Source organism: Saccharothrix sp. ALI-22-I (assembly GCF_001984175.1).
GTDB lineage: Bacteria > Actinomycetota > Actinomycetes > Mycobacteriales > Pseudonocardiaceae > Actinosynnema.
In genome coordinates this window covers 1-56,349 of sequence record NZ_MTQP01000043.1, presented here as the reverse complement: position 1 = coordinate 56,349, position 56,349 = coordinate 1, and the positions used below count along the sequence as shown (strand labels likewise).

55 protein-coding genes and 9 pseudogenes (1 of these 64 only partly in view) are annotated in these 56,349 nt (G+C 69.0%); 33 read left to right on the top strand and 31 right to left on the bottom strand.

Features of this window, described 5'->3' with window-relative positions; translation table 11 throughout:
* The 7 genes in view from ALI22I_RS06705 to ALI22I_RS06675 are tightly spaced (at most 48 nt apart) and all read left to right on the top strand, a layout consistent with a single transcriptional unit that may run on beyond the window.
* Positions 1-854, top strand: partial view of a condensation domain-containing protein gene (locus tag ALI22I_RS06705; RefSeq protein WP_077004626.1) — the 3' portion only. 4,000 nt of this gene lie to the left of the window's left edge; the window shows 854 of its 4,854 coding nt (coding positions 4,001-4,854); its start codon lies beyond the left edge, outside the window; its stop codon occupies positions 852-854.
* Positions 851-2,215, top strand: coding sequence for an MFS transporter (locus tag ALI22I_RS06700; protein WP_077004625.1), 1,365 nt, complete (start codon positions 851-853; stop codon positions 2,213-2,215). Before ALI22I_RS06705 ends, ALI22I_RS06700 begins: the two co-directional genes overlap by 4 nt.
* Positions 2,216-2,238: 23 nt before the next feature.
* Entirely contained in the window at positions 2,239-2,676 is a 438-nt protein-coding gene (locus ALI22I_RS55445; RefSeq protein ID WP_083751488.1) for an MbtH family NRPS accessory protein, read from the top strand.
* A gap of 48 nt (positions 2,677-2,724) precedes the next feature.
* Positions 2,725-3,672 carry a thiamine pyrophosphate-dependent dehydrogenase E1 component subunit alpha gene (locus ALI22I_RS06690; protein ID WP_202970804.1) on the top strand — a complete coding sequence of 316 codons (948 nt, stop codon included), beginning with the start codon at positions 2,725-2,727 and terminating at the stop codon, positions 3,670-3,672.
* The gene (locus ALI22I_RS06685) at positions 3,669-4,706 is read left to right on the top strand and encodes an alpha-ketoacid dehydrogenase subunit beta (RefSeq protein WP_202970802.1); all 1,038 of its coding nucleotides are present in this window, start codon (positions 3,669-3,671) and stop codon (positions 4,704-4,706) included. Before ALI22I_RS06690 ends, ALI22I_RS06685 begins: the two co-directional genes overlap by 4 nt.
* Complete coding sequence (locus tag ALI22I_RS06680; RefSeq protein WP_077004624.1) at positions 4,703-5,953, top strand: 2-oxo acid dehydrogenase subunit E2; 1,251 nt, start codon at positions 4,703-4,705, stop codon at positions 5,951-5,953. Before ALI22I_RS06685 ends, ALI22I_RS06680 begins: the two co-directional genes overlap by 4 nt.
* Positions 5,937-7,514, top strand: a complete 1,578-nt coding sequence (locus ALI22I_RS06675) for a hypothetical protein (RefSeq protein ID WP_077004623.1) — start codon at positions 5,937-5,939, stop codon at positions 7,512-7,514. The genes ALI22I_RS06680 and ALI22I_RS06675 overlap by 17 nt, the downstream gene beginning before the upstream one ends.
* A 155-nt stretch (positions 7,515-7,669) precedes the next feature.
* Here the strand turns inward: ALI22I_RS06675 and ALI22I_RS06670 are convergent, their stop codons facing one another.
* The 4 genes and pseudogenes from ALI22I_RS06670 to ALI22I_RS06660 form a co-directional block, all read right to left on the bottom strand.
* The gene (locus tag ALI22I_RS06670; protein ID WP_083751487.1) at positions 7,670-8,503 is read right to left on the bottom strand and encodes a class I SAM-dependent methyltransferase; all 834 of its coding nucleotides are present in this window, start codon (positions 8,501-8,503) and stop codon (positions 7,670-7,672) included.
* A 318-nt stretch (positions 8,504-8,821) separates the two neighbouring features.
* A complete protein-coding gene (locus ALI22I_RS53215) occupies positions 8,822-9,295 on the bottom strand; it encodes a GNAT family N-acetyltransferase (RefSeq protein WP_238598160.1) in 474 nt (157 codons plus the stop codon).
* A 124-nt stretch (positions 9,296-9,419) separates the two neighbouring features.
* Positions 9,420-9,545: pseudogene (locus ALI22I_RS55440) on the bottom strand (GNAT family N-acetyltransferase); the annotation flags it as partial.
* Between the two features lie 339 nt (positions 9,546-9,884).
* Complete coding sequence (locus ALI22I_RS06660) at positions 9,885-11,822, bottom strand: glycoside hydrolase family 31 protein (protein ID WP_077004622.1); 1,938 nt, start codon at positions 11,820-11,822, stop codon at positions 9,885-9,887.
* A 1,410-nt stretch (positions 11,823-13,232) separates the two neighbouring features.
* Between ALI22I_RS06660 and ALI22I_RS06655 the strand changes: the two genes are divergently transcribed.
* The 3 genes and pseudogenes from ALI22I_RS06655 (at position 13,233) to ALI22I_RS55435 (ending at position 15,196) form a co-directional block, all read left to right on the top strand.
* Positions 13,233-14,513 carry a family 43 glycosylhydrolase gene (locus ALI22I_RS06655; RefSeq protein WP_077004621.1) on the top strand — a complete coding sequence of 427 codons (1,281 nt, stop codon included), beginning with the start codon at positions 13,233-13,235 and terminating at the stop codon, positions 14,511-14,513.
* Between the two features lie 130 nt (positions 14,514-14,643).
* Positions 14,644-14,822: pseudogene (locus ALI22I_RS06650) on the top strand (aminotransferase class III-fold pyridoxal phosphate-dependent enzyme); the annotation flags it as partial.
* A gap of 92 nt (positions 14,823-14,914) precedes the next feature.
* Positions 14,915-15,196, top strand: a complete 282-nt coding sequence (locus ALI22I_RS55435; protein ID WP_143532013.1) for a transposase — start codon at positions 14,915-14,917, stop codon at positions 15,194-15,196.
* A gap of 62 nt (positions 15,197-15,258) precedes the next feature.
* Here the strand turns inward: ALI22I_RS55435 and ALI22I_RS06635 are convergent, their stop codons facing one another.
* Both ALI22I_RS06635 and ALI22I_RS06630 read right to left on the bottom strand, forming a co-directional pair.
* Positions 15,259-16,251 carry a phosphotransferase gene (locus ALI22I_RS06635; RefSeq protein WP_077004620.1) on the bottom strand — a complete coding sequence of 331 codons (993 nt, stop codon included), beginning with the start codon at positions 16,249-16,251 and terminating at the stop codon, positions 15,259-15,261.
* 110 nt (positions 16,252-16,361) lie between these two features.
* Positions 16,362-16,816, bottom strand: a pseudogene (locus tag ALI22I_RS06630) (transposase); the annotation flags it as partial.
* 274 nt (positions 16,817-17,090) lie between these two features.
* Here ALI22I_RS06630 and ALI22I_RS50490 point away from each other — a divergent pair.
* The 7 genes and pseudogenes from ALI22I_RS50490 (at position 17,091) to ALI22I_RS48780 (ending at position 22,467) form a co-directional block, all read left to right on the top strand.
* On the top strand, positions 17,091-17,243 hold the full coding sequence (locus tag ALI22I_RS50490; RefSeq protein WP_179118127.1) for a hypothetical protein: 153 nt from the start codon (positions 17,091-17,093) through the stop codon (positions 17,241-17,243).
* A gap of 392 nt (positions 17,244-17,635) precedes the next feature.
* A complete protein-coding gene (locus ALI22I_RS06625) occupies positions 17,636-18,175 on the top strand; it encodes a M15 family metallopeptidase (protein ID WP_202970796.1) in 540 nt (179 codons plus the stop codon).
* Positions 18,172-19,389 carry an alanine racemase gene (gene alr, locus ALI22I_RS06620; protein ID WP_077004619.1) on the top strand — a complete coding sequence of 406 codons (1,218 nt, stop codon included), beginning with the start codon at positions 18,172-18,174 and terminating at the stop codon, positions 19,387-19,389. Before ALI22I_RS06625 ends, alr begins: the two co-directional genes overlap by 4 nt.
* Positions 19,386-19,976, top strand: a pseudogene (locus ALI22I_RS55430) (acyltransferase family protein); the annotation flags it as partial. The gene alr and the pseudogene ALI22I_RS55430, both read left to right, overlap by 4 nt.
* Before the next feature lie 16 nt (positions 19,977-19,992).
* Positions 19,993-20,436 (top strand): annotated as a pseudogene (locus tag ALI22I_RS55425) (hypothetical protein); the annotation flags it as partial.
* Between the two features lie 142 nt (positions 20,437-20,578).
* Positions 20,579-21,403 (top strand): SDR family NAD(P)-dependent oxidoreductase, encoded by an 825-nt coding sequence (locus tag ALI22I_RS06610; RefSeq protein WP_202970784.1) that lies wholly within the window; start codon positions 20,579-20,581, stop codon positions 21,401-21,403.
* A complete protein-coding gene (locus ALI22I_RS48780; RefSeq protein WP_077004618.1) occupies positions 21,400-22,467 on the top strand; it encodes an aldehyde dehydrogenase family protein in 1,068 nt (355 codons plus the stop codon). The genes ALI22I_RS06610 and ALI22I_RS48780 overlap by 4 nt, the downstream gene beginning before the upstream one ends.
* Positions 22,468-22,591: 124 nt before the next feature.
* On the opposite strand, the gene ALI22I_RS06600 is transcribed toward ALI22I_RS48780, so the two are convergent.
* The 4 genes from ALI22I_RS06600 to ALI22I_RS48770 form a co-directional block, all read right to left on the bottom strand.
* Positions 22,592-23,242, bottom strand: coding sequence for an RICIN domain-containing protein (locus ALI22I_RS06600; protein WP_077004617.1), 651 nt, complete (start codon positions 23,240-23,242; stop codon positions 22,592-22,594).
* 101 nt (positions 23,243-23,343) lie between these two features.
* Positions 23,344-24,666 carry an extracellular catalytic domain type 1 short-chain-length polyhydroxyalkanoate depolymerase gene (locus ALI22I_RS06595; RefSeq protein WP_077004616.1) on the bottom strand — a complete coding sequence of 441 codons (1,323 nt, stop codon included), beginning with the start codon at positions 24,664-24,666 and terminating at the stop codon, positions 23,344-23,346.
* A gap of 100 nt (positions 24,667-24,766) precedes the next feature.
* The gene (locus ALI22I_RS50485; RefSeq protein WP_179118126.1) at positions 24,767-24,913 is read right to left on the bottom strand and encodes an RICIN domain-containing protein; all 147 of its coding nucleotides are present in this window, start codon (positions 24,911-24,913) and stop codon (positions 24,767-24,769) included.
* Between the two features lie 68 nt (positions 24,914-24,981).
* The gene (locus ALI22I_RS48770) at positions 24,982-25,401 is read right to left on the bottom strand and encodes a hypothetical protein (RefSeq protein WP_143532008.1); all 420 of its coding nucleotides are present in this window, start codon (positions 25,399-25,401) and stop codon (positions 24,982-24,984) included.
* A 301-nt stretch (positions 25,402-25,702) separates the two neighbouring features.
* Here ALI22I_RS48770 and ALI22I_RS55420 point away from each other — a divergent pair.
* Positions 25,703-25,879 (top strand): annotated as a pseudogene (locus tag ALI22I_RS55420) (IS701 family transposase); the annotation flags it as partial.
* On the opposite strand, the gene ALI22I_RS55035 reads toward ALI22I_RS55420, so the two are convergent.
* The 3 genes from ALI22I_RS55035 to ALI22I_RS47435 all read right to left on the bottom strand — a co-directional run bounded on the left by ALI22I_RS55035 (position 25,813) and on the right by ALI22I_RS47435 (position 26,574).
* On the bottom strand, positions 25,813-26,022 hold the full coding sequence (locus ALI22I_RS55035; RefSeq protein WP_338013469.1) for a hypothetical protein: 210 nt from the start codon (positions 26,020-26,022) through the stop codon (positions 25,813-25,815). The pseudogene ALI22I_RS55420 and the gene ALI22I_RS55035 sit on opposite strands and share 67 nt — an antisense overlap.
* 77 nt (positions 26,023-26,099) lie before the next feature.
* Positions 26,100-26,360, bottom strand: a complete 261-nt coding sequence (locus ALI22I_RS06585) for a hypothetical protein (protein WP_143532007.1) — start codon at positions 26,358-26,360, stop codon at positions 26,100-26,102.
* 1 nt (position 26,361) lies between these two features.
* Positions 26,362-26,574, bottom strand: coding sequence for a hypothetical protein (locus tag ALI22I_RS47435; protein WP_083751483.1), 213 nt, complete (start codon positions 26,572-26,574; stop codon positions 26,362-26,364).
* Between the two features lie 8 nt (positions 26,575-26,582).
* Between ALI22I_RS47435 and ALI22I_RS55415 the strand changes: the two are divergent.
* From ALI22I_RS55415 to ALI22I_RS06545, 8 genes and pseudogenes are all read left to right on the top strand, one after another.
* Positions 26,583-27,311 (top strand): annotated as a pseudogene (locus tag ALI22I_RS55415) (IS5 family transposase); the annotation flags it as partial.
* Between the two features lie 24 nt (positions 27,312-27,335).
* Positions 27,336-27,461 (top strand): hypothetical protein, encoded by a 126-nt coding sequence (locus tag ALI22I_RS54505; RefSeq protein ID WP_274522758.1) that lies wholly within the window; start codon positions 27,336-27,338, stop codon positions 27,459-27,461.
* A gap of 207 nt (positions 27,462-27,668) precedes the next feature.
* The gene (locus tag ALI22I_RS06570; protein ID WP_077004614.1) at positions 27,669-28,970 is read left to right on the top strand and encodes a glycoside hydrolase family 43 protein; all 1,302 of its coding nucleotides are present in this window, start codon (positions 27,669-27,671) and stop codon (positions 28,968-28,970) included.
* Between the two features lie 122 nt (positions 28,971-29,092).
* Positions 29,093-29,353, top strand: coding sequence for a hypothetical protein (locus tag ALI22I_RS06565; RefSeq protein ID WP_077004613.1), 261 nt, complete (start codon positions 29,093-29,095; stop codon positions 29,351-29,353).
* A gap of 99 nt (positions 29,354-29,452) precedes the next feature.
* Complete coding sequence (locus tag ALI22I_RS53210; protein ID WP_238598159.1) at positions 29,453-30,367, top strand: transposase; 915 nt, start codon at positions 29,453-29,455, stop codon at positions 30,365-30,367.
* A gap of 173 nt (positions 30,368-30,540) precedes the next feature.
* Positions 30,541-31,284 carry an integrase core domain-containing protein gene (locus ALI22I_RS06555; protein ID WP_083751481.1) on the top strand — a complete coding sequence of 248 codons (744 nt, stop codon included), beginning with the start codon at positions 30,541-30,543 and terminating at the stop codon, positions 31,282-31,284.
* Positions 31,285-31,668: 384 nt separating this feature from the next.
* A complete protein-coding gene (locus ALI22I_RS06550) occupies positions 31,669-33,066 on the top strand; it encodes a glycoside hydrolase family 43 protein (protein WP_083751480.1) in 1,398 nt (465 codons plus the stop codon).
* 30 nt (positions 33,067-33,096) lie between these two features.
* Positions 33,097-34,569, top strand: a complete 1,473-nt coding sequence (locus ALI22I_RS06545; protein ID WP_077004612.1) for a family 43 glycosylhydrolase — start codon at positions 33,097-33,099, stop codon at positions 34,567-34,569.
* 108 nt (positions 34,570-34,677) lie between these two features.
* Here the strand turns inward: ALI22I_RS06545 and ALI22I_RS06540 are convergent, their stop codons facing one another.
* From ALI22I_RS06540 to ALI22I_RS06520, 6 genes are all read right to left on the bottom strand, one after another.
* Positions 34,678-34,869 (bottom strand): transposase, encoded by a 192-nt coding sequence (locus tag ALI22I_RS06540; RefSeq protein WP_238598162.1) that lies wholly within the window; start codon positions 34,867-34,869, stop codon positions 34,678-34,680.
* Between the two features lie 96 nt (positions 34,870-34,965).
* A complete protein-coding gene (locus ALI22I_RS52160) occupies positions 34,966-35,814 on the bottom strand; it encodes an integrase core domain-containing protein (RefSeq protein WP_238598158.1) in 849 nt (282 codons plus the stop codon).
* Between the two features lie 65 nt (positions 35,815-35,879).
* Positions 35,880-36,038, bottom strand: a complete 159-nt coding sequence (locus ALI22I_RS53205) for a hypothetical protein (protein ID WP_238598157.1) — start codon at positions 36,036-36,038, stop codon at positions 35,880-35,882.
* 3 nt (positions 36,039-36,041) lie between these two features.
* Positions 36,042-37,187, bottom strand: coding sequence for a TniQ family protein (locus tag ALI22I_RS06530; protein WP_077004610.1), 1,146 nt, complete (start codon positions 37,185-37,187; stop codon positions 36,042-36,044).
* Positions 37,188-37,194: 7 nt separating this feature from the next.
* Positions 37,195-38,460, bottom strand: coding sequence for an AAA family ATPase (locus ALI22I_RS06525; RefSeq protein ID WP_077004609.1), 1,266 nt, complete (start codon positions 38,458-38,460; stop codon positions 37,195-37,197).
* Positions 38,457-39,167, bottom strand: coding sequence for a hypothetical protein (locus tag ALI22I_RS06520; RefSeq protein WP_143532006.1), 711 nt, complete (start codon positions 39,165-39,167; stop codon positions 38,457-38,459). The genes ALI22I_RS06525 and ALI22I_RS06520 overlap by 4 nt, the downstream gene beginning before the upstream one ends.
* A gap of 228 nt (positions 39,168-39,395) precedes the next feature.
* Here ALI22I_RS06520 and ALI22I_RS06515 point away from each other — a divergent pair.
* The 3 genes and pseudogenes from ALI22I_RS06515 to ALI22I_RS06505 all read left to right on the top strand — a co-directional run.
* Positions 39,396-39,566: pseudogene (locus ALI22I_RS06515) on the top strand (UDP-N-acetylglucosamine 1-carboxyvinyltransferase); the annotation flags it as partial.
* 112 nt (positions 39,567-39,678) lie between these two features.
* Positions 39,679-40,149 carry a peptidoglycan-binding domain-containing protein gene (locus ALI22I_RS06510; protein WP_077004607.1) on the top strand — a complete coding sequence of 157 codons (471 nt, stop codon included), beginning with the start codon at positions 39,679-39,681 and terminating at the stop codon, positions 40,147-40,149.
* A gap of 23 nt (positions 40,150-40,172) precedes the next feature.
* Complete coding sequence (locus ALI22I_RS06505) at positions 40,173-40,643, top strand: peptidoglycan-binding domain-containing protein (RefSeq protein ID WP_077004606.1); 471 nt, start codon at positions 40,173-40,175, stop codon at positions 40,641-40,643.
* A gap of 579 nt (positions 40,644-41,222) precedes the next feature.
* On the opposite strand, the gene ALI22I_RS52150 is transcribed toward ALI22I_RS06505, so the two are convergent.
* The 4 genes from ALI22I_RS52150 to ALI22I_RS06495 form a co-directional block, all read right to left on the bottom strand.
* Entirely contained in the window at positions 41,223-41,495 is a 273-nt protein-coding gene (locus tag ALI22I_RS52150; protein ID WP_202970782.1) for a transposase, read from the bottom strand.
* A gap of 117 nt (positions 41,496-41,612) precedes the next feature.
* Complete coding sequence (locus ALI22I_RS52145; RefSeq protein WP_202970775.1) at positions 41,613-42,197, bottom strand: transposase; 585 nt, start codon at positions 42,195-42,197, stop codon at positions 41,613-41,615.
* A complete protein-coding gene (locus tag ALI22I_RS55410) occupies positions 42,157-42,540 on the bottom strand; it encodes a transposase family protein (protein ID WP_202970767.1) in 384 nt (127 codons plus the stop codon). The genes ALI22I_RS52145 and ALI22I_RS55410 overlap by 41 nt, the downstream gene beginning before the upstream one ends.
* Positions 42,541-42,861: 321 nt before the next feature.
* Positions 42,862-44,262, bottom strand: a complete 1,401-nt coding sequence (locus tag ALI22I_RS06495; RefSeq protein WP_077004605.1) for an alpha/beta hydrolase — start codon at positions 44,260-44,262, stop codon at positions 42,862-42,864.
* 422 nt (positions 44,263-44,684) lie between these two features.
* Here ALI22I_RS06495 and ALI22I_RS06490 point away from each other — a divergent pair, with 422 nt between their 5' ends.
* Complete coding sequence (locus ALI22I_RS06490; RefSeq protein WP_238598156.1) at positions 44,685-45,353, top strand: hypothetical protein; 669 nt, start codon at positions 44,685-44,687, stop codon at positions 45,351-45,353.
* A gap of 170 nt (positions 45,354-45,523) precedes the next feature.
* On the opposite strand, the gene ALI22I_RS54500 is transcribed toward ALI22I_RS06490, so the two are convergent.
* From ALI22I_RS54500 to ALI22I_RS06470, 5 genes and pseudogenes are all read right to left on the bottom strand, one after another.
* Positions 45,524-46,195 carry an NAD(P)/FAD-dependent oxidoreductase gene (locus ALI22I_RS54500; RefSeq protein ID WP_202970765.1) on the bottom strand — a complete coding sequence of 224 codons (672 nt, stop codon included), beginning with the start codon at positions 46,193-46,195 and terminating at the stop codon, positions 45,524-45,526.
* A gap of 25 nt (positions 46,196-46,220) precedes the next feature.
* Positions 46,221-46,766: pseudogene (locus ALI22I_RS55405) on the bottom strand (NAD(P)/FAD-dependent oxidoreductase); the annotation flags it as partial.
* 345 nt (positions 46,767-47,111) lie between these two features.
* Positions 47,112-47,564 (bottom strand): SRPBCC family protein, encoded by a 453-nt coding sequence (locus tag ALI22I_RS06480; protein ID WP_083751478.1) that lies wholly within the window; start codon positions 47,562-47,564, stop codon positions 47,112-47,114.
* A 70-nt stretch (positions 47,565-47,634) separates the two neighbouring features.
* Positions 47,635-48,594, bottom strand: coding sequence for a quinone oxidoreductase family protein (locus ALI22I_RS06475; protein WP_077004604.1), 960 nt, complete (start codon positions 48,592-48,594; stop codon positions 47,635-47,637).
* A gap of 20 nt (positions 48,595-48,614) precedes the next feature.
* Positions 48,615-49,442 carry an SDR family NAD(P)-dependent oxidoreductase gene (locus tag ALI22I_RS06470; protein ID WP_077004603.1) on the bottom strand — a complete coding sequence of 276 codons (828 nt, stop codon included), beginning with the start codon at positions 49,440-49,442 and terminating at the stop codon, positions 48,615-48,617.
* A 110-nt stretch (positions 49,443-49,552) separates the two neighbouring features.
* On the opposite strand from ALI22I_RS06470, the gene ALI22I_RS06465 reads away from it, so the two are divergent.
* Positions 49,553-50,140, top strand: coding sequence for a TetR/AcrR family transcriptional regulator (locus ALI22I_RS06465; RefSeq protein ID WP_077004602.1), 588 nt, complete (start codon positions 49,553-49,555; stop codon positions 50,138-50,140).
* Between the two features lie 150 nt (positions 50,141-50,290).
* Here ALI22I_RS06465 and ALI22I_RS06460 read toward each other — a convergent pair whose 3' ends face one another.
* A complete protein-coding gene (locus tag ALI22I_RS06460; RefSeq protein ID WP_179118125.1) occupies positions 50,291-50,797 on the bottom strand; it encodes a TetR/AcrR family transcriptional regulator in 507 nt (168 codons plus the stop codon).
* Between the two features lie 41 nt (positions 50,798-50,838).
* On the opposite strand from ALI22I_RS06460, the gene ALI22I_RS06455 reads away from it, so the two are divergent.
* Positions 50,839-51,990 (top strand): NAD(P)-dependent alcohol dehydrogenase, encoded by a 1,152-nt coding sequence (locus ALI22I_RS06455; RefSeq protein WP_202970763.1) that lies wholly within the window; start codon positions 50,839-50,841, stop codon positions 51,988-51,990.
* Between the two features lie 268 nt (positions 51,991-52,258).
* On the opposite strand, the gene ALI22I_RS54495 is transcribed toward ALI22I_RS06455, so the two are convergent.
* The gene (locus ALI22I_RS54495; RefSeq protein WP_077004600.1) at positions 52,259-52,555 is read right to left on the bottom strand and encodes a transposase family protein; all 297 of its coding nucleotides are present in this window, start codon (positions 52,553-52,555) and stop codon (positions 52,259-52,261) included.
* Positions 52,556-52,837: 282 nt separating this feature from the next.
* Here ALI22I_RS54495 and ALI22I_RS06445 point away from each other — a divergent pair, with 282 nt between their 5' ends.
* Positions 52,838-55,111, top strand: coding sequence for an alpha-L-arabinofuranosidase C-terminal domain-containing protein (locus tag ALI22I_RS06445; protein ID WP_077004599.1), 2,274 nt, complete (start codon positions 52,838-52,840; stop codon positions 55,109-55,111).
* Positions 55,112-55,356: 245 nt separating this feature from the next.
* Here the strand turns inward: ALI22I_RS06445 and ALI22I_RS53185 are convergent.
* The coding region (locus tag ALI22I_RS53185) for an integrase core domain-containing protein (protein ID WP_238598154.1) at positions 55,357-56,349 on the bottom strand (993 nt) is incomplete at its 5' end.

Here is a 56,349-nt window from a genome sequence, read left to right as displayed (position 1 = left end):
CGGCGGTCAGGGCGTACCGGTCCGGGGCGAGCCGTCCGCTGGTGGTGCTGACTCGGGCCTCGGAGGGCCTGCTGGAGCCCCGACTGGAGGCCCGGCTGGACGCCCGGCTGCACGTGGAGCTCGCCGCGCTCTCCGGCACGGATGTGCTTACCGGCCCGTTACCGGCATCGATCGGCGAGACAGCCGTGCGGCGGCTGCACCAGGCTTTCCGCGTCTCCCCGGTGAAGTGGGTGGTCACCACGGCGACGGGCTGGTCGAGGGTCGATCTGGTACGGCTGGCCGCGCTGCAGCATGGTTACGACCGCTGTCTGGTCGTGTGCGTTCCGCCCGGCGCCGAGGCGCCGGGCCGGCTCGGCGATGACGAACGTATCCGGCTGATCGACGGCGATGTGGACGCGGCGCTCGCTACGCTCGCCGCGGTGGACGGTGCTGACGCGGCCGAGTGCGCGGTGCTGCTTCCCGACGAGGACGATCCTTGGGCTGCCGTGGGCAGGTCGTGGGAGCTGGACGCGCCGATGGCGACATCCGGCTGGTCGCCGGCGGTGCCGCTGACCCTGGCGGAACAGACCGGCGAAGGGCCCCGCGACGACCGGGAACGGACGCTGGCGCGTATCTGGGCAGACCTGCTGCACCTGGATGTCGACCGGATTGGCATCCACAACGACTTCTTCGCCCTCGGCGGCGACTCGATGCTCGCCATCCAGGCCGCCCACCACGCGAACCAGGCCGGTGTCCCCATCACCGCCAGGCAGTTCTCCGCCCACTCGACGATCGCCGAGCAGGCCGCCCTCTTGTCCGGTGCGGCACCTGACCGGAGAACAACCCCGCGAGGGAAGGAAATGAGTCACCTATGAGACGCGCTTCGGGTTTCGCCGGGTTCACTGTGATGTGGTCCGGCCAGATGTTGTCGACCGTTGGCACCCGGATGACGAACTTCGCCATCGGCATCAGTGTCTTCCAAGAGACACACTCGGCCCTCAGCGTGACTCTGCTGACGTTCGTCGCCTTCGGTGCGACCGTCGCCTTCTCGCCCATCGCGGGGGTGCTGATCGACCGGTGGAGCCGCCGCACCACCATCATCGCCGCGGATGTCGGCTCGGCCGCCGTGACCCTGGCGCTGCTCGGCGTCTACGTGTTCGGGGATCCGCAGCTCTGGCAGCTGTACGTGGTGAACTTCCTGACCGGCGCGTTCCTCGCCTTCCAGGTACCCGCGTACAGCGCCGCCATCACGCTGATGATCGAGAAGGGCGGTTACACCCGGGCCAACGCGATGATGGGCCTGCTGCGGGCGGCGCCGTACGTGGCCGCCCCCGCCCTCGCCGCGCCGCTGATGTCGGCGTTCGGGCTCGCCCCGATCCTCGCCATCGACGTGGTCTCGGCCCTGCTGGCGGTCGCCGCTGTCTACGCCGTCACGCTGCCGCCCGACCCCGTCCGCGACCACACCGCGGGGGAGACGGGGTCCGCCGGGTCCAGGTTCCGGCGGGACTTCGCCGTGGGCTTCACGTACATCGCGCGCAGGCGGCCACTGGTCGGGCTGCTGTCCATCATGATCGCGATCAGCTTCCTGTCCGCGCTCGGCTGGGTGCTGTTCCCGCCGCTGGTCCTCGCCCGCACCGGCGACTCGGCCAACGCGGTGGGCATCGTCCAGGTCATCGGGGCGATCGGCGGCACGGGGGCGGGCGTCGTGCTGGCCATGCTCAAGCCCACCCAGGACAAGGTTCTCCGGATGCTCGTCGCGATCCTCGTCCTCGGCGTTCTCGGGCGGATCCTCTTCGGCTTCGACGGCATCTGGATCTGGTCGATCGCGCTGTTCTTCGGCTGGGGTGCCCTGCCCTTCATCGACGGCTACAACCAGACCATCTGGCAGGAGAAGACCCCACCGCGACTCCAGGGGCGCATCTTCGCCGTGGTCCAGATGGTCGAGAACATCGCGAGCCCTCTCGCCTACCTCTCCGCCGGTGTGCTCGCCGACAACCTCCTGGAGCCCGCCATGCGGTCGGACGGGTGGCTCGCTTCGGTCTTCGGTCCCATCACCGGCACCGGACCGGGCTCCGGGATCGCCGTTCTGTTCATCGTGTCCGGCCTTGGCGCGGCTGTCGTCGCCCTCGTCGGCTTTCTCACTCCCTCCATCCGGCACGCGGAGGACCTCCTGCCGGACGGGGGCGGCGAGACCGAGCCCTCCGCGGTGACTCCCGGCACCGCACCCGCCAAATGAGCGCCCACTTGAAGGAGCCATCCATGACCGACACCGCCGCCACGGCCGACCCCTCCTACCGGGTGGTCGTGAACGACGAGGAGCAGTACTCCGTCTGGCCGGACCACAAGGAGAACCCGCCGGGCTGGCACGACGCCGGGAAGACGGCCAGCAAGGAGGAGTGCCTGGCCTACATCGAGGAGGTGTGGACGGACATGCGTCCACGGTCCGTCCGCGAGACCACGTCCGACGCCACGCCGCTGGTCCGGCTGATCGCCGAGGTCCTGGAGACCGACCCGGCGGAGATCGGCGACGACGTCGGGCCGGGCAGGTCCGCCGCGTGGACGAGCCTCAAGCACATCCAGCTCGTCACGACGCTGGAGCACACGTTCGGCATCGCACTGTCCGTGGCTGAGATCCGTGGCCTGACCTCGGTCGCGGCCATCCGGGAGACGCTGCGGGCCAAGAACGTGCTCGCCTGACCGAAGCGTCCGGCTCGCCCGCTGCGGAAACCGGGAGAGGACCAGCAAGTGACCAACAACATGGCGACGACGACCATCGAGATGGCGCCGGACGGCGCCGACCACATCTCGCCACCGGCGGACGCCGACCTGGCGACGATGTTGCTGATCCGCCACTTCGAGCTCGCCCTGCTCGACCTGTTCGCGCGGGGCGAGCTGCACGGCACGACGCACACCTGCCTCGGGCAGGAATACGTGCCGGTCGCGCTGGTACCGCTGCTGGCCGAACGTGACTACGTCTTCAGCAACCACCGCGGCCACGGCCACTACATCGCCAGGTTCGGCGACCCCGCCGGCCTGCTCGCGGAGATCATGGGCCGGGAGGGTGCCGTCTGCAACGGCGTCGGCGGCAGCCAGCACATCTTCCGCGACCGCTACCTGTCCACCGGCGTGCAGGGGGAGAGCCTGCCGGTCGCCGCCGGGGTTGCCCTCCATCTCAAGCGGCACGAGCCGGGAGCGCTCGCGCTCACCTACATCGGCGACGGCACCTGGGGTGAGGGCGCGGTCTACGAGGCGCTCAACATGGCAGCGTTGTGGCGGCTGCCACTCCTCGTCGTCGTCGAGCACAACGGTATCGCCCAGTCGACGGCCACCGGTGCGCAGATGGCGGGCACCATCCGGGCCCGCGCCGCCGCGTTCGGCATTGCCCACCTGCGCGTCGAGAACAGCAGCCTGACCGAGATCCGGGCCACGGCCGGGCCGCTCGTCGAGCGAGTACGGGACGGCGCTCCGCTGGTCCTGGAGTTCGTCACGCACCGGCTCGGGCCGCACAGCAAGGGCGACGACACCCGGACGGATGCGGAACTGCGACAGGTGCGCGCGGCCGACTGGCACGCGCTGTACTCCGAGGCCCTCGGGGAGCGGTTCGCGGAGGCCGACGCGATCGCGGCGGCACGGGTCACCCGGCTGGTGGACGAGGTGGCCGCGAGGCCGCCGGCGGTCTGGAGCAAGGCGTGAACGGGCGGCCGGTACGGGTGGTGGAGAACCTCAACAGCGCGCTGCACGAGTGCATGCGGGCTGACTCCCGGCTGTACGTGCTCGGTGAGGACATCGCCGATCCGTACGGAGGGGCGTTCAAGGTGACCCGCGGGCTGTCGCAGGCCCATCCTGGCCGGGTGATCACCACGCCGATCAGCGAGAACGGCATCGTCGGCGTCGCCGCTGGGCTCGCCATGGCCGGGGACGCGGCGATCGTCGAGATCATGTTCGGTGACTTCGCCGGTCTCGCGTTCGACCAGGTGCTCAATTTCGCCAGCAAGTCCGTGTCCATGTACGGGCGGCCGCACCCCATGCGCCTGGTGGTGCGCTGCCCGTCCGGCGGCAACCGCGGCTACGGCCCGACGCACAGCCAGACCCTGCTGAAGCACTTCATCGGGATTCCCGGACTGTCGCTGTTCGAGCTGTCGCCGTTCCACGACAACCGGACGGTGCTGGCCCACATGCTCGCACTCGGCGAACCGTGCGTGTTCATCGAGGACAAGGTGCTCTACACGCGCCGGACAGCTGGTGACGGCCGAGTGGACGACTTGTTCGACTATGGCTTCCTCGGCGCGGACGACATCGCCCCGGCGCAGGTGTACGTCGACGCTGACGGCGATGTGGACTGCCTCATCGTCGCGCCCGGTGGCATGGCGGAACGCGCCATGGCCGCCATGCGCGACCTGCTGCTGCACCACGAGATCAGCTGCCGGCTCGTGATCCCCTCCCGGCTGTACCCGGTGGAGGCCGAGGCGTTGCTCGGTGCGGCGCGGCGTGCGGCGTACGTCTGCGTCGTCGAGGAGAGCACGGCGGGCGGGACCTGGGGTGCGGAGGTCGCGCACGTCCTGCACGAGCGGCTTTGGGGGCGGCTCCGTCGGCCCGTCCGGCTCATCCACTCGGCCGACAGCGTCATCCCGACGGCCGTCCATTTGGAACGCGAGGTCCTGGTCCAGGCCGACACGATCCGTGAGGCCGTACTCGCGGACCTGCGTGGCGAAAGGAGCCCGGTGTGATCGACATCGAGGTGCCGAAGCTCAACAACAACGACACCGCCTACGTACTCGTCGAATGGCTCGCCGAGGACGGGCAGCAGCTGAAGGAGGGCGATCCGGTCGTCGTCGTCGAGACCTCGAAGGCGACCGAGGAGCTGTACTGCGAGCACGACGGCATCCTGCAGAGGCTGGTGGCGGCACCTGCCGACTGCGCCCAGGGCGACGTCATCGCCCACCTCTTCGCCTCCGAGGCGGACCGGCAGGAGTTCCTGGCCAGCCGGCTCGCGGACCCCACGCCCGGATCCGTGGACGAGGTCGTCGAGGGGCGCGCCACGCTCACCGAACCCGCGCGTCTCCTGGCCGAACAGCACGGGATAGAGCCGGCCACCCTGTCCCGGCTGGGTCTGCGGGTCGTTCGCGAGGCCGACGTACGTCGGCTACTGAGCGAGGCGCCTCAAAGCGGCGGGACACAGGGCGGCGAGACACAGGGCGGCGAGACGAAAACGCACACCCCGAACCGTGCGCAGCGTGCGGTGGCCGCGGCGGTTTCCAAGTCCCACCAGGAGATCCCGGCCGCCTTCACGGCCGTCGTCGTCACCGTCGACTCCGCCATGGCCACCGCCAGGGAGCTGTCTGAGCGGACGGGAGCACTCGTCGGGCTCTCCGAGCTGCTCGTGGCCGTCCTCGGCCGGCTGCCCGCGCGGTTCCCCCTCTGCTACGGCACTCCCACCGCCGAGGGCACGCTGCTGCTGCCCGAGGCGGCACACGTCGGCGTCACCGTCGACGTCGGACGGGGGCTCTTCGCGCCGGTGGTGAAGGACGCGGGCGAACGGACGCTCGACGAGATCGCCGGCCTGCTGATGGACTACCGCATCAAGGCCATGCGCGAGGCCTTTGAGACGGCCGACCTCAACGGTGCCAACATCCTCCTTTCCCTGAACAACAACGACGACGTCCTGCTCGCCCAGCCCATCGTCTTCCCCGGCCAGACGTGCGCGGTATCGCTGGGCGGCACCCGCCACGAGGCCGTGTTCACCGCCGACGGCGCCGTCATCCCGCGCTCTGTGGCCATCGTCGGGCTCGCCTACGACCACCGGTTCGTCAACGGCAGTACCGCGGTGGAGTTCCTGAAAGCGATCAAGGCGGCGCTCGAGTCGCCCGCGGCGCTCGGCGACCCGTCCGTCTCCGGCCGGGGCGTTCCTGCGGCAGCTCTGCCCTCCCCGGCCGGCGTGCGTGGTGAGGAGGGTGTCGATGTCGGCGACCGCTGAGCGCGACGCCCTGGCCGCCGCGGCCGCCGCCGTGCGGACGCGCCGCCGGGGCCTGCCTACCGCCCCGCCCGCCCTGACCGTCGGGCTGCTGGCCTCTTACACGATCGATCCGATTGAGCCGTACCTGCACGTGGCGCTCGTGGACGCGGGTCTCGTCCCCGAGATCGTCGTCGGACCGTTCAACCAGATTCTGCCCGAATGCCTCGACGACCACGGGCGGATGGCCCGGCTCGCCCCCGACGTGCTTGTCGTCGCCCCTCGCTGGGAGGAGATGCCGGACGGCGAGGAGGAGGGTGAGCTCTTGCGGCTCGCGGACGCGACGTTGGCGGCTGCCGACCGCAGGGAGACATGCCTTGTGTTCGTGCTCCCCGCCCTTCCGCAGAACAGGGCCGGGGCGGCTGATGCCGGGTGCCCCGACGGGATCGCGGCGGCCGCCACGGCGGCCAGACAGCGGCTGCGGGACCGGCTCGCGGGCAACCCCCACGTGCTGGTCGCCGACGCGGAGGAGGCCGTGCGTGATGTCGGGGCGCTGCGTGCCCACCACCCGGCCCTCCACGCGTTCGCCCGTATCCCCTACACCGAGGAGGTGTTCTGGCGGCTCGGGCTCGTCATCGCCCGGCTCCTGCGGGTCCGCTTCGGCGGCGTCCCCCGTGCCGTGGTCCTCGGCGGCGACATCCTGACGCAGGCGTACGCGGAGGTCCTCCGCGACTCGCTGCTGCGGCTCGGCGCGGCCGGAATGCGCCTCGCCACCACCGCGCCGGGCGACGTGTTCCTGGAGGCGCTCACCGGCGATTGGGCTCCGCTGGCGCCGTACCTGGTCGGCGAGTGGACGGCGGGAGCTGAGCCGTTGAGCGAGGTGGCCGCCCGCCTCGGACCGAGCTTGCTGCTGACGGCGGATCCCGAGCTGGCGGGCGCGGCTGACGCGATCGACGGGCTGGAGCCGGTGCTCCTCGGCTCGGCCTCCGAGAACTGGCCGGCGGAGCTGCAGGAGTCCTGCGTCTTCGACAGGCCCCTGCGCAGGCGGCCCGGCGCGGCCCTTCCGGTGCTTCCGGGGGAATCCGCTCGGACCTTGTCGCTGGAGGAGTTCGTGGACAGCCTGGACGTCTCGGTCACGTTCGACGAGCCGGGCGACGCTGTGCCCCCGAAGGTGACCGAGTTGCTCGCGGGGGCCAAGGACTTTGTGCTCGGCCCGGTACCCGACGGGTTCGTCCCGGCCGACTTCGCCCTCGCCGACGACCGGCTGCTGCTCACGGCGAGCGTCCGCGACCGATTCGGCGACTACGGCTTGGGTGCGGTGGCCGCGCTGGCGTTCGACTCCGGCGTCTGCTCTGTTGAGGTGTTCTCGGTCTCGTGCCCCGTGATGGGCCGTGGCGTCGAGCCGCTCGTCCTTCAGGAGATCGTGGAGATCGCGGGACGCCACGGCTGCGGCACGGTCGAACTCGTCCTGACTCCCACCGGGCGCAACGGCGTCGCGCTGGAGTTCGCCGCCGAGGCCCAAGCGCGCACGAGGGACGACAGCGGCGGGACCGTTGTGGTGCAGGCGGTGGAACGCCAACGCTGAGCCGCGGGCCGCTCACCGGAGTTGCTGTGGTCGGCCCCCTCATCACCGAGCCGCAGGCCTCCTCCGCCCAAGCTGGCGGAGGAGGCCTGTCCGGCATGGCATCGGCTCTCTGGTCCTGGCCGGACACAGCGGCCGTGTGACAACGGCGGGGCGGGCTACTCCGGCTTGCGCGCGGAGCAGGTCCACGACAGGGGGATCGGGTCTCCGGGCATCCGCCACAACCCCTCGTCGTTCTCGTCACGGACCATGTTGCTGAAGCGTTGCCGGCAGTCGACCGGCACCTCAGTGAACGTCTCGATCCGCAGTCCCGCCTCGATCAGCGCGTTCATGACGGTGGGAATGCTCCACAGCCAGCTGTACTGCTTGTACGGATCGATGTGCTGAACGTCGTCGTACCCGTCCCCGTACGTGGCGGTGACCTCGTCCTCGAGAGGACCGCTGGGGATTGCCTCCGGGCGAACCCGCAGCTCGCCGTTGCCGACCTCCTCGATCGCGGCGAGGATCGGGTGGATCTCCACGACGTGGAAGACACCACCGGGCTTGAGGAAGTGCGCCACGACCTTGGCCCACGCGGACAGGTCCGGCAGGAGGTGCAGCACCCCGTAGTCGGTGTAGACGATGTCGAAGGAACCCTCCAACACCTCGGGCAGGTCGAAGACGTTGGCGTGCACGAAGTTGATGTCCGTGTTCAGGCCCTTGGCCAGCTCACCGCCGATCTTGAGGGCCTCGTCGGCGAAGTCCACCGCTGTGACGTTGGCACCCCGTCGGGCCCAGGAGATGGCGTTCAGTCCGATGTGGCACTGCAAGTGCAGGAAGTCCTTACCGGATACATCACCGACCACGCCCAGCTCCAGCGAGCGCAGGCTGCTCTTGCCTGCCCGGAACGAGTCGAGGTCGTAGTAGGTCGAGTCGAGGTGTGCCACGGCTCGCCGGTTCCAGCCTTGCTGGTTGCTCTGCATGCGTTTGCGGTCGTCGATGGCGGTGTCCAATGGAAGCCCCTCTTCGATGTGATGGCCAGCATCAGGTGTGCGTCCTACCTCTGATCGTCTCCGTGGCCGCTGACTCGGCGCTGAAGTGCGACGACTGACTGACGCTGAGGCGCGGTTGGAGCGGCATCAGGCGACGATCGCGGCGGGTTGTGCCGCTCGAAAGTCATCGCTGCACGTCATGCGGCATGTCTGTGCTCGTTGACGAGTCCGCCCGAGATGCGGGTGCGCAGCGGTCTGTGGGTGAAGTCCACCGAGTCGACTCCACGAAACTCGGGGCACATCAGTCAACGAGGCCAAACGCCGCGCCGTGCGGCGTTGCTACAGATCGAGCTGGTACTCGAACGTCGTGTGCGTCGGTGTGTAGCCGAGAGCGTCATTGATGCTGCGCATGTACAGATTGCTGTCGGCGGTGTCGGTCAGCAACCCGTCGAGGTCCGGGTGGTGTTCCCGGGCTTGGCGGATCGACTCGGCCTTCATCCACCGGCCGAGGCCGTGCCCGCGGTGCTCGGGCAGGACCCCGGTGCCGTAGTGCTGGCCGTCGCCCTTGCCGCCTTCCGGAACAACCAGTTCGGTGAATCCGGCGATCGAGCCGTCCGACTCGTCGACGGCGACAACTGTGCGCAACAGGTCACCGCGCTTCTCGATGGCCTCCGCTGCGGCCCTGACCCGGTCCACGTCCCAGGAGACCGTGCCGTAGTCGGTGTCGTCCATCGGCATGTCGTCCATGGCCCTGCGAGAGGCGGCGAACGTGTCGGCGAACTGGTCGGGAACGGTGCCGTTCCACCACGCCAACCGGTAACCGGGATGCGACCGTCGGGTGATCGGTGATGTCCGCCTGAGCCAGTGGCAGTCGGGCGAACGTCAGGGTCAGGACCTTGCGAAGGCCCTGGGCCGACAGGAAACGGGCCCCCGAGGAGTCCGCCCGCGCCTGAGCGACGACACACCGTCGGCCGTCTTCTCGGGCCGCGGCCACAGCCGCGTCAAGCAGTCGAGAGCCGACGCGGTTGCGCCTCTCTGCCGGGTGGACGTGGAGCGTACCCACCTTGTTGCCTCTTGCGACACGGCTGCGCAACAACGGCTGTGGAGCCGGGGCATCGCTGATCGCGGGTCGACCGTCCACCCCACCGCTACGGCCGGGAACCCGTCTACGGCGACCGGATCACCGCCGGACACCACAACCCGTGATCACCCGGCGCTCGGGGCCGCTGCGGAACAGAGGCCCCGAGCGCTGCCACACACCAGCCAAACCGGGTTTCGGATGATCACGCGCGGAAGTGCCGCCCCTGGCTGCCGGTTTGCCGGTTCCGTGCCGGTGCGACTCCGCCGCCGGCCGGCCCACCGCCTGGTCGAATGCGCCGCGCCCGCCGGCCTCACCGCGTGGTCAGGTGTGGTTCGGGATGGGTGAGGTGCCTTGTCGGACGAAGACGGGGATGCGGTCGAGGGGTGCGGTGGTGTCCACGGTGGTCCCGCCGGCGGCGGGTGTTCCGGTCCACGCGTCGGTCCAGTCCGTTCCGGAGGGCAGGTACACGGTCCTGGAGCGTGCGCGGTACTCGGTGACGGGTGCGACCAGCAGGTCGGGTCCGAACATGAACTGGTCCTCCACCTGCCATGCCCGCTCGTCGTCGGGGAAGTCGACGAACAGCGGCCGCATCGGCGGCAGCCCGGTCTCGTGTGCGACGCGCATCTGGTCCAGGACATACGGTTTGAGCCGTTCCCGCAGGTGCAGTTGGTCGCACAGGATCGGGTAGGCCGTCTCGCCGAAGGACCACAGTTCGTTGGGTCCTCCGGTCATGTCGGCGGTGAACGGCTGGTTGGGCGCCCGGTCGCCGTGCAGGCGCAGCAGCGGGGTGAAGACCGCGTACTGGAACCAGCGGATCACCAGCTCGCGGAACTCCTCGTCGTCCGGGTCGCCGCCGAGGAAACCACCGATGTCGCTGTTCCACCACGGGATACCGCTCATCGCCATGTTCAGCCCGGCCCTGACCTGCACGGCGAGCGAGTCGAACGTGCTGGCGACGTCACCGGACCACACGGCCGCGCCGTACCGCTGGCTGCCCGCCCACGCCGACCGGATCAACAGCACGACCTCGTCCTCGCCCGCCCCGCGCATCCCCTCGTGGAAGCCCTGTGCGTGCAGGAGGGGGTAGAGGTTGGTCACGGCGCGGCCGGGACCGGCGTGGTAGACGGTGTTCTCGGTGAGACCGGACGCGAGGTCGGGCTCACAGGCGTCCAGCCACCACACCTTGACACCGTGCGCGAGGTAGTTGCGCTCGACCTGTTCCCACAGATATCGGCGGGCGGCGGGGTTGGTCGAGTCGACGTAGGCCGTTTCCACGTACCCGGACGGGTCGGGCCAGTGCTGCCGGGTGAGCCCGCCGCCGGCCCGGCCGACGAGCAGACCCGCGCGCCGCATGGGCTCGTAGTTCTCGCTGCCGGGACCGACGTTCGGCCAGACGGAGACCATCAGCCGCACGCCCATCTCCTCCAGCTCCCGCACCATCGCCCCGGGGTCCGGCCACGAGGTCGGGTCGAACCGCCAGGAGCCCATGGCGGGCCAGTGGAAGAAGTCCGCGACGATCACGCTCAGCGGCAGCCCCCGTCCGTGGTGCTCGCGGGCGACGGCCAGCAGCTCGTCCTGCGTCTTGTAGCGCAGCTTGCTCTGCCAGAACCCGGCCGCCCACTCCGGCATCATCGGCGTGTGCCCGGTGGCCTCGGCGTAGCGGGCGAGGATGTCGGCGGGACGGTCGCCGGCGGTGATCCAGTAGTCGATCTGGTGCGAGTCCCGCGCCACCCAGCGGGTGATGTCCATGCCGAGCTCGACCCGTCCGATCGCCGGGTTGTGCCACAGCAGGCCGTAGCCGCGGCTGGACACCAGGAACGGGATGGTGACCTCGCCGTTGCGCTGCACGAGGTCGATCACACAGCCCTTCTGGTCGAGCCTGCCGTGCCCGTGCTGACCCAGACCGTAGAACCGCTCGCCCGGATAGCCGCGGAAGCGCTGCTCAAGCCCTTCGGAGGTGAAGTGCCGCGGACCCGGCCACCAGATGTACGGCGGAGCCTCCGCCAGCAACTCGGCACCGCTCGCGGTGTCGACGAACCGCAGGTGCCCCCGCTCGTCCAGCTCGGCGGTGATCGCACCGTTGACGATGCGGCGCTCCCCGACAACGGGGTCCCCGGCTGGTGGCTTCGGGATGAGCAACGCGCCGGGCAGGTCGTCACGCAGGCTGTCCCGCGCCACCCGCACCCGCAGGCTGTCGGCACCCCACGGCTCCACCCGCACGACCACATCGGGTGCGCTCCATTCCAATGCCTCCGTCATGAGACGCCGTTCCTTTCTGAAGAATTCGCCGTGGTGCCGGCTTCCACTGTCGGATATGGACGGTGAACGCTGACGCCCGGCCGAGCCGGAACTCCGGTTCGGCCGGGCATCAGTGGGTCAGCGCCGCCACTGCTGGTTGCCGGACCCCTGGCAGGTGAAGACGATCAGTGCCGTGCCGTTGGAGAGCCACGGTGCTCCTTCTCCTGGGGAGGGATGCGGGAAGCGGTCCACCTGCATGATGTGTCGTATCTAAGTGGGCTTCAAGAGTAGATGAGTCACACTCTTTCGGGTCTGTGCACGCTAACACGCGAGGTCGTCTTCGAAAAGCCAAAATACATCATACTTATCTGGTTCTTGTAGCGATCACTACGGCTATTCCTGGAATGGTCGCTACAGCAAGGTGTCGGTCAGGCCGTCGAGAACGTCGCGGACACCCGGGAGGCAATCGCATGACCGCTGCCGAGGCTCGCAGCAGGGGTGCGGCTTGAGGCCCGACGGCTGGTCGCCGAGTGCTGTTAGCGCTAACAGCAGCGACACGTTTAAGTGGACGTGTCCGGAGTCGGACTGTTGACAACGCGCCAACACGACTGTTACCTATACATCATACGTACACAAGATCGGGCAAGGCTCGCCGCGCAAGCAGATTGTTAGCGATAACATCTGTCCACCCGGCGGTTCGGACGGCGTGCGACCCCAACGGAGAGGTTGTCGACCATGCGATACCCCGGCCGTGCCGTGAGCCGAACCCCTCACCGGGCCACTGCCCTGGCGAGAGCACGGGCGGTCGCCACCTCACTGCTGGTATCCGCAGGGGTGACGCCCGCGTCCGCCGCGTCGACCGGTCCGACGCTGACCGTCACGGCGCCCTCGTACTGAAACGCGGAACCGGGCGCCGGTCTGCCTCGCCGATCGACACGGACGTCCGTCGTTAATCGGTTCATCTTGAGCACAAAGGTGTGCCTGCGGCTGTTTGTGGCAGCGGCGGCAGCCGATCCAGGGAGCATCATGTCATCCTCGCCCTTGAACCGTCGCAGGTTGCTGCAGGCCGCGGGGGTCGCCGCCCTCGCGCCGACGGCCGCTTCACCGTCCTGCCGCAGCCGCCCGTCTGACCGTGCGGCCTGATTCCGCCGTGGCGCGGCCGACCGGCTGTTCCTCGCAGCGGCAACACGTTGCGGCTGCTCGGCGAGCGCCTGAGGCGGTGGCAATGCCGAGCGCGGGGCTGAAGTCCGGCTTCGGGACCACAACGGACACAAACCCACACGATGCAGATTGGAAGTGATCACTATCAAGACTTCACGCGTTGACCGGCCGGATCTCGCGGCGCGACCAGCACACGAGGTAGGGAAACGTCGTCACGGGAGCCGGAGTGTCCTTCGCGGCGTCCTGACCGCCGGTGCGCTCGTGGGTTCCATGGTGATCGGCGTGCCGTCGGCGAGCGCCGCGAACCCGATCGTCCCCGACCGTTTCATCGCGGACCCGTCCGCGCACGTGTTCAACGGGCGAGTGCACCTCTACGTCACCGACGACCAGACGAACAGCGGCACCTACTGGGATTCGAAGTCGTGGCGGTCCTACTCGTCGTCGAACCTGGTGGACTGGACCGACCACGGCGACATCTTCTCGATCGCGGGCTTCTCCTGGGCGAGCCAGTACGCGTGGGCTCCCAGCGCGGTGGAGCGCAACGGCCGCTACTACCTCTACCTCCCCGTGGACCGGACCAAGATCGGTGTGGCGGTCTCGTCGTCACCGACGGGTCCGTTCACCGACGCGCGGGGCAGCGCGCTGGTGGACCGCGCCCGCGACACCAACGTCGGCGACGAGCCGATCGACCCGATGATCTTCACCGACGGCGACGGTTCGTCCTACATGTACTTCGGTACGCGGACGCCGAAGGTGGTCCGGTTGGGCGCGGACATGGTGTCCACGGCCGGGCCGATCACCGACGTCCGCGTGACCGGTGCGACCCAGTACGGCGAGGCGCCGCACCTGCACAAGATCGGCGACACCTACTACTTCTCGTACTCGACCGGCTGGCCCGGCCAGATCCACTACGCCACCGGCTCGTCACCGATGGGCCCGTTCACCTACCGCGGCGTGCTCCTGGACTACGTCAACGTCAGCACCAACCACCAGTCGATCTTCCAGTACCAGGGTGAGTGGTACGTCGCGTACCACAAGAACGCCCGTGAGGGCGGCGGTGGCTACAAGAGGTCGGTCGTGATGGACCGCCTGCACCACAACCCGGACGGCACGATCCGCACTGTGGTGCAGACCGCGGGCGGGGTGGGGCCGTTCGCCACCTTCACCGCGCAGCACAGCGGCCTGCGGCTGGACACCTCGGGGTCCGCGGTCCAGCAGGCGACCGCGTCGACTGCGGAGTCCCAGCACTGGCAGCTCCGCGCCAAGCCGGGCGGCTACGTCGAGGTCATCAACCGGGCCACCGGTTCCTGCTTGGACGTGTCCAGCAGTTCGACCGAGAACGGCGCGAGCGTCCTGCAATGGCGCTGCCACGGCGGCATCAACCAGCAGTGGACCGTGCGCACCATCGACACGACCACCGTGTCACTGGTCAACCGCGCCAGCGGCAAGTGCCTCGACGTCCCGTCGTCCAGCACGACCAGCGGGACCCGCCTCATCCAGTGGACCTGCACCGGCGGCACGAACCAGCGTTGGCGTCAGACAACTGTCTAGCGGTGTTGCCAAGATGAGGTAGCCACGGCGTGTCGTCGGCCGAGACGTGGCGAGGTCTCCGGTAGATGGGTTGGCGACCAAGCCAACCCGCGATGCCGGAGACCTCGTGGCCGGCGCGCTGACCATCCCGCCACCTCCCGGCTACTTCCAGCGGGTCGGGGAATCTGCGACCGCCACGACGTCCTGCTGGTGTCCGACGAGGTCATCTGCGCGATCGGCCGCCTCTGCCACAGCTTCGGCGCGCAGCGCTACGGCTACCAGCCCGACATGATCACCACCGCCAAGGGACTCACCTCCGGCTACGCCCCGACGCCTGTGCCGAGGTGCACGGCGCAATCTCGTCGTCCACGATCCCCGCTGTCCCGCTCCGGAAGTGGTCCGGTGCCGTTGGATGACCGGAAGTGCTTGCAGGGCATCCTGTTCGTGCTCTATACCGGCATCAACTGGAAGCATCCGCCGCGCGCCGCCGACCCGATGCCATCCTGGCCGACGGCGGCTACGACTCCGCCGCCTTCCGCGAGTGGCTGCGCTCCAAACGGATCGAGCCGATCATTCCGCAGCGCGGGCGCAAGGAGATCATCGGACTCGGCACGGTTCGCTGGGTGGTCGAACAGTCCATCGTCCCACCTCCACCAGTTCAAACGCCTCGCAGTCCGCTGGGACCGCCACCTGCTCATGCATGAAGGCTTCGTCAAACTCGCCGCAAGCCTCATCTGTTGGCGGCGCCTCGCCCAGCGTTCCCCGCTCACGCCTTGAGCCAAGTGGCCCAGGTCGGCATGGCCTCAAGCATCATGGCCATCGCCTCCACCGACTCCCTGAGTGTCTGGGCGAAGCCGGCCTGGTACTCCGGACTCCCGCCCCGGTGGCCGCAGGCCATCCACAGCTGCCAAGCCGCCGCTCCCACGCGTCCGGCGAACATACCGGTGAACGCCGACTCATCGACCGCCCCGACTGCCCCTCCCGCAGCGACATACCCGGAGAGGCACGCTTCGACGATACGGCGCTCGGGCACTTCCAACCGGCGGTCGAAGCCGGCGAGACCGAAAGCGGTGAAGACCAGCTCCCACCACGGGTCCTGCGCCCCAGCGGCGTCGAAGTCCAACAGCACCGGTCCACCGGAGCCGGTCAGAACGTTCTGGTGCCGGATGTCGCGATGCATGACCAACTTGGACCGCCACAACTCCTGTTGATCTTCGACCATGGCCTCGGCCTGCTCCACCGACAGCTTGAAGATGCGGACATGCTCGGCACTGAGGACCTCGAGGCGTTCGGCCTGAGCGAACCACTCCTCCCACTCTTCCCGGGAGTTCGACCGGTAGTCGCCATCGACGGTCGGGTCGGCTGGAATCGCGCACCGTGCAAGGTCAGCGACGAGCCCGCCGGCCCATGCCGCCAACGGTTCGGACGTCGGCGCGGTCGGATGCGCGCCCTCGACGAAGCGCACCGCACGGGCGTAGACACCGTCCCCGATCGGTCGCCACAGACCCGCTTCTCCCAGAGTCGTCGATTGCGGCTCGGGCATCGCGACACCGATCTCCCACGCGGCGGCTTCAAGCGCCCCTGCCTGGGCAGCCATGGCCAGCCAGAAGTCACCCCAGGGCTGGGCGATCTTCACCACCCATGAGCCGGAGTCGGTAACGGCCTTCCACACCGGGTTCTGCTCGTCATCCTTGAGCAGCAGCGGGGCATCCAGCAACTGCCCCAACCCGAGCCGCTCGGCCGCCTGTGCCAGGTTCACAGCCAGTCATTCAACCCGCCCGCCACCCCAGCGACAACCGAGTTAGTCGCCCTACCCAACAATCTCAGACCTCCACAACTTGAAACCAGTTCTAAAGTGGCTCTTCGCATTCGAGGGTGTAGTTGCGGTCTGAACCCGCCGGTCTCCAGGAGCGATCTGGCGATGTAGTTGGTCAGGTTGCGGAACCCGAGGGCGGATCCGCGGAGGTGTTCGAGGCGTCCGTTGATCGCCTCGGTCGGCCCATTGGAGGTGCCGGGGCGGTCGAAGTAGGCCAGGACGTCGACGGCGCGCTTCTTCAGTGTCTGCCCGAGGGGGATGACCTCGGCCAGTGCGGTGGGGACGCCGTGGCTGACCGATTCGATCAGCTTGCTCATCAGCTCGCGGCCCTTGGTTCGGCCGGGTTCGCTGTAGGCGGTGATCATCCGCTGGTAGATCCCCAAGTTGCCTCGACCTCGACGTGTTCGTCGGCCGCGAACAGATCCTCCAGGCGTTGGCGCTGCTTGTCGGTGAGCAGCTCGGCGCCGGTGTGCAGGGTCCGCCTGGCGGAGTAGAGGGGGCCGCTCTTGCGGCGCGCCGAACTCGCTGACGCACTGCGCGTGGTGGCCGGCCGGCGCGCGTGAGCCCGTGGTGTGCTGTCGGGCGGTACGCCCGGTTCGGTCGAATCCGCCCGACCGAACCACCACGCGCAGTCAGAGTGCTATTTCAAGTAAGGGATGATCCGTGTTGCTAGCCGTGGCGTTGAGCCTCACCACTGCGTTCGCGCCGCCGATGTGCGTGTCCGGCGAACTCCAGAGCTATGACGCCGCCGTGCCGCAGGGCGCGAAGCGGCCGTGTTGTCCATGCCGTGGCACGGGCAGACGACGGTCATGCTGAAGGTGACCGGCTTGCAGCCCAACCGGAAGTACGGCGCCCACGCGCACACCAAGGAGTGCGGCCCCAAGCCCGCCGACTCCGGACCGCACTTCCAGCACCTTCCGGACCCGGTTACTTGACCGGTCGTCCGCCGGGGGGCGAGCAGCCCGTCCGGTCGACGTCGAGGCTGCCGCAGCGGGCAGCACGATGCCTGCTCACAACGTCCATTCGCGACGTCTGCTCACGACGAGCCGCAGACCGCACTGGGGCACTGTCGCCGGCGGCCAAGTGGCCGGCCCGAGCGTCGATACCGTGGCCATGACGAGCGGGTGCCGGTGATCGGAAGCGGTGTCTGCTTTGCCGGGTTCAGATCTGTCCATATAAGACAGTCATCAGAGATCATCGGAAGTTTCTCCGGAGGCGTTCTCGGCGTGCGGGCGTCCCCTTAACCTGCCGGGCATGACGATCCTGCTGGCCGATCCGAGGGTGCACGCGGTGCATGTGCGGGACAACGGTGATCTACTGGTGCCCCTTGGCATTCGAGCCGGGTGTGCTGGTGCGGTCGGGACTCGCGGAGCGGCTGATCGAGGCCAGAGCGGCGTTGCTGTGCGGAGTGGACTTCAAGGTGATCGAGGGTCATCGCAGCCTCGCCGCCCAGCGCGCGATCATCGAGGAGTACACCGGTGGGCTGCGGGCGCTTCACCCGTCCGCGGACGCCGTCGAACTGGAGCGGCTGTCGAGCAGGTTCGTCGCTCCGGTGGCCGTGGCGCCGCACGTGGCGAGCGCGGCGGTGGACCTCACGCTCGTCGGCGCTGACGGCGCCGAGTTGTGGATGGGCACCGCGGTCGACGCCACACCGGAACAGAGCAACGGCGCGTGCTGGTTCGGGGCCGACGTGGACGCGGAGGCGCGTCGCAACAGGACGGTGCTCGCCGAGGCGCTCGGCTCCGCCGGGCTGGTCAACTACCCGACGGAGTGGTGGCACTGGTCCTACGGCGATCGGTACTGGGCGTTGCTCACCGGTGCCGAGCACGCCCTGTACGCGCCGGTCGAGGCGGTTGTGCCGGCATGAGCGCCCTTGTGGCCGGCATCAGGCAGGTGTCGGCCGGTCCGGTGCTGCACGTCGACCTGGATGCGGTGGCGGCCAACACCCGGCGGTTCGTCCGGACCGCGCGGGGTGAGGTGATGGCCGTCGTGAAGGCCGATGGGTTCGGGCACGGCCTGGCCGCCGTCGCCGCGACCGCGCTGGCCAACGGCGCGACCTGGATCGGGGTCACGTCGATCGCGGAAGCCGTCGCGGTGCGGGAGTCCGGTGTGGATGCTCCGGTGCTGAGCTGGCTCAACCAGGTCGATGCCGATGTGTCCGCGGCGTGGCGGCACGGGATCGACCTGAGCGTGCCGAGTCTGGAACACCTCGCCGCGATCGAACACTCCGGGCGGCCGGTTCGCGTTCACCTCCAGCTCGACACCGGGATGGCCCGCGACGGCGCCGCCCCGGACACATGGCTCGCGTTGATGGCCGCCGCCCGGCGCGTGGAGGTCGCCGGACGCGTCCGGGTCGTCGGCGTGATGGGGCACCTCGCGCGGGCCGATGAGCCTGGGGACCCGGCGAACGCGGACGGACGACAGGCGATGCTGCGCGGCGTCGAAATGGCGCGACAGGCCGGACTGCGGCCGTCGGTGCGGCACTTGGCGGCCACGAGCGCCACGCTGACCGATCCCTGCACGCACCTCGACATGGTCCGGATCGGCGCCGGGCTGGTGGGCATCGACCCCTCAGGGACCACGCGGCTGCGCCCGGCGCTGCGGCTCGCCGCACCGGTCGTGCAGGTGCGGCGGGTGACCGCCGGCACCGGGGTCGGTTACGGCCACACGCACATCATCGAGCGGGCGACCACGCTGGCGCTGCTGCCGGTCGGCTATGCCGACGGACTGCGGCGTGCCGTGTCCGGCCAGGCCGAGGTGTTGTTGGCAGGCAGGCGTCGCCCGGTGGTCGGCATGGTGTCGATGGACCAGGCAGTGGTCGACGTCGGTGACGACCCGGTCGTGCCGGGTGTCGAGGCGAAGGCGTTGAGCGACGCGGCGCTGCGCGTGTACGAGGCGCTCGGCTGCCGGGACATCGCCAGGGTCGATTTCTTCCTGACCGACGAGGGATTCGTGCTGAACGAGGTCAACACCATGCCGGGCATGACCGCCCAATCACAGGTGCCCAAGATGTTCGCCGCCGCCGGGCTGTCCTATCCGGACCTGCTGGACCGGCTCATCCGTTCGGCGATGACCAGGTGAGTGGACGGATCGCCGGACTGGACGTGATGCGCGGCATCGCCATCCTGCTGGTGATGCTGCGGCACGCCTTCCCGGGCGTCTTCCCCGGCGCCGGGGTGGTCGGCGTGGTCATGTTCTTCACGCTCAGCGGCTACCTGATCACCGGCGTGCTCGCCAAGGAACTGGAGCGCATGGGAAAGGTCGACTACCGGCGGTTCTACCTGCGCCGGGCCCGCAGGCTGCTGCCCGCGCTGGTCGCGCTGGTGCTGGTGTTCGCCGTCGTGACGTGGGTGTTCGACCCGCTGGGCGACCGCGACCGGCTGCCACTGACCGCGGCGGTGTTGCTGACGTTCACCGGCAACCTGCCGATCGGCGGCGTCAGCGCGGCGGCGTTCCACGGCTGGACGCTGGCCACCGAGGAGCAGTTCTACCTGCTGTGGCCCGCGTTGCTGGCGTTCACCTGGGTGCGCGGCAGGGTCGGTGTGTCATTGGTGGCCACCGGCTTGGCCGCGCTCACCGCCTGCGTCGCGACCCTGATCTGGCTGTGGCCGAACGCAGACAACGCCTACGCGCTGCCCACGTCGTGGTTCGTCTGCTTCGTGATCGGCGCCACGACCCGCCTGCGTGGCAGTCACGTGCCGCGCTGGGCGGTGCCGGTGGCGCTCGTGGCTGCGCGGCAAGCGGGTCCTCGTCGTGGGTGCGGGCAACTCCGGCTGCGACATCGCCTGCGACGCCGCGTGGTCGGCCGACCACGCGGTGATCAGCATGCGGCGCGGCTACTGGTTCGTGCCCAAGCACGTGTTCGGCCGTCCCGTGGACACGCTCGCAGGCATCGGGCCGAGGATGCCGATGTGGCTGGAGCAGAAGGTCTTCGGCGCGCTCCTGAGGATCCTCAACGGCGATCCCACGCGCCTCGGCCTGCCCAAGCCCGACCACAAGTTGTTCGAGACCCACCCCGCGATCAACTCGATGCTGATCCACCACTTGCAGCACGGCGACATCACAGCCAAGCCGGGCATCGCCCGCACCGAGGGCACGACGGTGCACTTCACCGACGGCACGAAGGACGACTTCGACCTGGTCCTGCTGGCCACCGGCTACCGGCACCGGGTGCCGGTAGCGCAGGAGTACTTCGGCGACGAGCAGCACCCCCGACCTGTACCTGTCGGCGTTCTCCCGGGAGCACGAAGGACTGTTCGGCGTCGGGTTCGTGGAGACCAATTCGGGGGCATACCGGCTCTTCGACACCCAGGCGCAACTGATCGCCGGGTTCATCCACGACATCCGACGCGGGAAGGTGGCCGGCGAGCTACCCGGCGCCGGTCACGCCGGTATCGGATGCGACCTGCTGGACCACGCCGACGTGGAGCGGCTCTTCGCCCGCGTCGCGGTCGACTACGGCCGGCGGGACGTCCTGGTCGACAACGTCGGCATGACCAGCGCCGAACGCTTCGACGTGCGCAGTATCGACAGCATCCGGCAGGAACTCGACCTCAACCTGCTCTCCCCGCTGGTCACCACGCGTCTCGCGATCCCGCTGCTGCGGGCCTCCGGTGACGCCAGGGTGATCACCACCGTGTCGCTCGGCGGGATCTTTCCGCTGGGGGAGACGCCGATCTACACGGCGTCGAAGTTCGGGCTGCGCGGTGCGATGCTGGCCATCGGACTCGACCTCGAGGCCAAGGGCATCCTCGTCGGGTCCGTGCTGCCGTCGGCGACCGACACCCGGATGCTGCGCCAAGAGGCGGTGGACGGCGGGAACGCCATGCAGTTCCAGGACAAACCGCAGCAGCCCGCCGATGTCGTGGTCGCCGTGGTGAGTCTGCTCGACCGGCCCCGCCTGGAGGCCTACCCGCTGGCCGGCGAGTCCCTCCTGGTCCGACTCGCGATGCTGGCGCCGAATCTGCTGCCCAAGGTCTTCCCGCTGTTCCGCAAGCGCGGCGAACGCGGCATGGCCCGCTATCTGGAGGACCTGCGCCGCAGGGGACTGGCCCGCCAGGTCGGCGGTCGGTGGGAGCTGGTGGAGGAACGATGACCGGTACCGCGGTGGAGTCCGTGCTTTCCGTGGTCAACCCCGCGACCGGCGAGTTGATCACCACCCTGGCCGCGTCGACCGCACATGAGGTCGCGGAGTCGGCGGAACGGGCACAGGGGGTGTTCGAGAGCGGGCGGTGGTCGCGGCTCACGCCGAGGGAACGGGCCTCGGTGTTGCTGAGGCTCGCCGACCTGATGGAGCGCGACGCCGAGACCCTGGCGCGACTGGACAGCCAGGACGCGGGCAAACCGATAACGGAGTGCCTGACCGGCGACGTGCCCGGCGCGATCGAGTCGATCCGCTGGTTCGCCGAGGCGGCCGACAAGGTCTTCGGCCGCGTCGCCCCGACCGGACACGAACACGTGGGCCTGATGAGCCGGGAACCGGTCGGCGTGGTCGCGGCGATCCTGCCGTGGAACTACCCGCTGGCCATGACCGCGTGGAAGGTGGGGCCCGCCCTCGCCGCGGGGAACTGCCTGCTGATCAAGCCCGCGGAGGCGACACCGCGCTCGGCGCTGCACCTGGCCGATCTGGCCGCGGAAGCCGGGCTGCCGGACGGCGTGCTCACGGTGCTGCCCGGTCACGGGGCCGTCGCCGGCACGGCTCTGGCCCGTGATCCCCTGGTAGGTGCGCTGTCGTTCACTGGCTCCACCGTTGTCGGACGGCGCGTCCTGATGATGACGATGTGGTTCATCGTGGGCATCGCCGCCGTGCTCACCTACTCCACCGGCGTCTCCTGGCAGATCCTGCTGTTCTGCGCGGCGGTGCTCACCGTTGTCCGGATGGTGCCGGTGCACGTCTCCCTGCTGGGCTCGAAGCTGTCGCAGCGCGAACGCCTGCTCGTCGGTGCCCTCGGGCCGCGCGGAACCACCTCGATCGTGTTCGGCCTGCTGGCGTTCAACAAGCTGCCAAGCAGCAGCGCGGCCGACAACATTCTGCTCATCACGGTGACCTGCGTCCTCGGCAGTGTCTTGCTGCACGGCCTCGGCGCCGGTCCGCTCGTCCGTCGCGTGAAGACCACCGGCGCACCAGACACGCCTTCTCTCCAAACAGGACAGAAGTAGCTCGGCTCATTCCAAATCCCGGCGGCGCGCAACCGTGCCAGCCGGTCGTGGTGGGTGCGGCGTGAGCCCTTCGACCGGCGCCCCTGGCCCGGCGCGGTGGGAGCGCGCCGGGCCGGGAGGTTTGTTACGCGGGGATGAGCTGCCACTGCTGGTTGGCGCCCCCGCCGGCGGTCCATTGCACGACCTTCGCGCCGTCGTCGGTCGACCAGGCGTTCACGTCCGCCGCCAGCCCGTTCTCGCGGCTGACGATGGTGAAGTACCCGTCACTGTTCGGGCGCAGGTGCCACTGCTGGTTGGCGCCGCCGGTAGTGCTCCACTGCGTCAGTTGCACGCCGGTCGTCGAGCTGTGGCCGGGCACGTCGAGCACCTCGCCGCTGGCGGTGTAGGTCAGCACGTACGTCCCGCCGGGCCCGGAGGCGACGGTCCAGGGCGCGCCGACGTCCTCCATGTAGCGGTGGTTGGCGTAGAGCCGGTTGCCGTTCGCGTCGGTGATGTCGATGGACGGGTGCTTGCGGTGGAGCCACAGCGGCGCGGGCCGGACGGCGACGTCGAGGATGACGCCGATCCCGTTGTCCTGCATGAGGTCCATGACCTCGTCGAACCAGTCGAAGCGGAACTCGCCGTCGCTCGGTTCGAAGGTGTCCCAGGCGAGGTGGCCCAGCCGCACCATGCGGATGCCGGCCGAGCGCATCATCGCGGCGTCCACGGCCTCTTCCAGAGCAAGGGCGTCCACGCCGACGATGCGGACGTGGCCGGGGACGTCGGCGCCGAGCACGGGATGGCTGTGGGCATGGGCTTGTTTCCTTCCTTGTACAGGGGTCCGAGGTGCCTGGAGGCGAGTCCAGGCACCTCGGACCGGGTGCTCGGGGATCGGAGCTACCTGAGCGTCCACCGTTGGTTTGATGTGCCGCCGCAGGTCCAGAGGATGACCTGGGTGCCGTTGGCGGTGGCGGCGCCCATCGCGTCCAGGCAGAGCCCGTTGTGGACGTTGGTGATGGTGCCGTTCGCGTTCACGTTCCAGCGCTGGTTCGCACCGCCCGAGCAGTCCCAGATGACCACTCGGGTGCCGTTGGCTGAACCCCAGCCCTCGGCGTCAAGGCACTTCCCGTTGACCTTCAGCTCTCCTGCCGAGGTGCGGGCGAACAGCTGGTTGGAGCCGCCGTTGCAGTCCCACAGGTGCGCCTGTGTCCCGTTCGTGGTCGAGGAGTTCGGGATGTCGAGGCAGCGGTTCGACGCTGCGCCGACGATCGCGGTGGAGCCGCCGGTGGACGCGGTCAGGCCGAAGAAGCGGAGTGTCTCGGCGGGCTGGTGCGGCAGGTTGTGGTCGGTGCCGCTCATGCTGATCGCCTCGACCGGGGCCTGGCCGCCGGTGCTGCCGTAGCGGGTGCGGGTCCAGTTCGACTGCGGATGGTCGGTGAACTCCGGCGTCTGGTCGGTGGCGTTGACGTTGGTCCACTGGTCGATCTGCTCTTGGAAGTTCGGGTAGTAGAGCGCATCGTCTTCGGTGCCGTGCCAGATCTGCATGCGCGGCCAGGGACCGGTGTAGCCGGGGTTGGCGTTGCGGACCGCGTCGCCCCACTGCTGTGGCGTGCGGTCGATGGTCCCGGTCGCGCAGTCGGTGTTCCACTCCGAGCCGTTGGTGGTGGCGAAGCAGGTGTAAGGCACGCCGGCGTAGGCCGACCCGGCCTTGAAGACCTCGGGGTAGACACCGAGCAGGACGTTGGTCATCATCGCACCCGAGGAGATGCCGGTAGCGTAGATCCGGTTCCGGTCGCCGCCGACGTTGGCGAGCGTGTAGTCGACCATCGACTTGATGCTGACGGAGTCTCCGCCGGTGCCGCTGAGCGAGGCCTGCGAGGCGACGTCGAAGCATTTGCTGCTGCGGGTGACCGACGGGTAGATGACGATGTAGCCGTACTGGTTCGCCAGTTCGTCGAACTGGGCGCCGTTGTAGAAGTCGGTCGCGGACCCGGTGCACCAGTGGTTGGCGACCACGATCGCCGGGTTCGCGGGGACGTTGTCGGGCACGTACAGGTACATCTCAAGGTTGCCGGGATTGTTCCCGAAGTTCGTGATCTGCCGGAGCTGGGCGGCGTGCGCCTCCTTGGGGGCCAGGAAGACCATCAGCGCGGAGGCCAGCACGAGCGCGATCGCGAAGACCGCTGTCGCGCTGCGGCGCGATCGGATGACGGTGGACATGGGCTCGTTCCTTCGTCGTAAGGGGAGCGTGGGACAGGCGGGGTCCGAGGCGCCTGGTAGCGAGTCCGGGCGCCTTGGATCGGTTGCTCGCGGATCGGAGCTAGGTGAGCTTCCACTGCTGGTTGGCGCCGCCGTGGCAGGTCCACAAGTGGACCGGGGTGCCGTTGGCCGGGCTCCAGCCCGAGACGTCGCCGAGGCTCGCCTCCTTCGCCCATCCGGGCAGGCTCTCGCGGTGCGTACCGGTCATGATCGGTTCCTTGAGAATGTTGGCGGTCCAGGGGGACCGGGTGTGGCTGCTGGCGCCGGCCTGCTTCGTCAGTCGGCGATGTCGCCGTAGATCAGGCCGCGTGCTGACAGATAGACGCGGCCATAGATGTGCGGGTCGCCGGTGATGACGGACTCGGCGAAAACCCACTGGTGTTCGTCGTCGTTGATGCGGATCCAGGTGTGCCGCCGTCGGTGGAGCCGAAGATGCCGTCCTGGCCTGCGACCGTGGCCGAGGTGTAGATCGCCGGCTAGCCGGACCGCGTGGCGGCCTCGCCGAAGCCGACACCGATCGCCAAGTCGATCGCGCTGATGCGCTTCCAGGTCGCGCCGCCGTCCTTGGAGCGCCACAAGCCGGTTGCGACCTCCGCTTTGTCGCTGCGGCAGCGCCAGGCCGCCGACCGCGGCGGTGGCGACCGCGGTGGAGCCCAGGAATGTTCTCTGGCTCGGCCCGGAGCGTGGGTTCGGCATGACGTCGGCACTCCTTCGTGACGCTGCGCTTCGTAAGTGATACGTAAGACGAGAATCGAAGCGCTTCGATGCATGGGAGATTAGGGCCCCTCGGCGGGTTGCACAAGGTCTGCGGCAGGAGTTCGATCCGGGAATCAACGACGTGACCGAGGGGAAGCTTTGGGTATCTCAGTCGTAGTCGCGCGGGCCCTTGACAGGGCCGGGACTCTGGCTGAGCAGCGAAGCGCTTCGAAAGCGGCGCAGCCGCTCTCGCCAGCCTGTTTCTGCGTCTGTCCTGTTATGCGCCCGGCTGCGCATCACTCGGGTCACCGCCGCCACAGGAACCTGCCGGGCCGACGAATTGGTCGCGCGGCTACCGAAACGTGCCTGGCAGCGCCTGTCCGCTAGCACAGGCGCGAAAGGACACCGGTTCTACGACCGGGCCTGGATCAGTTCGACCAGCGGTGAGCTTCCCCCCGATAACCCGAGGCGGTTGTTACCTGGCTGCGGTCGGTGCTGCCGGGATGGTAGCTGGCTCGGTCTGGGCGGTGTGCCAGGCGGTTTCGTACTCGTTGGGCTGAGCCAGCCGAGGTCCTTCTGGATGCGTTCGGTGTTGTAGAACCCGTCGATGTAGCGGAACAGTTCGTTCTCGGCCTCGTCGCGGGTGCGCCAGGACCGTCGGTAGACCAGTTGAGGATAGTTTCGTTACTACTATTGCTTCAGTGTTGACTGGGCCACTTTGCGGGCCAGGCCGGCTTGTCGCGCACGCTCGGCCACGACTCGTAGAGCTGGGCCAGCGTTTCCTGCGCGACCTCGTCCGCGTCGGCGAGCGGAGCGCCCTGCCAGCATAAGGATCGCACCAGTCTGACCTTGTACGGCTTGTAGACCTCGGTGAACGCGGTGTCGTGCTCGCGGCCGGGCGCGCCGAGGCGATCCTGGCCCAGCAGGGGGGCTCGCACCGACGGCTCGGGTTCCTGCATGTCACCGACCATCAGCTGTCCCCGCGATCAACTCGGTCACCGAGCCGTCGGCGCGCTGCTCTCGCAGTGTGCCGCCGATGCCGCGCAGGCGGGTGGCGGTCTGGACCGTGGCCTCGCCGCGTTGCCGCTCGATGTGAACCTGCCAGCGTAGCCGCAGCCACCGCACCAGCAGTCCCACAAGGTGTATCGCCAAGCCGGCGAGGATGACGTCCATGCCTCCAAGAGCCTGGACGACCGCGCGGTACCGGCCGCGATCCTGTGCTGCGGACCGGCTGCGCTTGGTCGGCGCTGCCCACGTCGTTCGGGGTCAGCGCTCCCACCGCGCACCGCCGGTTCACCGAGTGGGTCGCCGCGGACGCGTTCACCCGGCTGCACCGGACGCTGCTGGACCTGCTCGGCTCGGCCGGGGCGATCGACCGGTCCTGGGCGACGGTGGACAGCATGCACGTCCGCGTGTTCACAGGGACCTGACCGGCCCCGGCCCGGTCGACCGCGGCAAGCCTGGCTCGAAGATCCACGCGATGGGCGAGCCGGGGCGGCCTCCCGTTGACCGTGGTCGTCTCCGCCGCGAACCGCAACGACCACCGGGACTGGCGACGGTGGTCGACGCCGTCGCGCCGGTCAGGGGGCCGTCGGGCGGCCTCGGCGACGACCGCACAAGCTCTACGCGGACAAGGGTTATGACTACCCGGCCTGCCGGGCGGGGCTGCGCCGGCGGGGAGTCATCGCCCGGGGTCGCCCGCCGCAACAGCCCGCCTGGGGCGCCACCGGTACGTCATCGAACGGACCCTGGAGTGGGTTTCCCGGTTCCGACGCCTGGCGCGCCGCTACGAACGCAAGGCCGCCCACTTCACGGCATTCGCCCGACTGGCCTGCGCGGTGATCTGCTACCGCCGGGCCGTCAAGCTGGACCTGTCGACCCACGACAACCCCAATGAGATGCGGTCTTAGGAACCCTAGAGAAGTTGCCCGGCCGTGAACGGACTGCTCTTGTCCGGCATCACGGTGGTCAGCCCGGAGCAGGCCGTCGCGGCGTCGACCAGGCGGATCACGGCCGCGGTTTCACGGCAGACAGGAGTCGATCGGCTCCTGTCGACGTAGTGTTAGCGATAACAGAGTCAGATCCATGCCACCACGTGGCGCGTTCCGGCGCCGTCTTGGACAGCATCAAGTGCAGGAATTTCGGCCTTGAAGGCATGAACCGTGACTGTTAGCGTTCACAGTCATGCCGTGACGCCCGCCACACGCGACGGCCGCCTCAGTGGTCGATCGTCTCAGGCCTACCCCCCCTTCCCACAGGAGATACCCATGTCTCGGATCGAGCGTCGTACCCTGTTCAAAGCGGGCCTCGCCGGTCTGGCGGTCCCCGCGCTGTCCGGCGTGGCGGCCCCGGCGCTGGCCGCGGTTCCACCCACAGGCACAACGGCCCGGTACACGATGACGGCGTTCACCTACGCGTCTGAGAACACCGTGCACGTGTACGACTCGGTCGACGCGACGGCGTTCAGCCTGCTGAAGGGCCCGGCCTTCAAGCCACCGACCGGGTTGTCCCGCGACCCGAGCATCATGCGACACACCGACGGCCGGTACTACCTGACCTACACCGCGGGGTGGACGGGCAACCAGATCGGTCTGGCGTCGAGCGCGGACCGGGTCAACTGGACGTTCCTCGGCAACATCACGATCGGCGCCGACGGCGTCGGCAACAGCTGGGCGCCGGAGTGGTTCATCGACAGCGACGGCAGCGTCAACATCATCCTGTCGCTGCACTACAACGGCACGCCGACCGGCGCCTTCCAGGCGTCGAAGATCACCGCGACCAACGCGGCGTTGACCTCGTGGAGCGCGCCGGTGCCGCTGGCCGGCATCCCCAGCGCCTACATCGACACGTTCATCGTCAAGGTCGGCTCGACCTACCACGCGTTCTGCAAGAGCACGTCCACCAAGTCGATCGACTTCGCCACGGCCTCCAGCCTGAACGGCCCGTACACGATCTGGAAGACCGGCAACTTCGTAACCTACGACGGCGAAGGCCCCTGCCTGGTGCCGTTGGACAACGGCGGCTGGCGGATGTACTTCGAGGACTTCCGCAACCGGCGGTTCTGGTTCACCGACAGCCGCGACACCTTCCGCACGTGGACCACCCCGGCGTTGTTGCCCGGGCTCAGCGGCACGGTGAAGCACCTGACCGTGGTCCGCGAGAACGTGGAGGGCGGGCTGACCGTGCCGTCGGGCTCCCGACTGCTGCGGTCGGTCAACTTCCCCGACCGGTACTGGAACGCCGGCGGCAACCTCGCGACCACCGGGACGGCGTTCACCGTCGTGCCGGGACTCGCCGACGCGAACGCGTACTCGTTCCGCGCCCCCGACGGCCGATACCTGCGGCACTACGCCTTCCGGCTGCGCCTGGACCCCGCCGGCTCGGGCAGCTTCGCCGAGGACGCCACGTTCGTCGCCCGACCGGGAGCGGTCGCCGGATCGGTCGCGTTCGAGTCGTACAACTTCCCGGGCCGCTACATCAGGCACCGCAACCTCGAACTGTGGGCCGACCTGACCGCCAACACCGACCTGTTCCACAACGACTCCTCCTTCACCGCCGTCGCACCCTGAGAGCGTGTGCGGACCTCGAAAGGAGAAACGAAATACGTCGGCGCACTTTCCTGACCGCGGTTCCCGTCGTCGCCGGGGCGACGGGCCTGCTCGCGTCACGCGCCGCCCAGGCGGCACCGGCCGTGACCTGCACGAACTCGCTGATCGCCCGGCGGGCCGACCCTTACATCTACAAGCACACCGACGGGTTCTACTACTTCACCGCCTCCGTGCCGCAGCACGACCGGGTCGTGCTGCGCCGGGCCACGACGCTCCAGGGCCCTGGCAAACGCGCCGGAGACGATGATCTGGGCGCAAGCACTCCAGCGGGGAGCAGTCTCCCTCCGACTCCCGGCGCGAGCGACACGCGGCGGACCACCTGCAACCACCGGAAGGGCGTATGAAACTCCTCCAACGAAGCGTGTGGGGTTCCAGAACTCTGCACCTGGGCGCTGAGCTGCGGTGATCGCGCACCATGAGCCGTAGAGGCATGCTCGCGAGGTGTGACGTTACGACTGCTGTATCTGATCTTCGTCCGGCTCGTTGGCTGGCTGGTTCTGCTCGGCCGGTCATCGGCGGCCAAGGATGTGGAGTTGCTGGTGCTGCGGCACGAGGTCGCCGTGCTGCGCCGGACCAGTCCCCGCCCGCGGCTGGAGTGGGCCGATCGCGCGCTACTCGCCGCATTGGTGCGTCGACTCCCCCAGATGCCGGGTGAACATCGGTTGGTGACACCGGGCACCGTCCTGCGGTGGCACCGGCGCCTGGTCGCGAAGAAATGGACCTACCCGAACCGCACCGGCCGACCGCCGATCGACGACACCGTCGTGGCGTTGATCGAGCGGATGGCGTGGGAGAACGCCGGCTGGGGCTACCGCCGAATCCAGGGCGAGCTGCTCAAGCTCGGCCACCGGGTAGCCGCCTCAACGGTTCGCCGCGCGCTCAAGCGCCTGCGGATACCGCCCGCACCCCAACGCGACACCGACACCTCCTGGCGACGGTTCCTGCAGGCCCAGGCAGCGAGCATGCCGGCCTGCGACTTCTTCCAGGTCGACTGCGCCCTGACGCTCAAACGGGTCTACGTGTTCTTCGTGACGGAGGTCGCCACGCGCTACGTGCACATCCTCGGCACCACCCCGAATCCGGACGGCCCCTGGACCACGCAACAAGCCCGCAACCTACTGATGGACCTCGGCGACCGGGCAGACGACTTCCGGTTCCTCATCCGCGACCGGGCAGGGCAGTTCACCGCCCCGTTCGACGCGGTCTTCTCCGGCGCGGGCATCCAGGTCGTGAAGATCCCACCACGGTGCCCACGAGCCAACTGCTACGCCGAACGCTTCGTCGGCACCATCCGACGCGACGCGAAGCCACCGACCGACTGCTCATCCTCAACGAACACCACCTGCGAGCGGTCCTGAACCGCTACGCAGCCCACTACAACCACCGCCGACCCCACCAAGCTCTACAACTCACACCACCACGACCAGACCGGCCGATCGCAGAGCCGCGCTGCACGTCGACACGTCGCCGACCAGTCCTCGGCGGCCTGATCAACGAGTATGAACCCGCGGCAGCCTGAAGCGCAGGTCAGATGGTGTGGCCGACTTCTGGAACCCCACAGCGGCGGGGTCACCGACGGATCCAGGGCGAACCGGCCCGACTCGGCCACCACATCGCCCACTCGACGGTCTGGCGGATCCCGCACGACGCGGGCATCGACCCGGTGCCACGCCGCACCGGCCCAACCTGGCGGGAGTTCCTCACCGCCCAGGCCGAGAGCATCATCGCGGCGGACTTCCTCCACCTCGACACCGTGCTCGGCAGGCGCCTGTACGCACTGGTATTCCTCGAATACGGCACCAGGCGCCTGCACACCACCGGCGCCACCGCCCACCCGACACAGGCATGGACGACGCAGCAGGCCAGGAACCTCGCCGCCGACCTCGGCACCCGAACGGAGCCCCTGCGCTTCCTGCTCCGCGACCACGACGGCAAGTACGGCCGGACCTTCGACACCGTCTTCCAGGCCGACGACCTACACGTGATCAAGAGCGCGCCACAGGCGCCCCGGGCGAACTCCCACCGCGAACGGGTCATCGGCACCCTCCGACACGAACCCCTCGACCACGTCCTGATCCTGGGCGAAACCCACGCACGACAAGTCCTCAAGACCTACGAAGACCACTACCACCGACACCGACCCCACCAAGCCCGCGACCAACTACCACCCGAGGACCGGCAGCACCCCGCCGCGGTACACGACCTCGACACCCGCAGACTGCTCCGCACCCGCATCCTCGGCGGCCTTGTCAACGAGTACAGACATGCCTCTTGACCAGCAGCGATGACTTTTCGAGCGGCACAGGTTCCGCACGAGATCCATGCGCTGGCGCTGTTCGAGACATCGCTGGCTTCAGTACGCGATCGGCCAGGCGCTCGCGCGAGCAGCGCTCTGTGCCGGACATCGTCTGCGCAGAGCGCTGTCGGCTGTTCGGCACAAGCTTGTGTTATCGCTAACAATTGGTGCGCCACAAGCCTTGTCTTCCAGGAAACACCTGCGTTACGGTTCCGGTAACGCTCCTCGAAGGCCCGGAACCCGGCCTGGTCACCGAGGGTCCGCGTGAGTCTGACGCGAGGGCGTTTCCGCTCCCGCATCTCTTCTCTCCCAGTGTGTTCCCGCACGCCCTCATCGGGCTGCCCTCTGTGGAAAGGAAACGCGTTGACCCGATCGAGTACACGCTCCGCCCTGGTCGTGGCGGCAACCCTGCTGGCGGGTGTGATCGCCCCGACGGCGGCACAGGCACAGGTCGTGCCCGACGCCGCCGACGCCGCCTACGTGATGGGCTACTTCAAGGAATCCCTGAACGGCGGCGGCAACGTCAACGCGGTGCACTTCGCCGTCAGCAACGACGGTCTGGAGTGGACGCCGCTCAACAACAACGACGCCATTCTCACGCCCACCACGGGCACCAGGGGCATCCGCGACCCGTTCCTGTACCGGCTGAACGACGGGACCTGGGTCGTCCTGGCCACCGACATCCCCGTCGGCGGCGACTTCACCAGGCCCAACCCCAACATCCACGTCTGGACCTCGCCCGACCTGGTCACCTGGTCGACCGACCGGCTGCTCAACGTCAACTGGACCAACCCGGCCTCCTACAGCTGGGCGCCCGCGGTCCACTGGGATCCGGTCCGGCGGGCCTACGGGATCACCTACACCACCGTTCCGCAGGGCTACTCCTACTCGGTCATCAACGTCGTCTACACCACCGACTTCGTCACCACGACGACGCCCGCGGTGTTCCACGACGCCGGGTCGGGCATCCTCGATTCGCACGTGGTGACCGGCGTCGGCGGCCAGAACTACCTGTACTACAAGAGCAACGCAACCCTGCGCCTGGTCGGGACGCGCTCGTCGAGCGTCGAGCCGCGCAGCTTCCGCGAGTACACCTCCGGTGTCGTGGAGAACCGCTGCACCGAGGCGCCCACGTTGGTGAAGTCGCTGACGTCGAACACCTGGCGGCTGTGGGGCGACACGTTCTGCCCCAACGCGAAGTTCGACCTGTGGCAGGGCGACCTGCTCTCGGGCAACTGGACCAAGGTGAGCCGCGCCGACTACACCGCGCCGCTGAACGGCAAGCACAACACCGTCCACCCGGTCACCACCGCCGACCGCGACCGGATGGTCGCCCGGTACGGCACGACCAGTTGGAACCGCCTCAAGTCCTACAACTTCCCGGGTCACTACGTCCGGCACGCGAGCAACGCCGGGGTGGTCACCGAGCAGCCGTTCGAGCCATTCCAGGACTCGCAGTGGCGGATCAGGCCGGGTCTGTCCAACCCGTCGGCCGTGTCGTTCGAGTCGGTGAACCTCCCCGGCCGGTTCCTGCGCCACCAGGGCTTCCAGGTGGTGCTCGCGGCCAACGACGGCACCTCCGGGTTCGCCGCCGACGCCACCTTCACCCGGGAGGCCGGCCTGGCCGACGCGAGCTGGTCGTCGTTCCGATCGGTCAACTACCCGACCCACTACCTGCGGCACTCGAACTTCGCCCTGCGCGTCGACCCCGTTAGCACGGCGACCGACCGCGCCGACGCCACGTTCCACATCGGCCACTGACCAGGACTCTCGCAAAGTGGTGGTGACTCTGTGAACCGCACGAAACCCTTACCACGGCTCGGCCGCCTGCTCGCCGTCCTGGTGCTCGGCGCCGCCGTCCTCACGGTCGCGGCCCCGGCATCGGCGGCCCCGGCGACCTTCACCAACCCGCTGAACACCTCGGGCGCCGACCCGTTCATGACGCACTACAACGGCTACTACTACCTGATGACGACCCCGTACTCGGGGCCGCTGACCATGCGCAAGGCCCCGACGATCGAGGCGCTCAAGTCGGCCGCGCCGGTCCCGGTGTTCAACGACTTCCCGGCCTCCCGGTGCTGCATGGTCTGGGCGCCGGAATTCCACCTGGTCAACGGCCCCAACGGACCCCGCTGGTACATCTACTACTCGGCGGGCGCGGGCGGGATCGAGGACCAGCGCGTGCACGTCGCCGAGAGCGCGGGCACCGACCCCACCGGGCCGTACACCTACAAGGGCATGGTGTTCGGCTCGAACACCTGGTGGGGCATCGACGGCAGCGTCGTCACGATCAACGGCCAGCTGTACTTCACCTGGTCCGGTGTCCCTACGACGTTGTGGCGCGACAGCGACCCGCACATCTACATCGCGGCGATGTCCGACCCGTGGACCGTGACCGGTCTGCGGACGGCGATCTCCGCGCCGCTGCTGGCCTGGGAGCGGCAGGGCACGCCGATGAACGAAGGGCCGGTCGCGCTCCAACGCGGAGGCAGGACGTTCATCGTCTACTCGGCAAGCCCGTGCCAGGGCCCCGACTACAAGCTGGGCATGCTGACCTACAACGGCGGACCGGTGCTGAGCGCGAGCTCGTGGGTCAAGGGGCAGAACCCGGTCTTCCAGCGCAGCGATGCCAACGGCGTCTACGGCCCTGGACACAACGGCTTCTTCACCTCGCCGGACGGGACCGAAACGTGGGTCGTCTACCACGCCAACAGCTCCGAGAGCCAGGGCTGCGGCCGCACCCGCACGACCCGCATCCAGAAGATCAACTGGCGGGCGGACGGCACCCCAGACTTTGGTGTCCCGGCCGCCACGACCACACCGCTGACCGTTCCGTCCGGTGAGCCGGTGGCGACCTTCGAGCGGATCGTCAACCGCAACAGCGGCAAGGTCGTGGACGTCCAGGCGCCCAACACCGACGACCGCGCGCGGGTGGGGCAGTACACGTCCAACGGACAGCCGTGGCAGCGGTGGCGGTTCGTCGACGCGGGCGGCGGTTACCACCGGATCGAGAGCCTCAACAGCGGCAAGTGCCTCGACGTCCTCGACCGCTCCACCGCCGACGGCGCCGCCGTGATCCAGTTCCAGTGCTGGAACGGCACCAACCAGCAGTTCCAGGTGGTGCAGTCGGGCGCGTACTTCACCTTGCGCGCCCGCCACAGCGGCAAGTGCCTGACCGTGGCCGGCTCCTCCACGGCGGACGGCGCGGTGCTCGAACAGCGCACCTGCGGCACCGCCGCGAGCTTCCTGTGGTCGCGGTCCTAGTGCTGACACCGTGAGCGAGCCCGGCACCGGTCATCCGGCGCCGGGCTCGTCGCTCAGGGGCGACAGGGTGTGGGGTGCCAGAAGTCGGCCATATGGTCTGACCTGCGGTTAGGCTGCTGTGGGTTCGTACTCGTTGATCATGCCGCCGAGGATGGGTCTGCGGCGTATCGACGTGTGGTTCGGCTCTGTGATCGGGTGGTCCGGTCGTGGTGGGGTGAGTTGTAGGGCTTGGTGTGGTCTGCGGTGGTTGTAGTGGGCCGCGTAGCGCTGCAGCACCGCCCGCAGGTGGTGTTCGTCGATGATGAGCAGTAGGTCGGTGACTTCGCGTCGGACGGTTCCGACGAACCGCTCGGCGTGTGGGGTTCCAGAAGTCGGCCATACGGTCTGACCTGCACTTCAGGCTGCCGCGGGTTCGTACTCGTTGATCAAGCCACCGAGGATCGATCGGCGGCGTACCGGCGTGAGGTTGGGCTGGGGGATCGCATGGTCCGGTCGTGGTGGGGTGAGTTGTCGGGCTTGGTGGGGTCGGCGGTGGTTGTAGTGGGCTACGTATCGGTCCAGCACCGATCTCAGGTGGCTTTCGTTGATGACGAGCAGGCGGTCGGTGACCTCGCGTCTGACGGTGCCGACGAACCTCTCGGCGTGGCAGTTCGCTCGCGGACTCCGTGGTGGGATCTTCACGACCTGGATGCTGGTGTCGGCGAGGACCGCGTCGAACGAGGCGGTGAACTGGCCGGCCCGGTCGCGGATCAGGAACCGGAAGTCGGCAGCCTGACCACCGAGGTCCATGAGCAGGTTGCGGGCTTGTTGTGTGGTCCAGGTTCCGTCGGGGTTGGTGGTGATGCCGAGAACGTGGACGTAGCGGGTGGCGACCTCCATCACGAAGAACACGTACACCCGTTTGAGGGTGACCGCGCAGTCGATATGGAAGAAGTCGCAGGCCAACATGCTCGTGGCCTGAGCACGGAGGAACCGACGCCAGGAGATGTCCGTGTTCCGGGTCGGCGCGGGCGGTATCCGCAGGCACTTGAGCACGCGGCGGACGGTCGACGCGGCCACCCGGTGGCCGAGCTTGAGCAGTTCGCCCTGGATCCGGCGGTAGCCCCAGGCGGTGTTCTCCCTCGCCATCAGCGCGATCAACCCCACCACGGCGTCGTCGACCGGCGGGCGGCCGGCCCGGTTCGGATAGGTCCATTTCCTCGCGACCAGGCGCCGGTGCCACCGCAGGACGGTGCCCGGTGTCACCAGTCGGTGCTCGGCAGCAGCCGGGGGAGTTGCCGCACGAGCGCGGCGAGCACCGCGCGATCGGCTCAGTCCGGCCGCGGGCGCGGGTTGGTCCGGCGCAGCACGGCGACCTCGTGCCGCAGCACCAGCAGTTCGACATCCTTGGCCGCCGCCGACGACCGGCCGAGCAGAGCCAACCGGCCGACGAGCTGGAGGAAGATCAGGTACAGCAGTCGTAACGCCACGCTTCACGAGCATGCCACTGACCCCCGCAGGGCTCGATCACCGCAGATCAGTGACCCAGTGCAGAGTTCTGGCACCCCACACGGTGGTCGGGCTGTCGGTGGTGAGGAAGTGGTCGGCCAGGGCGAGCAGGTGGCCGTTGGTCGCGGGATCCGGTGGGGGCCGTGGTGAAGGGCGTGGTTCTGCGTGCTTCTCCCGGCTCGTGCCGCGGCCTGCTCGGCGTCGAGGGTGGTGTCGATCAGGTCGGTGTCGATCCACGGGGGTGCCTGGTCGGCTGGCTCGGGCCAGGACAGTCGCAGCAGGCCCACGAGCAGGCGCAGGTCGTGGAAGTAGTCCCGGGGTGATGCCGGTCGGCCCATGACCGGTGTGGGCTCGGGGCGGTCCGGACGCAGCAGGTCGTCCAGGCGGTTCTGCACTGCGAGCAGCTGTCGGCTCGGCGGTTGTCGTGCCGGGCCGGTGTGGTCCAGTCGGGTTCCGCACAACAGTGGCCCGCGGCGGCCGGTGCCGAGGATGGTTCGGCATTGCGCGGGATGCAGTCCGCGTACGCCGGAGCCGGGCAGCAGCCCGTTGCCGAGGCTGCGGGTGACGGGCCGCGGGCCGGTCGAGTTGGCCGGTCGGTCGCAGCCGGGGCAGGTGTACCGGAGCAGCCGGCGGTGTTCGACGCAGGCGAACACGACTCCCAGCCGCCACGTCGCGCGCCAGGCGCCGCCGTGGGTGTGTTGGACCGGGCTGCCGTCGCCGGTCAGGCACTGCGGGCAGTAGTGGGTGGGGCCGCTGGCGATCCAGCGCGCCGTCGGTGGCGCTGTCGCGCGGCCGCGCCAGCTCTGCTGGTCGTAGGTCAGGTCCACGGCGGGGTAGCGGTCGTGCCAGGCGCTCAGGCACAGCCGGCCGGTTTCCGATTCGGTCAGTCGCGTCGAGTGGGTGAAGGCCGCGGCGATGTCGGGGCGCAGGTGCAGCATGTGGCGGTTGGGTAGCGTCGGGTGGCCGGGTGTGGTCAGGCCGGTGAGCAGTCCGAGGCATGCGGGGCTGAGTTCGAGGCGGTGGGCCAGCCTCAGGACGTAGCCGGCCAGCGATTCGCCGGGCAGGGTGTCCAGGCTGCGCGGCAGAGGACGGACGGGGGCGGCTCGGTCGGGGGCGGCGCGGGACGGCATCGCCGGCTCAACCGGACGCCCGCGGGGCGCCGCGGTCGTCGAAGACGGTGTTGCGGGCCCTGCGCCGCCCGGGTTTGTCGTTTTTGGTGGGGGCCGGGACGTCGGGGACCTCGCCCGCGCCGGGGTGGCGGGCGGGGTCGTTGTCCAGGTCGATCAGCAGGTCGTCGAGAAGGGGTTCGGTGAGGGTCTCGACACCGGATTCCAGCGCCTCGGTGCAGCCTTCCTCGATCAGGCGTTCCAGCAGGCCGACGACGCCCATGGTGCGGCGGAACAGGTACTCGGGCATGCGGCCACGGGTGAGGAAGCCCGGTTTGGCGTTGAACAGCCGCAGGTTGTGTTCCAGACCGGTCAGGTGCGCGGTCCAGGCGGCGATGTTCTCGGCGGTGTCGTAGCGGAACGGTTCCAGATGGATCAGGTCGAAGCGGCGTTCGGTCTGGGTGGAGGGGTCCTCGTCGTCGACGTACGTGGGGTTGGTCGGCGCGGGAAAGATCCACTGGTTGGTGCGTGCCTCGTACCGGCCTTCGCGCAGCAGCCCGGAGCGGGGGATGTCGACGCCGATCAGGACGAGGGTGGTGTGCATGCTCATCAAGGCCCGCAGGAGGTCCAGGGTGTCCTGGTCGTCGGCGCGGCGCATCTTCAGTCTGGTGATGTCGTCCAGGATCAGGACCCGGTTGCCGTGGTCCTTGAGCGATCCCCGGACCGCCCGGACGAGTTCGGGCAGGTTGAACCCCTTGTAGTCGGCGCCGAAGAAGTCCAGGATCGCCGCGCAGGTGCTCTTCGGCTTGGCGGTGACCGGGGTCTGGACGTAGACCACCGGCGCGTGCAGGTCCCGATAGCCCAGCAGGGTGACCGGGCTGATTTCCTTGTGCAGTGCGATCCACTCGTCCTCGTACGTGGCGGCGGTCTCGCACGCGGTCTCGGTCTTACCCTGGTAGCCGCCGCCGGTGATCATCAGCCCGGGGCGGGTGGTCGGTTTGTGTTTCATGGAGTTGCTCTGCATGCGTGAGCGCATCGTCCGGGTCACCGCCAAGCTCATGGGCGTTTCCTGTAGCGGCAGGTTGACGTGGGTGGCGATGCGGTGCAGGTCGTGCAGGTGCCGGCGGCGGGCGCTCATCGTGCGGTAAGTGGCAGCGCTGATCCGGGGAGCGGGGCGGAAGTCGTGCCGGGTCCGACGCCACTGCCGCCAGCCGTCGAGCGTCTCCCGGTCGGGAATGACACCGGGCAACACGAACTGGGCGACATCGGGGTGTGCGAGATCCTCGCCGTCACTCATGGACGCGGCTCCTCATCGGACCCGGTCTCCCTTGCGGTTTCCCCTTCGGCGTCACCGGTGAGGTGGAACAGGCTGCGGCGGCCTCCGGAGCCCAGCCGGCCGGGGAGCGTGATCGGGCGTCGGGCCAACGCCCGCCGGCGCCGGTGACGCCGCTCGTCGTCCACTGCCCCCTCCAGCGCGTCGACCCGCTGTGGTCTCGGGTCCCGGGGCTCCGGCGCTGGTGCGGTACCCGGAGTGTCGGGTGTCGTGGCACCGGCCGAGGCCCGGTCGGCGGCGGCCGCCTGCCCCCTGGCCTGGTCCCGCGCCTGGTCGCCGCGCTGCCTCTTCCCCGTGCCGGTGGGCCAGTCGGCGATCGACGTGTGGGCCCCGAGTATCTCCAGCAGCACCGGCAACAGCTCCGCGTCGCTGCGCGGGCGCAGCCCGGATTCCCGCACCGCCGCGAGCATGTCGCGTACCCGGGCGTCGCCGAAGGAGGGAACCTCGCCCTGCGGCGGCAGTCCGTTCCACCGCAGGGTGTGCCAGTCGTGGGTATCGGGGTCCTGGAAGAAGACCGTGCGCGCGTCGCGGGGATCGCTGCGGACCACCCATTTCCCCTTGTGCCGGCCACCTCGCTGCGACCTCTGCCGCCCGGAGGGCAGTCCCGGCCCGGAGTACCACAGGCCGTTGACCTTCACCCCGCGCTCATCGCCCAGCCCGACGTGGTGCACGCGCAGCAGTTGGTAGAACAGTTCCGGAGCGGCGATGGTCCAGGGCGAAGCCGCCCTGGACCATCGCCGCGGCGAACAACGTGTTCGGGCTGTGCCGGCCGCCGGGATCCCAACTGGGGCCGTGTTAGAGGTCAGCCCTTGTCGGTGTCGTTGCCGGACGGGATCACGGCGCCGCCCAGCCAGATGATCAGTACGGCGGTGCCGAGCTGATCGACGACGTCGGCGATGGCGCCCTCGGCCTGGTCGGACATCCGCGCGGACGCGGGGTTGGTGCTGGCCGGGCTGTGCGCGGACGGCGCGACCGAGGTGTACGAGATCTTCCACATCGAGCGCGGCTACCCGGGCTTCGTGGAGAACCTGCGCAAGCTCGGCGCGACGGTGGAGCGCGTCAGCGCCTGACCCGCGGCCGGTCTTCTCCCTCGTCCGGTGTCGGGTGTTCACCGGACACCGCTTGAGCAGCGGTTTCCCTAGAGTCGGTGCAGGTTGTTCCGACTTCAGGGGGAGAAGATCCATGAGAGAACTGTTCGGCGGCTGGGGCCGGCGTGGGAGGGCGTTCGGCCTGGTCGCCGTGATGGTGGGAGCGGCGGCCATCGCGTTCTCCGCTCCGGCGTCGGCCGTGGAGCTGCCCCGGTGCACCACGACCACGGACATGGTGCGGTCGGGCCACACGATCAGGGTGCCGACGACCAAGGGCAGCCCCTCGTGCCAGATCGGCCGCGACTACGCGGCGAACGCGACGGTCGTGGCCCGGTTCCAGTTCACGATGCGCCGGTGCTACCCGAGCCTGCACCTGGCGCCGCCCTACTCGAGCGAGAAGGTGGGCGACCTCGACTACGACGGCAGCTTCGGGTCGCGCACCGAGGCCGCGTTGAAGGCCGTGCAGGACTACATCGGCACCGACCCCGACGGCATCTACGGCCCGAAGACCCGTGACCGGATGAAGTTCGTGACGCCGGATCGCGTCCACTGCTACAGCTACTGAGTTTCAACGGGGGAGGCATCGGTATGAAGAAGGGTTCAGGGGTGCGCCGGTTCGGCGCGGGTATCGCGGCCGTGCTCATGGCCGTCACCGGGATGGTCGTGTCGGGGGGATCGGCGTCCGCGGCGACCGACCTGTGCGTGAAGATGGTGCCCCACCACGTCGGTAGCAACGTCATCATGGTTCCGGCCAGCAGCGGGAACAGCCTGACGTGCCTGATCGGCCGTGGCCTGGTGGCGAACTACAAGATCGTGGTGCAGTTCCAGGTCACGATGGTCAAGTGCTACGGCGGTCTCCGATTGGCGTCGCCGTACCGGGACGAGTTCATCCGCGACCTCGACACGGACGGCAGCTTCGGTCCGCGCACCGAGGCCGCGTTGGAAGCGGTGCAGACGTACATCGGCGCCGGGGTCGACGGGTCGTACGGTCCCAACACTCGCGACCGGATGAAGTTCCGCGACAACCTCGATCGCTCCTGCTACGCCTACCGGAGCTGAGCGACGCGCATCGGACAGCCCTCCTGACCCGCCGGTCAGGAGGGCTCTTCGCGCGCACCGACGGCCATCGCGCGGTGGTGCGTGGTGTGGAGCGGCTGTCCAGCGCGCCGGTGTGGGACGTGGACAGCGGCAGGACGCCGAGCACGACGAGGGTGTGGATGAGGCCGGTGATCGCGGTGACGATCGCGCCGCGGATCACGAGAGCTTTGGTCGGGGTGGTCGGTACGGAAGCCACGATGGCTGTTCTCCTTCGGGTTGGGGCGGGTGAAGACGCCGCGAGGCCCCGCCGTCGAGCTGATGGCGGGGCCTCGCGGAAGTGGGGTGGGGTCAGCGCTCCGCGCTGTCGATGTGCCGGTCGAGTCGCTCGGAAACGGCCAGTAGGTTCGACAATTTCGCCAAGTAGCGTCGACACCGCAGACGAACTCGCAGGTCGACTTCATCCCGGTCGCCAAATACCGTCATCAGTCACATCCGGTGTGACTGATGACGTTGGGTGGCGAGTGTTGACGCTATCTGGGTGGTCAGGACGCTCGCCGACACGCTGCCCAAGGACCAACAGGTGATTGTGGCTCTTCGAAGTTAAGCGTGGTTGAGGCATCCGCGTCCTCGTCGGGTGGTGGCGCATCGGGTTCGTAGGCGTTGGTTGACGGGGTTGCGGAAGCCGTAGGCGTCGCGGGCGACGGTCTTGATGACGCGGTTGGTGCCCTCGGATCCGGCGTTGGTGATGCCGGTGTCGATGAAGGCGAGGATCTCGGGCCGCCAGGTCGACACCGTGGTGGCCAGACGTTCCAGCTCGGGCAGGCCGGAATCGGCGCATCGCTCGTAGAACGGGGACAACCGGGCCCAGATCACGCTGCGATCGGGGTGAGTGCGGGCCAGCGCGGGCCAGCGCGAGCAGGTCCTCCTTGGCGTTCCAGGCGGCCAGGATCGGGGTTGCGATCTCCGCCGGGAGTGCCCGCAGGTCGTCGATCATGGGTCCAGGTGGGACTCGTGCATGCGGGCGGCGGAGCGGGTCAGCCGGTTGCGCAGCTCCCATTCCCGGTTGCCTTTGCGGCCCCGTCTGCCCCGGACCTGGACGGTGACCCGGCGCCGTACCTCGGTCAGGGCCTGGTTGGCCAGTTGCACGAGGTGGAAGTGGTCGACGACCAGCCTGGCCCGGGGTAAGGCGTCGCGGATCGCGGACTTGAAGATCGTGCACATGTCGATCGCCACGAACCGGACACCCGACCGCCAGTCCTCGCCGCGCTGGTTGATCCAGTCTCTGACCGTTGTGCTGGTGCGGCCCTCGACCTGCCCGAGCAGGCCCTGACCGCCCTTGAGGTCCACAAAGCCGACATGCCATCGGTCTACCGTGACCTCCCAGCACTGGTGCTCGTCATTCCAGGCCCACTGTGGACGGCCCCGGCGGATCTCGTCGATTCCCAGCACAGCCACCGGCCCGGGTTCCCGCGGCAGGACAGCGGCGGCATGTTCGGCGAACGCCGCCGACACCACCGGCCAGGACACACCGTGATCACGAGCGGACTGCACCACCGTGCGCCCGCCGTCGGCCACCGCCACACCCGCCGCGCGACGCAGACGCCCGGTCAGCCCGAGCCCGCGCCGGAACCTGATCCACCGCTTCGGTGAAGGTCTTTCTGCCGCACTCCTGCTGGTCACACAGCCAGCGACGTTTCCGCCACCGCAAGGTGACCTGCCTGCCGGCCACCGCGAGATCCCTCGGCCCGGTCGTCACCCACCCCTTGACCCGCCTCGCGGGCACCTCACACCCCGGACACGACCGCGCCCGCTGATCGGCGGTGCTCAGGTGCACGACCGGTCTGCCATCGTGTCCGTCCTCGACCCCGGTGACGACCAGACCGTGAAGGCCCAGCAGCCGGGTCGTATCGTTGACCATGCCCGTGGCTGTTCCGTTGTGATCATCTTGCTTCGACAACAGGAATGATCAACAACAGTCACGGGCCCTGCGCGGGTACCCCTGGCAAGACCGCCGGACCGCGACAACGGTCAGACCACGATGGCCGTCATCGGCGCCCAACCCCGCTCAACTTCGAAGAGCCGCCATACGCCGATCGAGTGGTGCCCGGCAATTCCGCCTGCCATGGCAAGGCGAATACGTGCAACGGCATCGCGGTGGGCGAAACGGGATTCCCGGCGCGAGAAGCACGTCTGGGCAGCTGCACCGACGTGCTTCTCGCGCCGAACGGGGACTACGGCGTCAGCCGGCCGCGTGAACGAGACGCGGAGCCGTGTCAGGCGTAGGCGCGTCGGACGCCGTGGCAAGGGCGGACGCCGGCGGCTCCGTCGGGTAGACCGCGGCGCAGTGCGTGCCGGGCGCGGGCGTGACCAGGTCGATCAGGTACCTGTCGGTGTGGGCCTGCATGCAGGCGCTCTGCCAGTACTGGCCGTGACCGACACCGTCGTAGCTCAGCAGCACGGAGTTGCGGATCTGCCTGGCCGCGGCGAAGTTCCACGCCGACGGCGTCCCGACGTCGGCGGCGGACTTCAGGATCAGGATCGTCGGTGCGTTGTGGATCGACAGCCGGTGCTGCGGATTGTTCACCTTGCCGGGCCAGCCGAGGCACTGGGTGACATCGGTCCAATACCCGATGAGCTTCGTGTGCGGGGCGATCGCGGCGGCCTGTTCCCGGTACGCCCGCAGGTCGCGATACCCGTTGACCCGCCACTTCCAGTCCCCGCACCAGATCGCCTGGTTGGAGTTGCTCGCCAGCCCGTCCGTGACCGCCGTCCTGGTCACCGGGGACGTCGCGGTGCCGCTGCCTTCCGAGAAGGAGCGCAGCCGGGTGGCGATGCGGTACCAGTTGTTCGACGGGAAGTACATCGCGAGGAACAGTTCATTGCGCAGCGCACCCGCGGAGATCGCCTTCCCGCCGGCCGGATCGATCAGCGTGCCCGCCTCCGCCTTGGCGTGCAGACCGTCCCAGTAAGCGCGCACATCCCGTCCGTGCAGCGGGCAGTTCGCCGTGCGGGCGCACCAGTCCGCGAAGGCGTTGAACGTGGCCTCGAGATCCGCCGTGGCGGTGGTGAGGTAGCGCCCTGCCGAGGTGATGCTGTGGTCCATGTTCGAGTCGAGCGCCATGGCACGAAGACGCCGGGGGAACAGCTCGGCGTACTGCTGTCCGACCTGGGTGCCGTAGGACGTGCCGTGGAGACTGATCTTCTCCTCACCGAGCGCGGCGCGGATCGCCTCCAGATCGCGCACGGCGCTCAGCGTGTCCACGTGGTCGAAGACCGGCCCGGTGTGCTTGCGGCAGTCGGCGCCGAGTTTGGCGTTGTACGCCAGCAGGTCCCGGTACTCCTGCTCGCTGGACGGGTAGTTCGCCGGCCACTGGGCGAGCAACTCGGCGCTGCACTTGACCTCGTTGCTGCGGCCGACACCGCGCTGGTCCCAGGTGACGATGTCGAAGCGCTTACTCAGCTCGCCCGTGCTCAGCTTGTTGCGCCCCAGCGTGATGATGTCGATCCCGGACTGCCCGGGACCGCCGGGAGCGATGAACAGCACGCCGATCCGGTGCTGTGGCTCGGTGGCCTTCACCCGTCCGATGGCGATGCCGACCTTCTCGCCCTTCGGGTTGTTCCAGTCGACGGGCACCTGCACGGTGGCACACTCGCCCGTTTGCCTTCCTGGCACGGGGCCCAGGTGAGCGCCGGGGCATACGGCCGAACTGCGGACTCGCCGGTGCCGGTGAGCGTCGACATCGCGACCGCCGACACCAGCGCCGAAACGAACAAACGCCTGAACACACATCCTCCGTCAGATGAGAGCAAGCCGCGTGTGCCCACAGAGGCGGCGAAAATTCTGCGAGCTTTCAGCGACAGGAATTCGAAAGTACAACGAGAAAGCCACGGGCCACACAGCCTTTGCGCGAGCAACCTACCGCCGAACGAGCTCGCCCAAGAAGATCACGACACCGAATTCCGCAAACATCGGAACCTACTCCGAACGCCGTCTTGCTCCTCAGTGGCCGAACGTGGAGTCTGGGAGCGCTCCCAGATCCCGTCGACGAGGACGTGATGCGCATGGCAAGCCGCCGGCTCCTCCTGGCGATCGCGCTCGTCGCGGCCTGCCTGCCCGCGGTGGCGACCACCGCGGCCGGCGCACCGGACGCCACCGTCGTGGTCAACGCGAAGGCGGGGCTGGCCACCGTGCCGGACACAGCGCTCGGCGTGAACCACGCGATCTGGGACAGCCAGCTCGGCACCACCGAGGTCTCCGGCCTCCTCGGCGACGCGGGCGTGCGGATGATGCGCTATCCCGGCGGTTCGTACGGCGACATCTACCACTGGAAGGACCACACGGCCCCCGGCGGGTACGTGGCGCCGAACACGGACTTCGACACGTTCATGGCCGGTGTGCGCCGGGCACAGGCGCAGCCGATCATCACCGCGAACTACGGCACCGGCACGCCGCAGGAGGCTGCCGACTGGGTGCGCCACGCCAACATCACCAAGGGCTACGGCGTGAAGTACTGGGAGATCGGCAACGAGCTCTACGGCAACGGGCACTACGGCGCGGAGTGGGAGGCGGACAACCACCCCGACAAGAGCCCCGCCGGGTACGCCAGGGAGACCGTCGCGTACGCCAAGGCGATGAAGGCGGTCGATCCCACCATCAAGATCGGCGCGGTGCTCACCACTCCGGCGAACTGGCCGGACGCGATTGTCGGCCCGGGAGACGCCGCGAGCTGAAACCAGACGGTGCTGTCGATCGCGGGCGGCTTGAGCCGTCGTGCTCGATGGAGGTGATCTTGGCATGGTGGAACTGCCCCTTCTTGCGTGGGTGTGTTTCAGGAACAGGCGGCCCTTTTGGCGCCTCGGCGTGCCCAGGAGCAGTCACCGCCCTGTGGGTGCTGCCGGGATCAGAGTGCGGCCTGAGCCAGGGGGATCTCGCTGTCGGCCAGTCGCTCGGGGTCGACGGGACGGCCACTGGTGACGAGCTGCCGCGCGGTGGCGAAGTCGGCTGGCCGGCTGATGACGTCGGCGGCGACAACCCTGTCGCCGGTGAGGTAGAAGGCAGACAACGTCGTGCCCGTACCACCGCGGGTGATACACCGGTCGTGGCCGGCTGACAGGCCCACCATCTGGAGCTTCAGGTCGTACTGTTCCGACCAGAACCACGGCGTCGCCGTGGACGCCTGTGGCCGGCCGAGGATCGTCGCCGCGGCGACCTTGGCGTGCTCGATGGCATTGGGCGCCGACTCCAGCCGGATGCGCCTGCCGGCGTAGGCGCTGGGCTGGTTGGCACAGTCGCCGATGGCGAGGATGTCCGCGTCGCTCGTACGTGCGAACTCGTCGACGACGATGCCGTTGTCGACCTCCAGACCTGCTGCCGAAGCCAGGCCGGTGTTCGGCTCCATGCCGATCCCGACGAGTACGAGGTCGGCGTCGAGCCGGTCCACGACCCCGGAGGCCGAGATCTCCACGCCGGTCACCCGGCGTCCCGACGCGTCCACGGCCACGTCGGTCACCGTGGCAGCGAGTCGGAAGCGGACACCGTGGGAGCGGTGAACGTCCTCGAGGAAGCCGCTCACCTCCGGCCCGGGTCACGCGCGCCAGCAGCCGCGGAGCCGCCTCGACGACGGTGACGTCGAGGCCGAGCTGTGTGGCCACCGCGGCGATCTCCAGGCCGACGTAGCCACCGCCGATGAGGACGAGCTTGCGGCCCGGGACGAACTGCGGACGCAGCGCGTCGACGTCGTCGATCCGGCGCAGCGTGAAGAGGTTGTCGAGCTGGTCCATGTCCACGCCCGGCAGGGTCAGGCGCCGCGCGCGGCCTCCTGTCGCCAGGACGAGTCTGTCGTACGGCAGGCGGCTGCCGTCGCTGACGACGAGCTCTTTCGCTGCCCGGTCGATCGCCTCCACCCAGGTGCCCAGCCGCAGAGCGATGTTGAAGCGTTCGTACGTTGCGGCAGGCTTGAGGTAAAGCTGTTGCCGGGAGAGTTTTCCGAGGAGGAAGCCCTTCGAGAGTGGCGGGCGCTGGTACGGCGGGCTCAGCTCGTCTCCGACGAGGGTGATGCCGCCGCTCCAGCCGCGCTGGCGCAACGTCGTCGCGAGTTCACTGCCGGCCTGTCCGGCCCCGACGACAACCAGGTTTTCTGGCATGGTTCGGCGTTCCTTCCATCGTGAACATCCCTGGGACAGAGCAAGGCGGAGTCGAGCCCGGCGACGCCGTTGCCGGCACTGGCCGACCGGGATTCGGTTCAGAGCGACCGGGTTTCGCGTGAATCTCGTCGAGACACTGGTGGACGCCGTGACCGGGTCGAGAGGAGCGCGGGCGCGCCAGGCGCGCGCAGGGCTTTGGGTGGCTGACCGGCGGCGAGCACACCGGTCAGCCGATCGCCGGTGCGGTAGGCGACGAGGAGCCGCCGCGCCGTACTCGTCGCACATCAGTCCGTTGTGGATGGTCAGGCACCGGCCGGCTCGGCTGAGCCGGCCGGTGCCCACACTTCACAGCTGGCTGGCGTAGGCCGCGTCGATGGTCTTCTTCATGAGCTCAGCGAGTTCATTCATGAGGCTGGTGGCCCAGTCTTGCAACGAAGCCGGGGCGAACTCGGTGGTCCAGACGAGGTACACACCCGTGTCGTCCTCGCGCACGACCTGCGTGCCCAGGTGGTGGGTCAGGGGAGCGCCTTCGGTCGCCTGGTAGACGAGCCGCCGGGCGTCGTCGTCGAGTTCGACGATGCGTTCGGTGGCCTTCATCCCGTCGGCGAAGGTCACGATCCTGGCGTCCGGCGCCTGGTCGACGGCGACCGCTGCTCCGGGGATGAGCCGCTTGTGCGGTGCGTAGATGTCGCGCACGACATCCCACACGAAGGCCGCGCTGGCGTCGACGGGGATGTCGACCGTCATCGCGGTGATGCCGGTTGCCTCGTTCAAGTCGATCTGCATGGGCAGCGTCATGGCTGTCTTCTCTTTCCTGATCACTGGTTGTGGAGGTCGTTGTGGAGGTCATGACGCCGTGACTGGGCCGTCACGGCGTCATGACCACCCGGCCGAGACGGCCGCGCTGCTCGGCGTAGCGGTGCGCGTCGGCGGCGTCGGCGAGCGGGAAGGTCCGGTCGACGAGCACGTCGAGGTCGCCGTCGGCGACCCGGCGGAAGATGTCGGTGAGGTAGGCGCGCACGCGGGGCGTGTGAAAGATCTTGCTGAGCATGAAGCCCTTCATCGTGCGGTCGCCCATGACGAGCGTGACCGGGTCGATCAGGGGCTGGCCGGCCGAGAATCCGAGGAAGGCGATCGTGCCGCCCTCGCGCGTGGCGAGGATCAACTCCTGGGTCATCGGACCGCCGACGGGATCGACGACCAGGTCGACACCGACGCCGTCGGTGAGGTCCAGGACGCGCCGGCGCACGTCTTCGGTGGTGTAGTCGATGCCGTCGTGCAGGCCGAGCCGGCGCAACGCGTCGAGTTGCCGCCGGCTCGACCCCGTCCCGATGACCCGCGCCCCGGCCTTCGCCGCGAGCTGCACCGCGGCGAAACCGACACCGCCCGCCACGCCCTGCACCAGCACGGTGCTGCCCGTGGTGACCGCGGCCTGCTCGAACAGCGCCTCGTAGGCGGTGCCGAACGCGACCGGCACGCACGCCGCCGCCGCCGCGTCGAGACCGTCGGGCAGGACCCAGCAATGATCCGGCCGCACCACCCGGAGTTCGGCGTGCGACCCGGTCTCTCCGAAGGCGCTCACGCGCTGGCCGACCCGCAGATCGGTGACGTGCTCGCCGACGGCGATCACCGTGCCCGCGGTGCTGTAGCCGACGATGTAGGGGCTGTGCGGGAGCGGGAGCCTCTGCCTGCTGAGCAGGTCACCACCCTCGATGCTGATCGCCTCGACACGGATCAGCACCTCGTCGGCGCCGGGCACGGGGTCGGCGACCTCCTCGTAGCTGAGCACCTCGGGACCGCCGTTCTCGCGGTACACGGCTGCTTTCATGATCGTTTACTCCGGTCTCGTCAGAGGTTGCCGTGGGCGCGTGCGGACACGTCGGCCCATTCGTCCCAGATGGACAGTCGTGCGGTGTACTGGCTGCGGACCCTGGGCAGGACCGCCTTGCCCAGGGCCAGTCGCAGCGGCGGCTCGGTGGCGTCGACCGCCGCGAACACGGCGGGCGCGGTGGCGGCGGGGTCGGCGACGTCTGCCGGATCGAAGCCCGCGAGCAGGGCCCGACGAGCCTCGTCGTAGGCGGGGATCTCGGGGGAGGCCTTGGCGGAAGCGGCGCTGGCGAACTCGGTGGCGTAGGGGCCGGGTTCGACGATGGTCACCTTGATGCCGAGGTGGGCGACCTCCCGCGACAAGGCGTCCATCATGCCCTCCAGCGCCCACTTGGAGGCGTTGTACAGGCCGATGGTCGGCTCGCCGACCAGTCCGGCCACGCTGGACACCGACACGACGTGGCCGCTTCCCTGCCCGCGCAGCAAGGGCAGCGCCGCCTGCGTCACCCACAGGGCCCCGAGCACGTTGGTGTCCAGCAACTGCCGGACATCGGCCTCCCGGACTTCTTCGACAGCGCCGCGCAAGGCGTAACCGGCGTTGTTGACGACCACGTCGAGCCGCCCGAAATGGTCGTGGGCGGCGGCCACGGCGTCGAACACGGCGCCGCGCCGGGTGACGTCCAGCGGCAGGATCAGCGCGGTGTCGGGGAACGCCTCGGCCAGCGGCGTGAGCCGGCTGTCGTCGCGTGCCGTGGCGACGACCCGGTCACCCCGCTTCAGCGCGGCCTCCGCCCACAGTCGGCCGAAGCCGCGTGAGCAGCCGGTCATGAACCAGACCTTCTCGGTCATGTGTCTCCCCTTGTGTCGGTCCAGGAAGTAAGCTGAACCATGGTTCGACTTTATCATGAACCACGGTTCACCTTTTGGCAAGGCGTGGATGGACTACGTGAGGAGAAGCCGTGACCGAAGGTCGGACGCTGCGCGCCGATGCTGTGCGCAACCGCAAGAAGATCCTTGCCGCCGCTCGTGAGCAGGTGACCGCGCACGGCCCGGACGTGGGGATGGACGAGATCGCCACAGCGGCGGGGGTGGCCGTGGGCACCCTGTACCGCCACTTCCCGACCAAGACCGACCTGGTCGCCGCCGTCATGGAGGAGTTCGTCGCGCGGATCGCCGACGACATCGAGGCCGCCTGTGGGCGCGTCGCGGCGGGAGGGCGCGCGTGGGACGAACTCACCGGCTTCCTGGCCCGCCTCATCGAGGCCGCCGCGACCGACCAGGCCATCAAGGCGGCGACTCAGACGCTCGGCGCCGTCCCCGACGACAAGGCCGACGAGGACCGTGCCAGCACGGCCCTCGCAAACCTCATCCGCACCGCCCAGTCCGACGGCGATCTCCACCCGGACATCAGCGTCGCGGACATCTACCTGCTCTTTTCTTCCGTACCCACCGACTGTCCGCCGACGACACGCACCCGCTGGCTCACCCTCGTCCTCTTCGGACTCAACCCACATGGCCGCGCCGGCGATCGCACGAGTGCGCGATGAAGGGAGCGCTCATCCAGCTGATGCGGATCGGCGTCCCTCGGTGGCGGGCCGAGCGGGTCGCCGCGATCAATCAGGCCTTGACCTCGCCCGCCGCCGCCAAGGTTGCCCGTGGAAGCTCCCGCCGCTGACGCGAGACCGTGGCGTGGCGGGTCAGCGGCGAAGGCCTCGAAGGACGATGTCCTGGGCGATCTCGGACGATCGTCGTCCTTCTTCCCGGTGCACCTTGATGCAAGCGATCGCGAGCTGGAGTACCTGGGTGGCGGTGATGTCGTCCCGCAGCGCGCCCGATCGTGCTGCGCGGATGAGCGTGCGGTCGAGGACGCGTCGGATGTCCGCTGCCCCGATCTGGTGGAGCGCAGCGGTGACCTCCCAGCCACCCAGCCCGGCGAGTGCGTCGCCGAGGCCCCGGTGGGCTGCGGCTGCCTCGACCATCGAGTGGAACACCTCGTGCAGGGCCGCCATGGGCTCGAGCCGGTCGGCCCGGTCGGCCCGCGCGATGACCTCGACGATGGGGTCGGCGAGGGCGGCCTGGATGAGCTCGGTCTTGGTCTCGAAGTGTCGTCCCACGGTCCCCGTCCCCACCCCGGCGGCTCGGGCGACGTCTGCGACCGACACGGACAGCCCGTCAGCGGCGAAGAGTGCGGCTGCTGCGGTCACGATGCGCCGACGGTTCCGGACGGCGTCCGACCGTCGGCTCCGTGGAGCTGGTGCTGGATCGGTGGATGTCACGGGGCTCCTTCCTAAACGGGATCGCCATCCCGTATCGTGACGAGAAGCGGGATGAGAATCCCGTTTCATTCGCTGGAAGGAGAGTAAGTGGTGCACCTCGTGGACGTCGACCGGTGTCGACCGCTGACCTCGTCCGGCCCTTTTCCCAGGAGGAACTGATCGTGCTCGCTGCCGTGTACGAGGCCTACGGGCCGCCGGAGGTCGTCCGTGTCGCCGAGGTGCCGAAGCCGGCCCTCGGTCCGAGTGAGGTCTTGGTGCGGGTGGTCGCAGCCGCCGTGACGCGTGGCGACACCGTCCAACGTGCAGCCGACTTCCCGCCGGGCACGGGGGCCGGTGGACGCCTCGCGCTCGGCGTCCGCCGCCCCCGTCGCAAGATCCTGGGGGCCGTGTTCGCCGGCGAGGTGGTCGGCGTCGGTGAAAAGGTCACCGACGTCTCCGTCGGTGACAGGGTGTGCGGCGTCAAGGGCATGGAGGCCGGCACCCACGCGCAGTACGTGGTGGCGCGGGCGTCGGCATGCGTGCCCATCCCCTCCGACGTGTCGATGCAGCAGGCTGCGGCGACGCTGTTCGGGGGGACCACCGCCGTCTACTTCCTCGAGCGCGGCGGGATCGCGGCAGGCGCGCGGGTCCTGGTCAACGGAGCCTCGGGGGAGATCGGCTTGATGGCGACCCAGATCGCTCGCGCTCGTGGTGCGTCCGTCACCGGCGTCACGAGTGCCGCGAACGCCGCGCTCGTGCGACGACTCGGTGCGAACGGTGTGGTCGACTACACCCGTGAGCCCCTGAGTGCGCACACGGAGCGGTACGACCTCGTCCTCGACACGGTGGGGAACCTCGGTGCGAGCGACGCGGACCGCTTGCTCACGAGCGGCGGCAAGCTGGTGCTTCTGCGTGCGTCGTTGGGGCAGATGCTCAGTCCCAACCGTGCCCTGGTGACCGGGTCCTCCTTGGGGCGCGGCGACGGCGCCGCGGACCTCCTCCGTGGGGTGGCCGACGGATCGATCGAGCCGATCATCGACAGCACGATGCCCCTGGAGGACGTCGTCTCCGCCCACCGGCGAGTGGATTCGCGGCACAAGGTGGGCAGTGTGCTTCTCGACATGGGCAAGGCCGCGGCCTGACGTCGTCGTGGGGTCACCCGAGGAGGACGAAGCAGCGTTCGTGTACGACGGTTCGCCACGATCTCGACGAATGGCCGACCGCGAACGGCGTAGTGGGTGGTCGGGGCGATCTGCAGTTCCCGCGCAGGTCGCCTCGACCCCGGACCGGTCACTGCCGACACCGATGCGCCGCCCGCTATCAGGTCGTGGTGCCGGGTTGCTCTCCGGTGGTGCGCTGCGTCGGAGGATCGCGGGGTGGGTGTCTCATGGAGCTGCGTCCTTGCGGTGGCTACAAACAGGAGGTCATGCGGCCCAGGACCGTCAGGGTGGCCGCGGTGGACTCCGCGGCCCATTGTCCGATCGCGGTGAAGCCCTTGGCGCCGGCCAGGACCGCGCACATTGCCACGGCGATCACCGCGGCCAGCGGATACCTGCGCCCGCGGGGCTTACGCGGATCAGGAACGCTCGACAGGACCAGGAGCAGCTGGTCGTGACGCGAGACAGCTCGACGGCGAGCCCGCCGAGACGGGAAGATGGCATAAGCGGGCGTGTCCCCAGGTCGGACGGTGGCGTGAAGAACTTCCATCCAACCGGGCTGGACACGCCCGCACCTACTCGTCCCACCTGCGAAGATGCAGGTCACAGCCCTACGTCACGACTTTGCCGGGGCCCTGGGTGTGCGACCAGGCAGAGTGAACCGCGCTTTACCGATAAATATCATTCGTCGCGACACCACCGCTCGACCGCCAGGAAGGCCCCTAATGAGCAACGACGCCGTTTCCGCCGTCATCAACGTCGACATCGAGAGCTCGAAGCTCCGCGTGCACCTGCCCGCGCACTCCTTCGTGACCGTCTCGGGCGCCCTCGCATGAGTGAGCGTTTCAATGTCCGCGTCGGCGCCCCTGGCGCCGACGCGGCCCCCGACCTGTGGGGCCTGTTCATCGAGGACCTGAACGACGCCCTCGACGGCGGACTCAACGCCGAGTCGGTCCGCAACGGCGACTTCGAGTTCAACGAGGCCGACCGGGAGGGCTGGAACGCGCTCACCGCGTGGAGCACGGTCGGCCAGGTCGAAGTGCGCCGGGAGGACCCGGTGCACGCGAACAACGCGCATCATGTGCGCGTCACCGGCCCGGCCGTGCTCGTGAACGAGGGCTGGGACGGCGTCGGCGTCGCCGAGGGCGGCCGGTACCGGCTCGCGTGCTTCGTTCGCGCGCAAGGGGAACCGGCGCGGATCGAGGCCGAGGTGGGCGACGGGCTCGCGCGGGCCGCGTTCGTGGCGGACCCGGGCGGCTGGCAGCGCGTGGAGGCCGACTTCACCGCCGTCGCGGCCGGGCGCGGCGACCTGCGGCTCACGGTGCCCGCGGGCGCAGTGGTGGACCTCGACTGCGTCTCGTTGCGGCCCATCGGGTCCGACGGCGAGCCGCTGACCTTCCGTCCCGACCTGCTCCAGGCGCTGCAGGATCTGAAGCCCAGCTTCATCCGCTTCCCCGGCGGGTGCGTCGCGCACGGGCTGGACCTGGAGAACCTGTACCACTGGAAGCGCACGATCGGGCCGCGCCACGAGCGCGAGCAGATCCGCAACATGTGGGGCTACCACCAGTCCCGCCAGATCGGGTACGTCGAGTACTTCGAGCTGTGCCAGGCGACGGGCGCGACGCCGATCCCGATCGTCGCGGCCGGCGTGTGCTGCCAGCACACCCCGAGCGATACCAAGGCGATCCCCGCGGACGAGATGGACGCGTACGTGCAGGACGTGCTCGACCTCGTCGAGTTCGCCAACGGCGGCACCGACACGACCTGGGGCAAGGTGCGGGCCGAGCTGGGGCGCCCGGAGCCGTTCGGGCTCAAGTACCTCGGGATCGGGAACGAGGACCAGATCACCGACGCGTTCCGGGACCGTTACGCGCGCATCGAGGACGCGGTGCGCGCCGCGCACCCGGAGATCACCGTGATCGGTACGACCGGTCCGCGGTCCAGCGGACCCGACTACGACGCCGGTTGGGCGTACGCGCGCGAGCGCGGCACCCCGATGGTCGACGAGCACGGGTACCAGAACCCGCGCTGGTTCCACCAGAACACCGAGCGCTATCAGGCGTACGATCCGGCCGAGGCGAAGGTCTACATCGGTGAGTACGCGGGCCGGTCTAACAAGGTTCGCTCGGCGCTCGCCGAGGCGGCGTACATGATCGGGCTCGAGCGGCGCCCCGAGGTCGTGCGGCTGGCCTCGTACGCGCCGCTGCTGGCGCGCGTGGGACACAAACAGTGGGAGCCGGACCTCATCTACTTCACGGCGGATGAGGTGCTGCCGAGTGCGTCGTATTTCGTGCAGCGCGGGTTCGGCGCCGAACGCGGCGAGCGGGTCCATGCGATCGAGCTCGAAGGGGTGCAGGGCGAACCTGTGGTGATCCCCCGCGAGGGCACCGTGAAACTGTTCTCGAACGGGTCGACTGTGGCCTTCACCGACGTGGTGCTCGACGGAAACCGGCTGCCGCAGGTCGTCACAGGCCCCGACGGCGAAGGTGTGCTCCTCGGCAGGATCGACCCGGCCGCGACCGACCTGGCCTTCACGGCCGAGCGGAGCGAAGGGGCCGGGGGTTTCGTGATCCGCCTGGGGCCTGAGGCGCCGCAGAGCTTCCTGGAGGTGTGCGTCGGGGCGTGGCTGAACAAGATGACGGTCGTGATGCGAAGCGACGACGGGATCAGCAACGACGAGGACGGGCCGGTGCACTGGCACGGTGTGCGCACGGGCGAGCCGGTCCGCGTGCGGGTCAACCTGGAGGGGCCCCGCGTGCGCGTGTGGGTCGACGACGAACTCAGGCACGACTACGAGCAGGACCTGCGGCCCGAGCAGCGGGTCGTCGCCGGGGCGCTCTCGCGCGCGGGCGAGCGAGGCACCGAGTACGTGCTGCGGCTGGTCAACGCCACGCACACCGCGCGGACGGCCGCGATCGAACTGCCGGAAGCGGGCCCGGTGTCGGCCTCGATGACGCTCATGTCGGGCGCCGGTCCCGACGCGGGCGCGCCGGGCGAGGCCTCGCCCGCGACCCTTGTGGACGTGACCACCGAGGGCGATAACGGCATCGACCTGGATCTCCCTCCATGGTCGTTCGCGACGGGCGTCATCCGCTGTGTCGGATGATGGGAGGATGATCCGGTAAAGGAACTGGTTCGGCCTCAGCGCGATGAGCGCGATCGGCATGACCGGCAGGGCCCCGGCAAAGTCGTGACGTAGGGCTGTGACCTGCATCTTCGCAGGTGGGACGAGTAGGTGCGGGCGTGTCCAGCCCGGTTGGATGGAAGTTCTTCACGCCACCGTCCGACCTGGGGACACGCCCGCTTATGCCTGTGGGGTGCCAGAAGTCGGCCACGTGGTCTGACCTGCGGTTAGGCGGCGGTGGGTTCGTACTCGTTGATTAGGCCGCCGAGGACTGGTCGGCGTCGTATCGACGTGTGGGCTGGCTGTGGGACCGGATGATCCGGTCGCGGTGGTGCGAGCTGTAGCGCCCGGTGGGGTCGGCGGTGGTTGTAGTGCGTCACATAGCGGTCGAGTACCGCCCGAAGGTGGTGTTCGTTGATGATGAGCAGGCGGTCGGTGGCTTCGCGTCTGACGGCTCCGACGAACCGCTCGGCGTAGCAGTTGGCTCGCGGACACCGTGGTGGGATCTTCACGACCTGGATGTCGGTGTCGGCGAGGACGGCGTCGAAGGATGCGGTGAACTGGCCGGCCCGGTCGCGGATGAGGAACCTGAAGTCGCCTGCCCGGTCGCCGGGGTCCGTGAGCGGGTTGCGGGCTTGTTGGGTGGTCCATGCTGCGTCGGGGTTGGTGGTGGTGCCGAGGATGTGGACGTAGCGGGTGGCGACCTCCATCACGAAGAACACGTGGACGCGCTTGAGGGTGAGGGCGCAGTCGACGTGGAAGAAGTCGCAGGCCGACATGCTCGCGGCCTGCGCGCGGAGGAATTTTCGCCAGGAGGTGTCGGTGTCGCGCTGGGGCGCGGGCGGTATCCGCAGGTGCTTGAGCACGCGGCGGACGGTCGAGGCGGCTGTCCGGTGGCCGAGTCTGAGCAGTTCGCCCTGGATCCTGCGGTAGCCCCACCCGGCGTTCTCCCGGGCCATCCGCCCGATCAACGCCACGACGGTGTCGTCGATCGGCGGTCGGCCGGTTCGCTGTGGGTAGGTCCACTTCTTCGCGACCAGGCGCCGGTGCCACCGGAGCACGGTGCCCGGTGTCACCAACCGATGCTCACGCAGCAGTTGGGGGAGTCGGCGCACCAACGCGGCGAGCATGACGCGATCGGTCCAGTCCAACCGCGGGCGCGGGTTGGTTCGGCGCAGCACGGCGACCTCGTGCCGCAGCACCAGCAGTTCGACGTCCTT

Bases quoted from the DNA above. Each gene is read 5' to 3' on its own strand.
- ALI22I_RS54495 (WP_077004600.1), bottom strand. From the start codon at position 52,555: ATGGAAGTTCTTCACGCCACCGTCCGACCTGGGGACACGCCCGCTTAT.
- ALI22I_RS06525 (WP_077004609.1), bottom strand. From the start codon at position 38,460: ATGAGTGACGGCGAGGATCTCGCACACCCCGATGTCGCCCAGTTCGTG.
- ALI22I_RS06505 (WP_077004606.1), top strand. From the start codon at position 40,173: ATGAAGAAGGGTTCAGGGGTGCGCCGGTTCGGCGCGGGTATCGCGGCC.
- ALI22I_RS06510 (WP_077004607.1), top strand. From the start codon at position 39,679: ATGAGAGAACTGTTCGGCGGCTGGGGCCGGCGTGGGAGGGCGTTCGGC.
- ALI22I_RS55410 (WP_202970767.1), bottom strand. From the start codon at position 42,540: ATGGTCAACGATACGACCCGGCTGCTGGGCCTTCACGGTCTGGTCGTC.
- ALI22I_RS06445 (WP_077004599.1), top strand. From the start codon at position 52,838: ATGAGTGAGCGTTTCAATGTCCGCGTCGGCGCCCCTGGCGCCGACGCG.
- ALI22I_RS06490 (WP_238598156.1), top strand. From the start codon at position 44,685: ATGGCAAGCCGCCGGCTCCTCCTGGCGATCGCGCTCGTCGCGGCCTGC.
- ALI22I_RS06675 (WP_077004623.1), top strand. From the start codon at position 5,937: ATGTCGGCGACCGCTGAGCGCGACGCCCTGGCCGCCGCGGCCGCCGCC.
- ALI22I_RS06475 (WP_077004604.1), bottom strand. From the start codon at position 48,594: ATGAAAGCAGCCGTGTACCGCGAGAACGGCGGTCCCGAGGTGCTCAGC.
- ALI22I_RS06585 (WP_143532007.1), bottom strand. From the start codon at position 26,360: ATGCAGGAACCCGAGCCGTCGGTGCGAGCCCCCCTGCTGGGCCAGGAT.
- ALI22I_RS06700 (WP_077004625.1), top strand. From the start codon at position 851: ATGAGACGCGCTTCGGGTTTCGCCGGGTTCACTGTGATGTGGTCCGGC.
- ALI22I_RS50485 (WP_179118126.1), bottom strand. From the start codon at position 24,913: ATGACCGGTACGCACCGCGAGAGCCTGCCCGGATGGGCGAAGGAGGCG.
- ALI22I_RS48770 (WP_143532008.1), bottom strand. From the start codon at position 25,401: ATGCCGAACCCACGCTCCGGGCCGAGCCAGAGAACATTCCTGGGCTCC.
- ALI22I_RS48780 (WP_077004618.1), top strand. From the start codon at position 21,400: ATGACCGGTACCGCGGTGGAGTCCGTGCTTTCCGTGGTCAACCCCGCG.
- ALI22I_RS06660 (WP_077004622.1), bottom strand. From the start codon at position 11,822: ATGACGGAGGCATTGGAATGGAGCGCACCCGATGTGGTCGTGCGGGTG.
- ALI22I_RS06530 (WP_077004610.1), bottom strand. From the start codon at position 37,187: ATGCCGTCCCGCGCCGCCCCCGACCGAGCCGCCCCCGTCCGTCCTCTG.
- alr (WP_077004619.1), top strand. From the start codon at position 18,172: ATGAGCGCCCTTGTGGCCGGCATCAGGCAGGTGTCGGCCGGTCCGGTG.
- ALI22I_RS06570 (WP_077004614.1), top strand. From the start codon at position 27,669: ATGTCTCGGATCGAGCGTCGTACCCTGTTCAAAGCGGGCCTCGCCGGT.
- ALI22I_RS06655 (WP_077004621.1), top strand. From the start codon at position 13,233: ATGGTGATCGGCGTGCCGTCGGCGAGCGCCGCGAACCCGATCGTCCCC.
- ALI22I_RS55445 (WP_083751488.1), top strand. From the start codon at position 2,239: ATGACCGACACCGCCGCCACGGCCGACCCCTCCTACCGGGTGGTCGTG.
- ALI22I_RS50490 (WP_179118127.1), top strand. From the start codon at position 17,091: ATGCCGTGGCACGGGCAGACGACGGTCATGCTGAAGGTGACCGGCTTG.
- ALI22I_RS06555 (WP_083751481.1), top strand. From the start codon at position 30,541: ATGGTGTGGCCGACTTCTGGAACCCCACAGCGGCGGGGTCACCGACGG.
- ALI22I_RS06595 (WP_077004616.1), bottom strand. From the start codon at position 24,666: ATGTCCACCGTCATCCGATCGCGCCGCAGCGCGACAGCGGTCTTCGCG.
- ALI22I_RS47435 (WP_083751483.1), bottom strand. From the start codon at position 26,574: ATGGACGTCATCCTCGCCGGCTTGGCGATACACCTTGTGGGACTGCTG.
- ALI22I_RS06480 (WP_083751478.1), bottom strand. From the start codon at position 47,564: ATGACGCTGCCCATGCAGATCGACTTGAACGAGGCAACCGGCATCACC.
- ALI22I_RS06470 (WP_077004603.1), bottom strand. From the start codon at position 49,442: ATGACCGAGAAGGTCTGGTTCATGACCGGCTGCTCACGCGGCTTCGGC.